Source organism: Limnohabitans sp. 2KL-51 (assembly GCF_003063645.1).
Lineage (GTDB): Bacteria > Pseudomonadota > Gammaproteobacteria > Burkholderiales > Burkholderiaceae_C > Limnohabitans_A.
This window is the reverse complement of the sequence record NZ_NESJ01000002.1, coordinates 281,588-339,258: the sequence shown is the minus strand read 5'-3', so window position 1 is coordinate 339,258 and position 57,671 is coordinate 281,588. Positions and strand designations below refer to the sequence as shown.

General features: G+C 55.9%; 51 protein-coding genes, 3 tRNA genes and 1 pseudogene (2 of these 55 running past the window's edge). 27 read left to right on the top strand and 28 right to left on the bottom strand.

The annotated features are described in order from the left end of the window. Window positions 1-67 (bottom strand): annotated as a pseudogene (locus B9Z49_RS03155) (hypothetical protein) (it extends 286 nt beyond the left edge of the window). Between the two features lie 331 nt (window positions 68-398). Here B9Z49_RS03155 and B9Z49_RS03150 point away from each other — a divergent pair. Next, the gene (locus B9Z49_RS03150) at window positions 399-2,093 is read left to right on the top strand and encodes an FAD-dependent oxidoreductase (RefSeq protein ID WP_108352008.1); all 1,695 of its coding nucleotides are present in this window, start codon (window positions 399-401) and stop codon (window positions 2,091-2,093) included. Window positions 2,094-2,110: 17 nt separating this feature from the next. Here the strand turns inward: B9Z49_RS03150 and crcB are convergent, their stop codons facing one another. The 5 genes from crcB to B9Z49_RS03125 form a co-directional block, all read right to left on the bottom strand. After that, a complete protein-coding gene (crcB, locus tag B9Z49_RS03145) occupies window positions 2,111-2,503 on the bottom strand; it encodes a fluoride efflux transporter CrcB (RefSeq protein ID WP_108351969.1) in 393 nt (130 codons plus the stop codon). Window positions 2,504-2,537: 34 nt separating this feature from the next. Beyond that, complete coding sequence (locus B9Z49_RS03140) at window positions 2,538-3,554, bottom strand: recombination-associated protein RdgC (RefSeq protein ID WP_233254486.1); 1,017 nt, start codon at window positions 3,552-3,554, stop codon at window positions 2,538-2,540. A 79-nt stretch (window positions 3,555-3,633) separates the two neighbouring features. Then, window positions 3,634-4,935: a TRAP transporter large permease gene (locus tag B9Z49_RS03135; RefSeq protein ID WP_108351968.1), complete on the bottom strand. Its 1,302-nt coding sequence runs from the start codon at window positions 4,933-4,935 to the stop codon at window positions 3,634-3,636. Between the two features lie 6 nt (window positions 4,936-4,941). Then, entirely contained in the window at window positions 4,942-5,451 is a 510-nt protein-coding gene (locus tag B9Z49_RS03130) for a TRAP transporter small permease (RefSeq protein WP_108351967.1), read from the bottom strand. Between the two features lie 4 nt (window positions 5,452-5,455). After that, window positions 5,456-6,430 carry a TRAP transporter substrate-binding protein gene (locus tag B9Z49_RS03125; protein WP_108351966.1) on the bottom strand — a complete coding sequence of 325 codons (975 nt, stop codon included), beginning with the start codon at window positions 6,428-6,430 and terminating at the stop codon, window positions 5,456-5,458. A gap of 212 nt (window positions 6,431-6,642) precedes the next feature. Between B9Z49_RS03125 and B9Z49_RS03120 the strand changes: the two genes are divergently transcribed. Then, complete coding sequence (locus B9Z49_RS03120) at window positions 6,643-7,176, top strand: winged helix DNA-binding protein (protein WP_108351965.1); 534 nt, start codon at window positions 6,643-6,645, stop codon at window positions 7,174-7,176. Window positions 7,177-7,209: 33 nt separating this feature from the next. Continuing rightward, window positions 7,210-10,872 carry a hydantoinase B/oxoprolinase family protein gene (locus tag B9Z49_RS03115; protein WP_108351964.1) on the top strand — a complete coding sequence of 1,221 codons (3,663 nt, stop codon included), beginning with the start codon at window positions 7,210-7,212 and terminating at the stop codon, window positions 10,870-10,872. An 88-nt stretch (window positions 10,873-10,960) separates the two neighbouring features. Here the strand turns inward: B9Z49_RS03115 and B9Z49_RS03110 are convergent, their stop codons facing one another. Continuing rightward, window positions 10,961-11,347 carry a DUF655 domain-containing protein gene (locus B9Z49_RS03110; protein WP_108351963.1) on the bottom strand — a complete coding sequence of 129 codons (387 nt, stop codon included), beginning with the start codon at window positions 11,345-11,347 and terminating at the stop codon, window positions 10,961-10,963. A 130-nt stretch (window positions 11,348-11,477) separates the two neighbouring features. Further along, window positions 11,478-12,098 (bottom strand): response regulator, encoded by a 621-nt coding sequence (locus tag B9Z49_RS03105; protein WP_108351962.1) that lies wholly within the window; start codon window positions 12,096-12,098, stop codon window positions 11,478-11,480. 206 nt (window positions 12,099-12,304) lie between these two features. On the opposite strand from B9Z49_RS03105, the gene B9Z49_RS03100 reads away from it, so the two are divergent. The 4 genes from B9Z49_RS03100 to B9Z49_RS03085 are packed head-to-tail and all read left to right on the top strand — an operon-like array spanning window position 12,305 to window position 16,851. After that, window positions 12,305-14,023, top strand: a complete 1,719-nt coding sequence (locus B9Z49_RS03100; RefSeq protein WP_108351961.1) for a long-chain fatty acid--CoA ligase — start codon at window positions 12,305-12,307, stop codon at window positions 14,021-14,023. After that, on the top strand, window positions 14,020-15,039 hold the full coding sequence (locus B9Z49_RS03095; protein WP_199224967.1) for an LLM class flavin-dependent oxidoreductase: 1,020 nt from the start codon (window positions 14,020-14,022) through the stop codon (window positions 15,037-15,039). Before B9Z49_RS03100 ends, B9Z49_RS03095 begins: the two co-directional genes overlap by 4 nt. Window positions 15,040-15,065: 26 nt before the next feature. After that, on the top strand, window positions 15,066-16,085 hold the full coding sequence (locus B9Z49_RS03090) for a methionine synthase (RefSeq protein ID WP_108351960.1): 1,020 nt from the start codon (window positions 15,066-15,068) through the stop codon (window positions 16,083-16,085). A 13-nt stretch (window positions 16,086-16,098) separates the two neighbouring features. Beyond that, complete coding sequence (locus tag B9Z49_RS03085) at window positions 16,099-16,851, top strand: 2OG-Fe dioxygenase family protein (protein ID WP_108351959.1); 753 nt, start codon at window positions 16,099-16,101, stop codon at window positions 16,849-16,851. A gap of 12 nt (window positions 16,852-16,863) precedes the next feature. On the opposite strand, the gene B9Z49_RS03080 is transcribed toward B9Z49_RS03085, so the two are convergent. Continuing rightward, a complete protein-coding gene (locus tag B9Z49_RS03080; RefSeq protein WP_108351958.1) occupies window positions 16,864-17,349 on the bottom strand; it encodes a YajQ family cyclic di-GMP-binding protein in 486 nt (161 codons plus the stop codon). A 40-nt stretch (window positions 17,350-17,389) separates the two neighbouring features. Here B9Z49_RS03080 and murB point away from each other — a divergent pair, with 40 nt between their 5' ends. Beyond that, window positions 17,390-18,451 (top strand): UDP-N-acetylmuramate dehydrogenase, encoded by a 1,062-nt coding sequence (gene murB / locus B9Z49_RS03075; RefSeq protein WP_108351957.1) that lies wholly within the window; start codon window positions 17,390-17,392, stop codon window positions 18,449-18,451. Window positions 18,452-18,551: 100 nt separating this feature from the next. Here the strand turns inward: murB and B9Z49_RS03070 are convergent, their stop codons facing one another. From B9Z49_RS03070 to B9Z49_RS03050, 5 genes are all read right to left on the bottom strand, one after another. After that, on the bottom strand, window positions 18,552-19,511 hold the full coding sequence (locus B9Z49_RS03070) for a tripartite tricarboxylate transporter substrate-binding protein (protein ID WP_108351956.1): 960 nt from the start codon (window positions 19,509-19,511) through the stop codon (window positions 18,552-18,554). Window positions 19,512-19,685: 174 nt separating this feature from the next. Next, a complete protein-coding gene (argG, locus tag B9Z49_RS03065; RefSeq protein WP_108351955.1) occupies window positions 19,686-21,026 on the bottom strand; it encodes an argininosuccinate synthase in 1,341 nt (446 codons plus the stop codon). A 19-nt stretch (window positions 21,027-21,045) separates the two neighbouring features. Beyond that, window positions 21,046-21,363 carry a pyrimidine/purine nucleoside phosphorylase gene (locus B9Z49_RS03060; protein ID WP_108351954.1) on the bottom strand — a complete coding sequence of 106 codons (318 nt, stop codon included), beginning with the start codon at window positions 21,361-21,363 and terminating at the stop codon, window positions 21,046-21,048. 143 nt (window positions 21,364-21,506) lie between these two features. Then, window positions 21,507-22,166, bottom strand: coding sequence for a glycine zipper 2TM domain-containing protein (locus tag B9Z49_RS03055; RefSeq protein WP_108351953.1), 660 nt, complete (start codon window positions 22,164-22,166; stop codon window positions 21,507-21,509). Window positions 22,167-22,335: 169 nt separating this feature from the next. Then, a complete protein-coding gene (locus B9Z49_RS03050; RefSeq protein WP_108351952.1) occupies window positions 22,336-22,680 on the bottom strand; it encodes an arsenate reductase in 345 nt (114 codons plus the stop codon). Between the two features lie 50 nt (window positions 22,681-22,730). Here B9Z49_RS03050 and folC point away from each other — a divergent pair, with 50 nt between their 5' ends. The 18 genes from folC (at window position 22,731) to B9Z49_RS02965 (ending at window position 39,304) form a co-directional block, all read left to right on the top strand. Then, window positions 22,731-24,020, top strand: a complete 1,290-nt coding sequence (gene folC / locus B9Z49_RS03045) for a bifunctional tetrahydrofolate synthase/dihydrofolate synthase (RefSeq protein ID WP_108351951.1) — start codon at window positions 22,731-22,733, stop codon at window positions 24,018-24,020. 9 nt (window positions 24,021-24,029) lie between these two features. Then, window positions 24,030-24,830 carry an SPOR domain-containing protein gene (locus B9Z49_RS03040; RefSeq protein ID WP_108351950.1) on the top strand — a complete coding sequence of 267 codons (801 nt, stop codon included), beginning with the start codon at window positions 24,030-24,032 and terminating at the stop codon, window positions 24,828-24,830. Window positions 24,831-24,837: 7 nt separating this feature from the next. After that, entirely contained in the window at window positions 24,838-25,326 is a 489-nt protein-coding gene (locus tag B9Z49_RS03035) for a CvpA family protein (protein ID WP_108352005.1), read from the top strand. Between the two features lie 40 nt (window positions 25,327-25,366). After that, window positions 25,367-26,881 carry an amidophosphoribosyltransferase gene (gene purF / locus B9Z49_RS03030; protein WP_108351949.1) on the top strand — a complete coding sequence of 505 codons (1,515 nt, stop codon included), beginning with the start codon at window positions 25,367-25,369 and terminating at the stop codon, window positions 26,879-26,881. A gap of 9 nt (window positions 26,882-26,890) precedes the next feature. Then, a complete protein-coding gene (locus B9Z49_RS03025) occupies window positions 26,891-28,102 on the top strand; it encodes an O-succinylhomoserine sulfhydrylase (protein ID WP_108351948.1) in 1,212 nt (403 codons plus the stop codon). Between the two features lies 1 nt (window position 28,103). Continuing rightward, window positions 28,104-29,513 carry a glutamate--tRNA ligase gene (gene gltX, locus B9Z49_RS03020; RefSeq protein ID WP_108351947.1) on the top strand — a complete coding sequence of 470 codons (1,410 nt, stop codon included), beginning with the start codon at window positions 28,104-28,106 and terminating at the stop codon, window positions 29,511-29,513. A gap of 75 nt (window positions 29,514-29,588) precedes the next feature. Continuing rightward, window positions 29,589-29,664: transfer RNA gene (locus tag B9Z49_RS03015), tRNA-Ala, on the top strand. 53 nt (window positions 29,665-29,717) lie between these two features. Continuing rightward, window positions 29,718-29,793: transfer RNA gene (locus B9Z49_RS03010), tRNA-Glu, on the top strand. A gap of 57 nt (window positions 29,794-29,850) precedes the next feature. After that, window positions 29,851-29,927: transfer RNA gene (locus tag B9Z49_RS03005), tRNA-Asp, on the top strand. 297 nt (window positions 29,928-30,224) lie between these two features. Continuing rightward, window positions 30,225-30,662 carry a BLUF domain-containing protein gene (locus tag B9Z49_RS03000; protein ID WP_108351946.1) on the top strand — a complete coding sequence of 146 codons (438 nt, stop codon included), beginning with the start codon at window positions 30,225-30,227 and terminating at the stop codon, window positions 30,660-30,662. Window positions 30,663-31,097: 435 nt separating this feature from the next. Then, window positions 31,098-31,919 carry a putative hydro-lyase gene (locus tag B9Z49_RS02995; RefSeq protein WP_199224966.1) on the top strand — a complete coding sequence of 274 codons (822 nt, stop codon included), beginning with the start codon at window positions 31,098-31,100 and terminating at the stop codon, window positions 31,917-31,919. A gap of 30 nt (window positions 31,920-31,949) precedes the next feature. Beyond that, on the top strand, window positions 31,950-32,918 hold the full coding sequence (locus B9Z49_RS02990) for a tripartite tricarboxylate transporter substrate binding protein (RefSeq protein WP_108351944.1): 969 nt from the start codon (window positions 31,950-31,952) through the stop codon (window positions 32,916-32,918). 296 nt (window positions 32,919-33,214) lie between these two features. After that, window positions 33,215-34,033: a YqgE/AlgH family protein gene (locus B9Z49_RS02985; RefSeq protein ID WP_158273403.1), complete on the top strand. Its 819-nt coding sequence runs from the start codon at window positions 33,215-33,217 to the stop codon at window positions 34,031-34,033. Beyond that, window positions 34,023-34,844, top strand: a complete 822-nt coding sequence (locus B9Z49_RS02980) for an ABC transporter ATP-binding protein (RefSeq protein ID WP_108351942.1) — start codon at window positions 34,023-34,025, stop codon at window positions 34,842-34,844. Before B9Z49_RS02985 ends, B9Z49_RS02980 begins: the two co-directional genes overlap by 11 nt. Continuing rightward, window positions 34,841-36,526 (top strand): hypothetical protein, encoded by a 1,686-nt coding sequence (locus tag B9Z49_RS02975; RefSeq protein ID WP_108351941.1) that lies wholly within the window; start codon window positions 34,841-34,843, stop codon window positions 36,524-36,526. The genes B9Z49_RS02980 and B9Z49_RS02975 overlap by 4 nt, the downstream gene beginning before the upstream one ends. A 286-nt stretch (window positions 36,527-36,812) precedes the next feature. Continuing rightward, window positions 36,813-37,442 (top strand): Crp/Fnr family transcriptional regulator, encoded by a 630-nt coding sequence (locus B9Z49_RS02970; protein WP_108352004.1) that lies wholly within the window; start codon window positions 36,813-36,815, stop codon window positions 37,440-37,442. Window positions 37,443-37,778: 336 nt separating this feature from the next. Continuing rightward, on the top strand, window positions 37,779-38,396 hold the full coding sequence (locus tag B9Z49_RS21485; protein ID WP_146188451.1) for a hypothetical protein: 618 nt from the start codon (window positions 37,779-37,781) through the stop codon (window positions 38,394-38,396). A 23-nt stretch (window positions 38,397-38,419) separates the two neighbouring features. Continuing rightward, a complete protein-coding gene (locus B9Z49_RS02965; RefSeq protein ID WP_199224965.1) occupies window positions 38,420-39,304 on the top strand; it encodes a S8 family serine peptidase in 885 nt (294 codons plus the stop codon). Between the two features lie 179 nt (window positions 39,305-39,483). On the opposite strand, the gene katG is transcribed toward B9Z49_RS02965, so the two are convergent. After that, window positions 39,484-41,634, bottom strand: coding sequence for a catalase/peroxidase HPI (gene katG, locus B9Z49_RS02960; protein WP_108351940.1), 2,151 nt, complete (start codon window positions 41,632-41,634; stop codon window positions 39,484-39,486). A 162-nt stretch (window positions 41,635-41,796) separates the two neighbouring features. Then, complete coding sequence (locus B9Z49_RS21480) at window positions 41,797-42,981, bottom strand: spermidine synthase (protein WP_146188450.1); 1,185 nt, start codon at window positions 42,979-42,981, stop codon at window positions 41,797-41,799. A gap of 770 nt (window positions 42,982-43,751) precedes the next feature. Between B9Z49_RS21480 and B9Z49_RS22480 the strand changes: the two genes are divergently transcribed. Then, window positions 43,752-44,048 carry a hypothetical protein gene (locus B9Z49_RS22480; RefSeq protein ID WP_199224964.1) on the top strand — a complete coding sequence of 99 codons (297 nt, stop codon included), beginning with the start codon at window positions 43,752-43,754 and terminating at the stop codon, window positions 44,046-44,048. Between the two features lie 246 nt (window positions 44,049-44,294). Here the strand turns inward: B9Z49_RS22480 and B9Z49_RS02945 are convergent, their stop codons facing one another. The 12 genes from B9Z49_RS02945 to B9Z49_RS02890 all read right to left on the bottom strand — a co-directional run. Continuing rightward, window positions 44,295-45,359 carry a Crp/Fnr family transcriptional regulator gene (locus tag B9Z49_RS02945; protein ID WP_146188449.1) on the bottom strand — a complete coding sequence of 355 codons (1,065 nt, stop codon included), beginning with the start codon at window positions 45,357-45,359 and terminating at the stop codon, window positions 44,295-44,297. A 199-nt stretch (window positions 45,360-45,558) separates the two neighbouring features. Further along, complete coding sequence (locus tag B9Z49_RS02940) at window positions 45,559-45,951, bottom strand: hypothetical protein (protein WP_146188448.1); 393 nt, start codon at window positions 45,949-45,951, stop codon at window positions 45,559-45,561. Between the two features lie 29 nt (window positions 45,952-45,980). Continuing rightward, on the bottom strand, window positions 45,981-47,657 hold the full coding sequence (locus tag B9Z49_RS02935; protein WP_108351936.1) for a TadE/TadG family type IV pilus assembly protein: 1,677 nt from the start codon (window positions 47,655-47,657) through the stop codon (window positions 45,981-45,983). Between the two features lie 25 nt (window positions 47,658-47,682). Next, window positions 47,683-49,818 (bottom strand): TadE/TadG family type IV pilus assembly protein, encoded by a 2,136-nt coding sequence (locus B9Z49_RS22155; protein WP_233254485.1) that lies wholly within the window; start codon window positions 49,816-49,818, stop codon window positions 47,683-47,685. Further along, window positions 49,805-50,701, bottom strand: a complete 897-nt coding sequence (locus B9Z49_RS02925) for a TadE family protein (protein ID WP_108351935.1) — start codon at window positions 50,699-50,701, stop codon at window positions 49,805-49,807. The genes B9Z49_RS22155 and B9Z49_RS02925 overlap by 14 nt, the downstream gene beginning before the upstream one ends. Continuing rightward, the gene (locus B9Z49_RS02920; RefSeq protein ID WP_108351934.1) at window positions 50,698-51,837 is read right to left on the bottom strand and encodes a M48 family metallopeptidase; all 1,140 of its coding nucleotides are present in this window, start codon (window positions 51,835-51,837) and stop codon (window positions 50,698-50,700) included. Before B9Z49_RS02920 ends, B9Z49_RS02925 begins: the two co-directional genes overlap by 4 nt. After that, entirely contained in the window at window positions 51,834-52,136 is a 303-nt protein-coding gene (locus B9Z49_RS02915; protein WP_108352002.1) for a DUF192 domain-containing protein, read from the bottom strand. Before B9Z49_RS02915 ends, B9Z49_RS02920 begins: the two co-directional genes overlap by 4 nt. 53 nt (window positions 52,137-52,189) lie before the next feature. Beyond that, a complete protein-coding gene (locus B9Z49_RS02910; RefSeq protein ID WP_108351933.1) occupies window positions 52,190-53,068 on the bottom strand; it encodes a type II secretion system F family protein in 879 nt (292 codons plus the stop codon). 2 nt (window positions 53,069-53,070) lie between these two features. Further along, window positions 53,071-53,919: a type II secretion system F family protein gene (locus tag B9Z49_RS02905; RefSeq protein WP_108351932.1), complete on the bottom strand. Its 849-nt coding sequence runs from the start codon at window positions 53,917-53,919 to the stop codon at window positions 53,071-53,073. Continuing rightward, complete coding sequence (locus B9Z49_RS02900; protein ID WP_108351931.1) at window positions 53,919-55,631, bottom strand: ATPase, T2SS/T4P/T4SS family; 1,713 nt, start codon at window positions 55,629-55,631, stop codon at window positions 53,919-53,921. Before B9Z49_RS02900 ends, B9Z49_RS02905 begins: the two co-directional genes overlap by 1 nt. 348 nt (window positions 55,632-55,979) lie before the next feature. Then, window positions 55,980-57,182, bottom strand: a complete 1,203-nt coding sequence (locus tag B9Z49_RS02895; RefSeq protein ID WP_108351930.1) for an ABC transporter permease — start codon at window positions 57,180-57,182, stop codon at window positions 55,980-55,982. Further along, on the bottom strand, window positions 57,183-57,671 hold the 3' portion of the coding sequence (locus B9Z49_RS02890; RefSeq protein WP_108351929.1) for an ATP-binding cassette domain-containing protein. Its footprint extends 255 nt past the window's final position; the window shows 489 of its 744 coding nt (coding positions 256-744); its start codon lies beyond the right edge, outside the window; its stop codon occupies window positions 57,183-57,185.

The following is a 57,671-nucleotide window of genomic DNA, read 5'->3' as shown; positions in this document are numbered from 1 at the left end:
AGCGCACATGAGCATCCGCTGTGAGTATCCCTTGGGCCTGGTGCTGCGACCTGTCGGCGTATTGCACGTCGTACAGGCCTTTCTGATCGGATTGCCAAACCTCGTCCTTTCATGTGCCACCGCTTCGCCCTGCACCCCTTTGACGCTGCCTTGAACCAGGCAGGGCTGCCCCTTCGCCCCGTTGGCGACATCGTCGCCCAAGTTCTAGTGGAGTGCATCCTCCACATGGTGGGGTCACTCAATGGATGTCTCGGGACTGACGGTCAAAGCCCGAGTGCTGACCGATAGCCATTATGATGAATTGAACGCACTGGCCCTTGAGCTTCGCGATCGGGCCTCATGATCGGAGCGACAAGTTCGGCGACGGTGCAACTCACGATGTAATAAAGCCAATGAACATGTCTTTGAAAGAGGCCGAGCAAGGCCTGGCCAACGCAGCAGACCCCACCGTGGTGGATGTGCTGATCGCAGGCGGTGGGCCTTTTGGTTTGATGCTTGCCATTGAGCTGGGGCGTCGTGGGGTGCGGACTTTGTTGGTGGACCCCAAACCGGGCACGGCCTTCAACCCTCAGGCCAATGCCACGCAGGCGCGCACCATGGAGCATTTCCGGCGTTTGGGCTTTGCCCACGAGATCCGGGCGCAGGGCTTGCCTGCCGATCACCCGACGGACATCGCTTATTTCACCCGCTTCACGGGCCATGAACTGGCACGCCTGCCTTTGCCCACGGCTGCGCAAGCGACTCAAGCCATCAAGACAATGCAAGGCTCGTGGAGTGCGGCCGAGTTGCCCCACCGTGTGTCGCAAAAATTTGTCGAAAAAACCCTGCGCAGTCAGGCACAGGCCTGCCCCTCGAACGATTTGCGCTATGGCTGGGCCTTGAAGCATTTCTCGCAAACCGAGGCGGGTGTGCAGGCGGTGGTGACACCGGTGTCCGGTGGGGCCGATGTGACGGTGCATGCCGCTTATCTGGTGGGGGCCGATGGCGCGCGCAGTGCGGTGCGTCACCAACTGGGCATCGCTTGGGGCGGCACCACCGGCATCAAGCGGGATTTTATGGGCGGCAAGATGTTTGCGGTGTATTTGCGGGCGCCAGATTTTGACAAGGCATTTCCCCACCGCAAGGCCTGGATGTATGTGACTGTGAACGCCCAGCGCCGGGCTTTCATGGCCTCGGTCGATGGTGGCAGCGAGTTTGCATTTCACGCCGCGGTGCATGAGGGCGAGGATGCCGATGCATGGACGCCCGCAGATGCCCAGCGCATCTTCAACCAGGCCATGGGGCTGGACATCACGATTGAAGTTTTGTCGGTGGGCACCTGGATGGCGGGTCACGCCTTGGTGGCCACGGCCTTTCAGCAAGGGCGCGTGTTCATTGGCGGGGATGCCGCCCACCTTTTCACGCCCACTGGGGGCCTGGGCTACAACACGGCCGTGGAGGATGCGGTCAACCTGGGTTGGAAGCTGGCCAGCGTGGTCCGGGGCCTGGCGCCGGCGCGCTTGCTGGACACCTATGCGCAGGAGCGCATGCCCTTGGCGCACCGCAACACCGCATATGCACGCCAGTTTGCCGACTCGGTGGGTTTGTTTGCGGCCACACCTGAATTGGAAGAGGCGTCTGAGCGGGGCGATCTCGCGCGGCAAATGGCGTCAGAGCATCTGAACGTGCATGTGCGCCTGGAGTTCAACATCCCCGGGGTAACGTTTGGCGGGCGCTATGACGGGTCGGCGATCGTGGTGGCCGATGGCAGATCACCACCGCCCGATGCGGCCAACAGCTACCAGCCCAGTGCCTGCCCGGGCGGGCGTCCGCCGCATGCCTGGTTGGCCGATGGGCGCTCGCTTTATGACACGTTTCACAGCGAATGGACCTTGCTGCAACTGGGCCCGCAGCCCTTGGATGCCTCAGAGTTTTTGGCTGCGGCCAGCCAACTGGGCGTGGATTTGAAACGGGTGGCGCACAGCGGCCAGGATCTGCTGGCCTTGTACGAAGCGCCGTGGGTGTTGATTCGACCCGATCAGGTGGTGGCCTGGCGAGGCCACGATGATCAGCAGGCTTTGCAGGTCTTGCAGCAGGCCATGGGCATAGCCTAAGGCGAGTGGGCTGGTCTTCAGCTGCGCGCCGCCCACAGCGTGACGGTGTGCAGGCCCAGCACCGTGAGCGCCAACGAGCCCAACAGGTGCAAGGCGGCTGTGCCCAAGGCCAGTGCAAACCGGCCGTGCTGCAGCATGGCCACGACCTCGGCCGAGAAGCTGGAAAAAGTGGTCAGTGCCCCTAAAAAGCCGGTGACCAGGGCCAAGCGCCAAACCGGGTCGAGCTCGGGCAGTTGCTGGAATACGCCCACGCACACACCCACCAGGTAGCCACCGATCAGGTTGGCCGCCAGCGTGCCCCAAGGCAGCAGGCCAGCGCTTGCGGGTTGGGGGTTGAGCCACAGACCCAGCTGCCAGCGCGAGAGGGCACCCACACAAGCACCCAGGCAAATCGCGATCACCGTGAGCATGGCGTGGGTCCTTTCGCTGGAGTCTTACCGGCGATTAAAACGGCGGGTCTTCGTCGGTCGCTGCTGCGCCCGTTGCACTAGGCTTGAGGGTCGAATTCACCACCGTGCGTGTCGGGTTCGGCTGGGCTGGGTCGGCAGCCGCTGCGCCCAGTTCCATCTCGCCACCCAGGGCTTCGATCAAGCTGTCGATCAGCGGCCCCAGCAAGCCGGTGGACAAAGCCACGTCGGCGTCAAAGCGGTCTTCGGTTTTGTCGGTGCCCGACTCGTCCATCACGCCGTCGAGGTACTGCACCTTTTTCAGCTGCAGGGTCTCGGTCAGCACAAAGGCCACACGCCCGTCCCAGCTCAGCGCCAGTTGCGTGGGCAGCTTGCCTTCCATGACGTGTTTGCGCACATCGTCGTTGGCCAAGTGGTGGCGGGTGAAGCGCACGCTGGCAGCGTCTTCACCGGTGGACTTGAGCACGGTTTCGCGCTCGACAGTCAGGTCGGCGGGCCATTCATCGGGCGTCTGCGCCAAGAGCCATTGCGTCATGGCCGCTTGCGGTGAGGTCACGGTCTGGATGAGTGAGACCGACAGGCCGCCCATCACATTCATCAGCGCGGACATGACTTCGTCGGCCTTGCCTTGACTGCCTGCGTTCAGCACCAAACGGCGGTTTTCCAGGTCCATCCACACCAGCACGGTGGACTGGCGCGCAAAGGCTTGCGGCAGCAGCGACAACAAGACGTCGTCCATCAGGTCGCGCTTTTCTTTTTTGCCGGGTTTGCGGCCCGTGGCCGCTTCGATTTCTGCGACACGTTCGTCCACCTTGCGGCGCACCACGTTGCCGGGCACGGCCTTGGACTCGATCATCAGCTTCATGATCCACTGACCCGAGACTGATTCGACCAAAGGGCCGTGGGCCTCGCCCCGGGGCGGTACCCAGCCAATCGACTTGTCTTGGCTGGCGCCACACTCCACAAACTGCACCGGCTCCAGCGCCGCCTGCACATCGGCCAATGTGGGCGAAAAGCCCTCGCCGATGCGGTAAACCATCACATTTTTGAACACAGAAAATTCCTTATCGCCCAAATGAACAACCCGTCCATTGGGACGGGTTGAATCATAGGGGATGAATGGGAGCTAACGGTCAGAGCTTCATCTGGGTGGGCAGCCAGGTCACGATGCCCGGCACAAAGTAAATCAGCAACACTGCGCCCACCATCAGGAAAAACATGGGCATGGACACGCGGGCGATGTAGGGCAGTTGCTTGCCTGTCATGCCTTGCAGCACAAACAGGTTGAAACCCACGGGCGGCGTGATTTGCGCCATCTCAACCACAAACACGATGAAGATGCCAAACCAAATTGGGTCGATGCCCGCTTTTTGTACTGTGGGCATGAGCACGCCCATGGTCAGCACCACCATGGAGATGCCGTCTAAAAAGCAACCCAAGATGATGAAGAACACCATCAAGGCCATGATGAGTGCAAAGGGGCTGAGGCCCAGACCACCGATCCATTCGGCCAAGTGGCGCGGCAGGCCGATGTAGCCCATGGACAAGGTCAAAAACGCAGCCCCCGCCAAGATCAAGGCGATCATGCAATAAAGGCGTGTGGCGCCCATCAAAGCGTCTTTGAACACCGCCCAACTCATGGAACCCTGCAGGGTGGACAGCACCAACGCGCCCACTACCCCCACGGCCGCAGCTTCGGTGGCGGTGGCAAAGCCGGTGTATATCGAACCCAGCACCGCTGCAATCAGCAAGACCACCGGGATCAGGCTACTGGAGGCTTCAAGCTTTTGCATGAAGCTCATGGGGGCGTCACGCGGCGGGATCTGGTCTGGGTGCCGCAAGGACCAATAAATGATGTAGCCCGAAAACAGCCCGGCCAGCAGCAAGCCGGGCAAAACCCCGGCGATGAAGAGCTGGGCAATCGACACATCGGCCGCCACGCCGTACACGATCATGATGATGGACGGCGGAATCAACAGGCCCAAGGTGCCAGAGCCGGACAGGGTGCCGATGACCATGTCTTCGGGGTATCCCCGTTTTTGCAGCTCGGGCAGGGTCATCTTGCCGATCGTGGCGCAGGTGGCCGCGCTCGAGCCCGACACCGCGGCAAAGATCGCGCAGCCCACCACATTGGTGTGCAGCAATCGACCGGGCAAGGCTTGCATCCAGGGGGCCAGTCCCTTGAACATGTCCTGGCTCAGTCGTGTGCGAAACAGAATTTCGCCCATCCAGATGAACAGGGGCAGGGCGGTGAGGGTCCAGCTCGAGGCCGAGCCCCAGATGGTCATCGCCATGGCGTCACCCGCGGGTCTGGCGGAAAACAATTGCATGCCGACCCAGGCCACGCCAGAGAGCGTGAGACCAATCCACACGCCACTGCCCAAAATCAGAAACAAGGTCAGGACCAGCAGCCCTGTGATCATCATGTCATTCATGGCAAGTCATTCGTTGCGCAGCATCTCGCCGCTGTCGGTGGCGGTGCGGCGACCCAGGATTTCGAGCACCAGTTCGTCGACAAAGGCCAGCGCAAAAATCACCGTGCCCAGGGCCATGACCAGCTGCGGAATCCACATAGGCGTGGCGTCATTGCCCGTGGAGATGTCGTGGAACTCGATGGATTGCCACACCAGGCGGCAGCTGTAGAAGGCGAACAAACAGGCCAGCAGGCTGGCCAGCGACAGGCTGAATACTTCCATGCCCCGGCGTGCAGCCCCCTTGAACAAGCCCAGCACCAAGGTCACGCGGATGTGTTCACCGCGCTTCAAGGTGTGGGCCAGCGCCAAAAAGCCCGCCCCGGCCATGAGGTAACCCGCATAGGCATCGGTGCCGGGCACATGCACATGGAGCTGCCGACTCAAGACGGACAACAGCACCATGAACAGCAGGCCGCACATGCACAGCGCCGCCATGGCGGCGGTGCTGGCATAAATCGCGTTCAGCAGTCGGCGCATGGGTTCAACGCTTGTAGGCGTCGACGATGGCCTTGCCTTCAGCGCCTGACTTGTCCAGCCATTCCTTCATGATGGTGTCGCCCACCTTTTTCATGTCGGCTTTGAGCTGGGCAGAAGGCGGTGCAACAGTCATGCCGTTGGCTTTGAGGATTTCCAGCGTGCTGGTGTTGACCTTGCGCGATTCGGTCCAGCCCCGGGTTTCAGCCTCGGCTGCGGCTTTGAACAAGGCATCTTGGGTGGGCTTGTCCAGCGCGTCAAAGGCTTTCTTGTTGGCAATCACCGCGTTTTTGGGCAACCAAGCTTGCACGTCGTAGTAGAACTTGAGGTGCTCAAACAGCTTGCTGTCGACGCCCGTGGCCCCTGACGTCATGGTGGATTCGACCACGCCCGTGGCCAAGGCCTGAGAGAACTCGGCCGCTTGAACGGTCACGGGCTGGGCGCCCACGAGTTCAGCGATCTTGGCGGTGGTGGGGCTGTAGGCGCGCCACTTGATGCCCTTCAAGTCAGCCACGCTGTTGATGGGCTTTTTGCTGTAAATGCCCTGTGGGGGCCAGGCCACCGAATACAAAAGCATCATGCCTTGCTCGGCTAATTTTTTCTCCAGCAAAGGTTTTTGCGCCTTGTAGAGTTTCATGGATTCGTCGTAGCTGTCGGCCAGGAAGGGCAGACCATCCGCACCAAAGGGCTGCCATTCGTTTTGGAAGTTGACCAGCAAGATCTCGCCCAGTTGGGCTTGACCACCCTGTACGGCACGTTTGATCTCCGGCGCCTTGAACAGCGAGGCGTTCGCGTGCACCGTGATTTTGAGTTTGCCCGCTGTGGCTTTGTCGACATCGGCCGCAAACTGGGTCATGTTGACGGTGTGGAAATTGGTGGCAGGGTAGGCGGCAGGCAGGTCCCATTTGGTTTGGGCCGACACAAAGCCGGAAACAGCGAGCAGACCAGCCAGCAGGCTGAGGTGAAGGGCGCGACGTTGCATGAGAACTCCTGTGAATGTGGAATAAACGGTCAAACAGGCCGTGCAAAAAAGGTGCCCGCTAATCGCGCGCATCGGGTGCATCTGGCTGGGGTTCACTGTAAGCAAGTTGAGGCGTGGGTGTGATCGGTGTTTTCCCTTAATGTCAACAAATTGTTGGTAAATTGTCATCAACGGACATAAACTTTGAGACCTCACTTGTCTGAACACCTCCAATGCCGCGCAAAAATTCAACTGCCATCGCGAACGCCAACCCCATCGTCTCTTCGGCCCATCTGGTCTCGCCCGACAGCGCCGAGATGAGCGAGTTCGAGTTCGGCCTGATCGTGGCGGGCAACGCGTTTCACCGCTGGATCATCCACTGCATGTCGGCGGCGGGCCTGAAGGATTTGACGCCGCTCGATGTGCTGGTGCTGCACCACGTCACGCACCGTGCGCGTGACAAGCGCCTGGCTGACATTTGTTTCATCATGAACATCGAAGACACGCATTTGGTGAATTACGCCCTGAAGAAGCTGCAAGGTTTGGGTGTGGTGATGTCGCAAAAGCATGGCAAAGAGGTCACCTATGCGGCGACCGACGCAGGGCGTGCTTATGTGCAGCGCTACCGTGACATCCGTGAGAGCTGCTTGATTGACGCCCTGAAAGCCGACGATGGCCTGAACCGTGACATTGGCGAGCTGGCCCGCTTGTTGCGCGTGCTCTCGGGCATGTACGACCAGGCTGCGCGTGCGGCGGCTTCTTTGTGAACCTGTTTTTGAATCCTGATTGTTGAGTGACTTATGAGCGAATCCACCATCACACCCGCTGGCAAAAACCGTTGGCAATTCTGGATCGACCGGGGTGGCACCTTCACCGACGTGGTCGGCAAGCGCCCGGACGGCAACTTGGTCACGCACAAGCTTTTGAGCGAAAACCCCGAACAATACCGCGACGCGGCGGTGGCGGGCATCCGCCATTTGCTGGGTCTCAAAGCTGGCGAGCCGGTCACCCCCGAGCAGGTCGAATGCGTGAAGATGGGCACCACCGTGGCCACCAACGCATTGCTGGAGCGCAAGGGCGAGGCAACCCTGCTGGTGACCACGCAAGGCTTTGGAGACGCGCTGCGCATCGCCTACCAAAACCGCCCGCGCTTGTTTGACCGCCAGATCGTTTTGCCCGAGCTGCTCTACAGCGCCGTGGTGGAGGCGCAGGAGCGTGTGACGGTGGATGGCGAGGTCTTGCTGCCTCTCGATGAGGTGCATTTGCGCACCCAATTGGTGAGCAGTTTTTTGCAAGGCGTGCGCTCGGTAGCCATCGTGTTCATGCACGGATGGCGTCACACCGCACACGAGCTGGCCGCCGCTCGTCTGGCGCGTGAAGTGGGCTTCACACAAGTGAGCACTTCGCACCAAACCAGCCCGATGATGAAGCTGGTCAGCCGGGGTGACACCACGGTGGTGGATGCGTATTTGTCGCCGATTTTGGGGCGCTATGTGGACCAGGTGGCCAGCGAGATGCCGGGCGTGAAACTGATGTTCATGCAGTCTTCGGGCGGCCTGACAGACGCGCAGGTGTTTGCGGGCAAGGACGCCATTTTGAGTGGTCCTGCGGGCGGCATTGTGGGCATGGCCCGCACGGCGCAGCTGGCGGGACACGACAAGGTGATTGGTTTTGACATGGGCGGCACGTCCACCGATGTGTCGCACTTTGCCGGACAGTTCGAGCGCGAGTTTGAAACCCAGGTGGCGGGTGTGCGCATGCGTGCGCCCATGATGAGCATCCACACCGTGGCCGCAGGTGGTGGTTCGATCTTGGCCTATGACGGTGCGCGTTTTCGGGTGGGGCCGCAAAGCGCGGGGGCCAACCCCGGCCCGGCCAGTTACCGCCGTGGCGGGCCGCTGGCCGTGACCGATGCGAACGTGATGGTGGGCAAGGTGCAGCCGAAGTTTTTCCCTTCGGTGTTTGGGCCGGAGGCGAACGATCCGCTGGATGCCGAGGTGGTGCGAGTGCACTTCCAACAACTGGCCGTGGAAACCGGCCGCGCTGCCGAAGATGTGGCGCACGGTTTCATCCAGATCGCAGTGCAGCAGATGGCCAATGCGATCAAGAAAATTTCGGTGGCACGCGGCTACGACGTGACGCGCTACACCTTGCAGTGCTTTGGCGGCGCGGGCGGTCAGCACGCTTGTCTGGTGGCCGATGCTTTGGGCATGTCGCAAGTGATGGTGCACCCGCTGGCGGGCGTGTTGTCGGCCTATGGCATGGGCCTGGCCGACCAGAACGTCATGCGCGAGGAATCCATCGAGCGGCGCTTGGATGCAGCCGCCATGCCTTTTATGGCCGAGCGCTTGCAGGCTTTGGGCGAGACCTCGCGCCAAGCCTTGCTGGCCCAGATGGGTGTGGATGCCGGAGGTGCCGACCGCATCGAGCTGCGCCAACGCGTGCATTTGCGCTACGAAGGCACCGACTCGGCGCTGGTCGTGTCTTGGGGCGATCAGACTCAGTTGGTGGCCGGGTTTGAGGCGGCGTATCGCCAGCGCTTTGCTTTCTTGATGGTCGGCAAGGCTTTGGTGGTCGAGGCCGTGTCGGTGGAAGCGGTGCTGCCTGGCGATGCGCCCGAAGAGGCTGTTCATGCGCTGAACTCTGAGCGCGAGGTGCCGCGTCGCGACACGGTGCGTGTGTACGCCGCCAACGCGCAAGGCGTGGCCGAGTGGCAGGGCGCTGCGCTGGTGGTGCGCGAAGACATGCGCCCCGGCGACGTGATCGATGGCCCCGCCATCATTGCCGAGAAAAACGCGACCACCGTGGTCGAGCCTGGCTGGCAGGCACGGCTGACTGCTCTGGACCATTTGCTGTTGGTGCGCGTGCATGCGCGGGCGGTGCAGCACGCCGCAGGGACGCAGGCCGACCCGGTGCTGCTGGAGGTGTTCAACAACCTGTTCATGAACATCGCCGAGCAAATGGGGTTGCAGCTGCAAAACACGGCCTACTCGGTCAACATCAAGGAGCGATTGGACTTTTCGTGCGCGCTGTTCAGCGCCGACGGGCATTTGATTGCCAACGCGCCACACATGCCCGTGCACCTGGGTTCCATGGGCGAGAGCATCCAGACCGTCATTCAAGAGAACAAAGGGCGCATGCAGCCAGGCGATGTGTTTGTGCTGAACGATCCGTACCACGGCGGCACGCACTTGCCTGACATCACGGTGATCACCCCGGTGTACCTGGACGGTCACGTAGCCCCCGTGTTTTATGTCGGCTCTCGCGGGCATCATGCCGATGTAGGCGGCCTGACGCCCGGCTCAATGCCACCGTTTTCCACGCGCATCGAAGAAGAGGGCGTGCAGATCAACAACGTCAAGCTGGTCGAGGCGGGCCATTTGCGCGAAGCCGAGATGGTCGCGCTGCTGCAAAGTGGCGAATACCCCTCGCGCAACCCGGCGCAGAACATGGCCGACTTGAAGGCGCAAATCGCCGCCAACGAAAAAGGCGTGCAAGAGCTGCGCCGCATGGTGGACCAGTTTGGCTTGGACGTGGTGCAGGCCTACATGCGCCATGTGCAGGACAACGCCGAAGAATCGGTGCGCCGTGTCATCACGCGCCTCAAAGACGGCGCATTCACTTTGCCGCTGGACAACGGCGCGCAGATCCAGGTGGCGGTGCGCGTCAATGCGGCCGAGCGCACGGCCGAGATCGATTTCACCGGCACCATCGCCCAGTTGCCCAATAACTTCAACGCGCCCCGTGCGGTGTGCATGGCAGCTGTCCTTTATGTGTTCCGCAGTTTGGTGGACGACGACATTCCCCTGAACGCGGGTTGTTTGAAGCCGCTAAAGGTCATCATCCCGACGGGCTCCATGCTCAACCCGAATCCGCCCGCATCGGTGGTGGCGGGCAATGTGGAAACCTCGACCTGCATCACCAACGCGTTGTTTGGCGCTTTGGGTGTGATGGCGGGTAGCCAGCCGACCATGAACAACTTCACCTTTGGCAATGCGCGGGTGCAGTACTACGAAACCATCTCAGGTGGCAGCGGCGCGGGTGGGCGCTTTGACGCACAAGGCCAGTTGGCCGGTGGTTTTGATGGCACCTCGGTGGTGCAGACGCACATGACCAATTCACGCCTGACCGACCCGGAGGTGCTGGAGTTCCGATTCCCGGTTCGGTTGGAAAGTTATGCGATCCGCCAAGGTTCGGGCGGCGCGGGGCGCTGGCATGGCGGCGATGGTGGGGTGCGCCGCGTGCGCTTTCTGGAGCCGATGACGGCGGGCATTTTGTCAAACGGTCGGGTCCATCCGGCCTTTGGCATGGCGGGCGGGCACAGCGGTTTGCCGGGCATCAACCGGGTGGTGCGCGCCGATGGCAGCGTGCAAGAGTTGGCGCACATTGGCCAGGTTGAGATGCAGGCGGGGGATGTGTTTGAGATCCACACGCCGGGCGGTGGCGGGTTTGGCAAGGCCTGAACGCCTACTGAGTGTCAAAAACATCTGGCTAAGGGACACGCCTGCCGAATCGATCGAGTCGGCAGGCCGGGTGTGACAGCATTGTTTTTCAGTTTTTGGCGGGCGTGGGTTTGGCGTTGGCATCTGCCGGTTTGGCGGCTTTGGCCGCAGCTTTATCCGCGCTTGCGTCTTTGCTGGCGACGGGCTTTGTCTCAGCCACTTTGACGTTGTAAGCACTGCCTTGCACCCGCACACCTTGCTCGGACAAGCTGCTGGCCTTTTGGGGGCCTAAGCCTTTGACCCGGCTGGTGGCATCTTCCCAATTTTTGAACGGGTTTTTTTTGCGCTCGTCCATCACCGCCTTGGTCAGGACTGGCCCTACGCCCTTGAGGGCGTCGAGCTCGACCTCGGTGGCCTTGTTCAAATCAATCTGCTGGGCCCATGTCAGGCCCGCGAAGCCGAAAGCCAGCAATAAACCTGTAATTTTCTTCAACATGTCTGCGCTCCTTGGTGTGACTGCAAAAATCTGCAGTGAGGTCCATTGTGGGAAAGCGCAGTGGTTTTGCGAAGAGGATTTATCTTAAATATGAAACAAAATGTATTGATAAAACGGCTTGATCAAGCGATCAAGCCGTCTGGTGTTCGAGCTTACGACCAGCGATCAATGCAGTGAAGAAACCGTTGAACCACTGCAAATTAACAGGCTTGGCCATGAAGATCGTGCCCTCTGGCAAGCCGCCGCGGGCCGCAATTTCTTCTTGTGACAAGGCCGAGATCACCAAACAAGTCATGCGTTGAAATTGGGCTGAGTGTTTGAGGGTGCGCAGCAGCTCAAACCCATCCACCCCGGGCATGTTCAGGTCGGCAATCAACACATCGGGTTGGATGCTGGCCATGTCAATCAGAGCCTCCAGTCCGGAGGACATGGCCGTGCAATCGACGGGCATTTCGCAGCGGTTGCAGAAGTCGCGCACCATGTCTCGGGTGACGGGATCGTCTTCGACCAGCAAAACCCGCAGACTGTACTCACGGCTTTCGCCTGGACTCATCAGCATGTTGTGCTTTTTTTGGTAATCGCGGATCGAGGGCATGGAGATGCGGCGGTGACCGCCTTGTGTCTTCCAGGCCTGGAGTTCGTTTTTTTCCACCAAAGTCTGGATGGTGCCCACCGACAAGCCCAGCAATTTGGCTGCGTAGGTGGTGCCACAGTAATCTTCGGGTGTGTCGGGTGTTGGATGTGTTTGCATGACTTTATTTTAGTGATAAAAATGCCAAATGGTTAAAAAAAGAATGCTTATTTACCTTTATTGAAACATCTCGAAACACATTTATCGGAAAAATCCAGGAAAGCCGATGACTTCGTATCGAGTTTCGGTCCCGTGCGCGACAAACTCAAAGCCTTTCCAGGTGGGGTGGCCCCTTAACATGACGACGAACTACAGGAGACCCTGAGATGCCCGCACACGCTGCTGTCTGGCCTGCCCGCCTGCCCGCCAAGATCACCGCGCCCGCCACATCCTTGTGGATGAACTTGGCCATCAGTGCCCTGCGATACCCTGAAAAACCCGCACTGGTCTTCATGGGCAGGGTCTGGACTTACCGAGAGTTGATGGCCAGTGCTGAGCAACTGGCGGGGCAGCTCAAGACCTTGGACGTTCAGGCAGGTGACCGGGTGGTGCTGGACATGCAAAACTGCCCCCAGCTTGTGATCACGCACTTTGCCGTTTTGCGCATCGACGCGGTGGTGGTGCCGGTGAACCCGATGAATCGGGCTGAAGAGCTCAAGCACTACATCACCGACCCTGACACGAAAGTGGCCGTCACCACGGCCGATCTGGCCCCTGATTTGGCCCAGGCCAGTGCGGCTTTGTCGCCCGATGAGCGTTTGAAGCATTTGGTGGTGACGCAATTCACCGATGTGTTTGCTCCCGATTCCGTCGGCCCCGAAGACATGCCTGAGGCCTGGCGGCCGTGGTTGCTGACGGTACGGGCTTTGCCCAAACTGGCGAATGGTCAAGTGCATGCGTGGGCGAACTTGATGGCAGCCCCTGCGGTTGACCTGCCGCCCCCTCAGGCCAAGACGGATGACTTGGCCATCTTGCCCTACACCAGCGGCACCACCGGCTTGCCCAAGGGCTGCATGCACACGCATGGCTCCATCATGCACAACGCCATGTCCAGTGCCTTGTGGGGCAATGGCACGCATGAAAACGTGACCTTGTGTGTGGTGCCAATGTTCCACATCACCGGCATGGTCAGCGTCATGCACACCAGCATTTTGCTCGGGGCCAGCCTGGTGCTGATGCCGCGCTGGGACCGCGATGTGGCAGGGCATTTGATATCCAAGTGGAGCGTGACGCACTGGACCAATATCCCCACCATGGTGATCGACTTGCTGGGCAGTCCGCACATGGACCGCTATGACCTGAGCAGTCTGGTCTACATTGGCGGCGGCGGCGCGGCCATGCCGGAGGCGGTGGCGCAACGTTTGCTGGAACAGTTCGGGCTGCGTTATGTGGAGGGTTATGGCCTGACCGAAACGGCCGCGCCTTCGCACACCAACCCACCCGATGCACCCAAAAAGCAGTGCCTGGGCATTCCTTTCATGAGCGTGGAGTCGCGAATCGTGGACCCCGAAACCCTGGCCGAATTGCCACCTGGCGAGTCGGGCGAGATCGTGATCAGTGGCCCACAGGTGTTCAAGGGCTACTGGAAGCGGCCCGAAGCCACGGCGGCCGCTTTCTTTGATCGCGACGGGTTCCGGTTTTTCCGTTCGGGCGACATGGGCAGAGTCGATGAAGAGGGCTATTTCTTCATGACGGATCGTCTGAAGCGCATGATCAACGCCAGCGGCTTCAAGGTCTGGCCTGCAGAGGTCGAGGCGCTGATGTTTCGCCACCCGGCCATTCAGGAGGCTTGCATCATCGGAACGCGTGACGCGTATCGGGGGGAGTCGGTCAAGGCGGTGGTGGTTTTGCGGCAAGACCACAAGGGCAAAGTCAGCGAGCAGGACATCATCGACTGGTGCCGTGAGAACATGGCGGTTTACAAAATGCCCCGCGCTGTGACTTTTGTCGACGCCTTGCCCAAGAGCGGCAGCGGCAAAGTCATGTGGCGGGCACTGCAAGAGGCCGAAATGGCCGCTTTGGCCCCCGAAACCAAAACCACATGAGCTTGAAACTTTCCGTCCTTGACCAGTCTGCCGCCGCCGAAGGGCGCGGGCAAGACGCCACCATTCGCCAGACCCTGGCGTTGGCCGAAAAGGCCGAAGCCTTGGGCTACCACCGCTTTTGGGTGAGCGAGCACCACAGCCACCCCAGCATCGTGGGCAGCGCCCCTGAAGTGCTGATGGCGGCCATTGCCGCCCGCACCCGGCGCATTCGCTTGGGCAGCGCGGGCGTGATGCTGCCGCATTACGCGGCCCTCAAGGTGGCTGAGCAGTTTCGCGTGCTCGATGCTTTGGCCCCGGGCCGCATTGATCTGGGCGTGGGCCGCGCGCCGGGCAGTGATGGGCGCACCGCCCAGTTGCTCAATCCCGATCGCAACGCCTCCGAGCGCTTTCCGCAGCAGGTGATGGAGCTGCAAGCCTGGGTGAGCGGCCACAACCTGCCGCCAGGCCACCCGGGACACAACGTCTACGCCTACCCGCAGTCGGAGACCTCGCCCGATGTCTGGATGCTGGGCAGCTCGGATTACGGCGCTCAGTTGGCGGCGCACTTGGGGCTACCCTATGCGTTTGCTTACTTCATTACCGATGGGCAAGGTGCAGATGAAGCCCTGCAGATTTACCGCGAGACTTTCCGGCCCAGTGCGGGCCTGCAAAGGCCATCCGCCGCCCTGTGTGTTTGGGCCTTGGCGGCCGATACCGACGAAGAGGCACTGCGCCTGTTTGAAAGCCGTGCCCGCTGGAAGATGGACCGCAACCTGGGACGCATCGGTGCGCTGTTGCCACCCGAAGAAGCGGCGCGTGACTACAGTCCGGCCGAGCAGTTTGCGCTGGAACGCTTGCGCGAGTCGGCCTTGATCGGCTCGGCCGGCACCGTGGGCCGCAAGCTGCGCCAATTGGCGGCCCGTCTCGAAGTGGACGAGTTGGTGGTTATCACCTGGACACATGACCCTGCAGCGCAAATGCGCTCTTACGAATTGCTCGCCCAAGAATTTGCGCTTGCGGCAAACTCCACGCTTTGATTTTTTAAAACCTCAGGATTTTTGACATGTTCACCACTGCGATCGCTGGCAGCTTGCCCAAACCCGCCTGGCTTGCCGAAACCGAAAAACTCTGGCCCCAGTGGACCACCCAGGGCCCTGAGTTGCAGCAAGCCAAGGCTGATGCCACGCTGCTGTGGATCAAGGCGCAAGAAGACGCAGGCCTGGACGTGATCGGTGACGGTGAACAAGCCCGCCAGCACTTTGTGCATGGCTTTGTCGAGCAGGTCGAAGGCATCGACTTCGTCAACAAAGTGACCATGGGCATCCGCAACAACCGTTACGACGCGCAGGTGCCTCAGGTCGTTGCGCCGCTGCGCCTGAAGGGCCGCGTGCACGCCTTCGAAGCCCAGCTGGCCCGCGCCCACACGAAAAAGAAACTCAAATTCACCTTGCCTGGCCCCATGACGATTGTGGACACCGTGGCCGACCGTTTTTACGGCGACAAGGTCATGATGGCCATGGCCTTTGCCGAGTTGCTCAACCAAGAAGCGCTGGCGCTGCAAGCCGATGGCGTGGACATCATCCAGTTTGACGAACCTGCGTTCAACGTCTACATGGACGACGCCGCCGACTGGGGGGTGAAGGCGCTTGAGATTGCTGCGCGGGGCCTGACCTGCACGACGGCGGTCCACATTTGCTACGGCTACGGCATCGAAGCCAACAACAACTGGAAAAAGACGCTGGGCGACGAATGGCGCCAGTATGAAAAGGTATTCCCGGCTTTGGCCAAGAGCAGCATCCAGCAAGTCAGCCTGGAGTGCATGCACTCGCATGTGCCGATGGAAATGATGAAGCTGCTCGAAGGCAAAGACGTGATGGTCGGCGTGATCGATGTGGCCAATCCGGCCATCGAGACGCCCGAAGAAATTGCTGACACCATTGGCCGTGCCTTGCAGTTTGTGCCCAAGCACCGCCTGATCGCTTGCACCAACTGCGGCCTGGCACCCATGAGCCGCGCCGTGGCCGAGGCCAAGCTCAAGGCCCTGGCCGAAGGGGCCAAGCTGGCCAGCCAGCGTTACGCTTGAATCTGAACTGCTCATGCCTCAACAAATGCTGCAACCTCCTCTGACATCGCCCGACCTGCTGAACGCCACCTTGGCAGACCAAGGGTTTGCGGTCTTGGGGTCTGCCAGTGCTTGCGCCTTGGCGGGTGTCTCGCTTGACGCCTTGCAAGCGCTGGAACCCAGTTGGCACGACTTGCCGCCTGACCAATACCTGAAAGACGGGGGTCGTTACCGCCGCAGGCGTCATGCCAGCTTTGAGGTCACAGGCGATCTGGCCCAAGCCATGCCGCACCGTGCCCATTGGCAGCCCTTGTCTTACAACGCCTTGCACGGCGGCATGCAGCGTTGGTTTGAGCCGATGTCGCCCGAGGTGTTGCAACAAGCGGCTTGGCAAAAATTGTTGTGCTGGCTGGGCCGTGTGGCCTCAGCCGCGCAGGGCAATCAGACTTGGTTCACCGAGGCGCACCAGTTCCGCATCGACACCACCGACGGCATTGGCCGCCCCACACCCGAGGGCGCGCACCGCGATGGCGTGAACTGGGTGGCGGTGTTTTTGGTGGGTCGCCATGGCATCAAAGGCGGCGAGACGCGGGTGTTTGATATGGACAGCCCGCGCGGTCAGCGCTTCACCTTGAGTGAACCTTGGTCCGTGTTGCTGCTGGACGATACCCGTGTGATCCACGAAACCACCCCCATTCAGCCCGAGCAACCGGGCGGGTGGCGTGACACCTTGGTGGTCACTTTGCGTTCAGAGGGTTTCCTGGATCAGCCCACACCCAAGGCCTGAATTCAGCGCGCTTTAATCCCTGAAGTTGTCGAAGGACAGCGGCAACTCCGTCATGTCCTTGCGCAACAGCGCCATGGCTTCTTGCAAGTCGTCACGTTTGGCACCGGTCACACGCACCGCATCGCCCTGGATGGACGCCTGAACCTTGATCTTGCTTTCCTTGATCAACTTGGTGATCTTCTTGGCATCTTCGGTCTCGATGCCGTTTTTCACCTTGATCACTTGTTTGACCTTGTCGCCGCCGATTTTCTCGACCTTGCCAATGTCCAGAAAGCGCACGTCCACATTGCGTTTGGTCAGCTTGTTGCGCAAGATGTCTTCGACCTGCGTGAGTTGAAATTCGGCATCACCGAACATCGTGATCTCTTTGTCTTTGAGCTCGATCTTGGCCGATGTGCCTTTGAAGTCAAAGCGGGTGCCGATTTCTTTGGCAGAAGTGTCAACAGCGTTGCGCACTTCGGCCATGTTGGGTTCGCAAACGGTATCAAACGAGGGCATGGCGGTAAAAGTCCGAGGTTGAGAATGAGACAATTCTCCCATGAACTTGGAGAAAAGCGTCCCTTTGCAGCCGTACAACACCTTTGGCATTGCCGCCAAGGCGCTGGCCTTGGTGCGCGTGCGCTCCGAAACCGACCTGCTGGACGTACTGGCCGACCCCGCTTTGGCCACTTTGCCCCGCCAAGTCTTGGGCGGCGGCAGCAACATTGTGCTCACCGGTGACGTCAAGGCGCTGGTGCTCAAAATCGAGGTGCCGGGCATATGTTTAGCGGCTGAGACAGACAAACACTGGGTGGTTGAGGCTGGCGCAGGTGTGGACTGGCACGCCTTGGTCGCGTGGACTCTGGACAACGGCTACCCCGGCCTGGAAAACCTGGCGCTGATCCCCGGCACGGTGGGTGCATCGCCCGTGCAAAACATCGGTGCGTATGGTGTGGAGCTGCAAGACCGCTTTGAGTCTCTGGACGCCATGGACCTGTTTACCGGCGAACTGTTCAGTCTGAATGCGGCGCAATGTGGCTTCAGCTACCGCGACTCGGTGTTCAAACACGCATCAGTCGGCTCTGACGGTCCGGATGGCTTGGGCCTGGCGGGCAGGGCGGTCATCCTGCGGGTGCGCTTTGCGCTGCCCAAGCGCTGGAAACCCGAGCTGGGTTACCTGGACCTGGAGCGCAAGATGCATGAGACCGGCATCCATACCCCTGATGCGCGGCAGATATTTGATTGGATCGTGGCGATCCGCCGAGCCAAACTGCCCGACCCGGCGGTGATCGGCAACGCGGGCAGCTTCTTCAAGAATCCAACGGTGACCCCCGAGCAATGCGCCGACATCATCGCCCGCGACCCGAAAGTGGTGCACTACCCCATGCCCGACGGCAGCATCAAGCTGGCGGCGGGCTGGCTGATTGACGCTTGCGGTTGGAAAGGCAAGTCCGTAGGCCATGCCGGGGTCTACGAAAAGCAGGCGCTGGTGCTGGTCAACCGCGGCGGACGCGAGAACCCTTGCACCGGGGGCGAGGTGATGACGCTGGCCAAGGCCATTCAGACCAGCGTGTACGAGCGCTTTGGGATTCGGCTGGAGCCTGAGCCGGTGGTGATTTGAGATAACGCAATCTCGATGGCTGGCGCAAAAATGCATCAAGGCCAGAATGGCCGAGTGCCCATGCTTCAGATTGAGCGCAGCGGACTGAAAGTGACTGTTGTCACTGAACCGTTGCGCCAGAACTTCGCGCGATCCCATGCCATTTTTTGACTTCGTTGGCCATGAAGACGCCAAGTTCCTCTGCACTGCCGGGGACCACCGTGGCCCCCTGGGCAATGAGCGACTCTTGAACGCTCGATTTGGCCAACATCAACTTGATGGCGTTATCGAGTCGGGAAATGATGGCAGGTGGTGTGCCTGCCGGAGCCAGAACAAATAGACGTGGGGATGCATCAAATCCAGGAAAAGTATCTGCCAAAGCCGGCCATTCCGGTGCACTGATGAGCTTGACGGGGCTGGTGAGTGCAATGGCTTTGAGCTTGCCAGCCTTGGCTTGTACCAAAGCTGGGGGTGCAGACATGATGGCCAGCGGAATTTGGCCGCCGATCAAATCGGGAAGGATGGGCGCTGCGCCTTTGTAGGGGACATGTACGAAGTCAAAATTGCCTTGCTTTTTGAAAAGCTCCATGGCCAGGTGATGGACGGTACCCACACCTGGGGATGCATAACTGTATTTGCCTGGATTGGCCTTGAGCAAGGCGACAAGTTCATTCGTATTTTTGGCAGGCAAAGACGGATGAGCGACCACCACCAATGGGGTGACGCCGACCGAACCCACGGGGGCAAAACTTTTAATGGGATCGAAGGGCACGGATGCGTAAATGGACGGTGCAATCAACAGACCCGTCTCACCAAAAAGCAGCGTATAACCATCGGCGGGCGCCTTGGCGACGGCGTCCGCAGCCAGTGTTCCTCCAGCACCTGCCCGATTTTCAACAAATACCTGCTGCCCCAATGATTCAGTCAATTGCGTGGCAGTCAGACGAGCCAGCGCATCGGCGCCTCCCCCTGCGGCGTATCCCACGATCAGTCGGATCGGCTTGTTGGGAAAGGTCTGAGCGAATGTCGGGATCGAGGCGAGTGCGATCAAACAGCACAAAAAGATGTGGATTTTTTTCATGGGGTCTCTCCTGAATATTGAATCTTAGCCCTGAACAATTGAAACTTTCAAGCTCGTTGACTTTATCAGGGCGCTTTATTCGGGGTTTTCTTGGCCCCGCCAAAACCACGTGCTCTACGAAGTAGACAACAAAAAACGGCCCGAAGGCCGTTTCTCATTGAAGCTTCAAAAAAGTCACTTCTTGCCGCTGCCCTCAAGCTTGTAGATGTGCGGGCCTTCGCCCACCGACAACAAACCGGTGTGTGCGTAGATGCCCAGTTTGGCGCGGGTGTCGGTGATGTCGAGGTTGCGCATGGTCAGCTGGCCGATGCGGTCGAGCGGGCTGAACGGCGCGTCTTCTACTTTTTCCATGCTCAAACGCTCTGGCGCGTAGGTCAGGTTGGGGCTGTCGGTGTTTAGGATCGAATAGTCGTTGCCACGGCGCAGTTCCAGCGTTACGGTGCCGGTCACTGCTCGTGCCACCCAGCGCTGGGCGGTTTCGCGCAGCATGATGGACTGTGGATCAAACCAGCGGCCTTGGTACAACAAGCGGCCCAAGCGCAGGCCGTTGATGCGGTACTGCTCGATGGTGTCTTCGTTGTGGATGCCGGTGACCAAACGCTCGTAGGCGATGTGCAGCATGGCCATGCCGGGGGCTTCATAGATGCCGCGGCTCTTGGCTTCGATGATGCGGTTTTCGATCTGGTCGCTCATGCCCAGACCATGGCGGCCGCCGATTTCGTTGGCTTTGAGGAACAACTCGACCGGGTCGGCGTATTCCACGCCGTTCAGGGCCACGGGCATGCCTTCTTCAAAGCGCACGCTCACTTCTTCGGCCTTGACCTCGACTTCGGGCTTCCAGAACGCCACACCCATGATGGGGTTGACGATCTTCATGCCGCTTTGCAGGCTTTCCAGGTCTTTGGCTTCGTGGGTCGCGCCCAGCATGTTGCTGTCGGTGGAGTAGGCCTTTTCGGCGCTCATCTTGTAGCCAAAGCCGTTGGCGGTCATGAAGGCGCTCATTTCGGCGCGGCCACCGAGTTCGTCGATGAACAGCTGGTCCAGCCAGGGCTTGTAGATCTTGAGGCTCGGGTTGGTGAGCAATCCGTAGCGGTAAAAACGCTCGATGTCGTTGCCCTTGAAGGTGGAACCATCGCCCCAGATGTTGACGTCGTCTTGCTTCATGGCGGCCACCAGCATGGTGCCGGTGACGGCGCGTCCCAAAGGCGTGGTGTTGAAGTAGGTGATGCCGCCAGTGGAGATGTGGAACGCACCGCTCTGGATGGCGGCAATGCCTTCGTGTGCCAGCTGAGTGCGGCAGTCGACCAGGCGGGCTTTTTCTGCGCCGTATTCCATCGCTTTGCGGGGAATTTCGTTGTAGTCGGCTTCGTCAGGCTGGCCCAAGTTGGCGGTGTAGGCGTAGGGCAGGGCGCCCTTTTGCTTCATCCAAAGCAGGGCAGCAGACGTGTCCAGGCCGCCAGAGAAAGCGATGCCGACTTTTTGCCCTTTGGGCAGGTTTTGCAGGATGGTGCTCATGGTGTCTCGATCAATCGCTTTAACCAAAATGGCAGATGTAGTGGTAGGCCTCGGTCACACGGATCTCGAACTTGGAGTTGCCGGGGATGCTGAACTCTTCGCCTGCGCTGGACTTGACCCACTGGGTGCTGCCGTCGAGCTTGTATTCGCAAGAGCCACCCACGCATTCCATGATTTCAGGTGCGCCGGTGTTGAAGGTCAAGGTGGCGGGCAAGATCACGCCCACCGACAGCTTGGTGCCGTCGGCCAGGGTCAGGCCGTGGCTGACGCATTTGCCGTCAAAGTAAACATTGGCTTGGGTGTTAACGGAGACGCCGTCGATGGTTTGGGTGGTCATGGGTGATGCTTCAAAGGGGCGGGTTCATCCCGCGTCAATGGAAAAGGGCGTCTTTTGACGCCCTTGGTGGCCAGTCAACCCGGCATTTTAGGCCAGACGGCCGATCTGATCGGGGATCGATGGTGAGCGGCGATCAGGAACTTTTAGCGCCACTGGCCGTGGCCATGGCGGCGGTTGTGAACGTGGCCATGGCTCCAACCCCAACCCAATTGGATGTTGGAGTAAACCGGTGGGTAATTGCGGTAAACCGGCGTGGGCAAATACACCACGTGGGATTCGGTGATGAGGGGAGCCATTGCGGTGCTCGTGGTCACCACAGTGTCTGCGGGCGCCGCAGTCTGGGGAATCCCAATGGGGGTGACTTGCAACAGGATGGTCGGGCCCGGATCTTGGGGCAGTTGTACGTTGTATTGCTTGCCAGCGTATTCATACACCACGTTGTACCCGCTCAAACGGTTTTCGTAAGCGGTCTGGGTGGTGCACGTGGTTTGGTTTTGCATCTGACTGCCCGGATTCTCGATCCGGTCGCCCAAGATGGCGCCGCCCATGACACCGGCCATGGTGGCCACAGCACGGCCTGAACCGCCCCCGATTTGGTGGCCGATCGCAGCGCCGGCGATGGCGCCCATCAAGGCTCCTGCGCCGGATGTGGGGTTTTGCACAGCTACGGGGGTTTGCGTGCAGGTTTGGCGTGGCACGGCGACTTGTTGGTACACCGCGGTGCGGGAGATCACTTGTCCGACTTCTTGGGCCTGCGTTAAACCCGTTACAGCGAGTAAAAGAGCGGTCATCAGGGTTTTCATGATCGGGTTCTCCGTGGAATCAATGAGGATGAGTTTAGCGCTGGTGTTGCGTTCCTGTATGGCTGGCAGGTAAAGTTCTTGCGCTTTTCATGGGAGTCGGCAAGCACGCAGCTTTGTCTGCAGTCAGCGCCGTGCGCCGATGCAGTCCATCAGCGATGCCTGTTTTTTCTCAGGCAGGCCATTGGTCTGGCGTGAATCCCACTGTGACCCGCCCCGAGGGCCAGGCAATGACCGGCCGTTTGAGGGTGCTGGCGTGCGCCAGCATGACTTGTTTGGCGCTGGCACTGTCCGTCACACCCGTTTGCAAGGCGACGTCCAGCTTGCGCCAGGTCGTGCCTTTGCGGTTGAGCAGGGTTTCCCAGCCCACATCGGTCAGCCAGTTGTCCAGCTGCGCCTCGGGCACGCCTTGTTTTTTGAAATCGTGAAAGACCGCGTTCAAACCGTGATCGGCCAGCCAGGTGCGGGCTTTTTTGACGGTGTCGCAATTGGGAATGCCGTAAACAATGAGGTCCATGGGGCTTTGACGAGGTGAAAAGTGACAAGACTGCGCGACAATCGGCGCCTATGAAGACTCTACAGGAATGGCTCGACTGGTGCGAGCAACTGCACCCGGTGGCGATAGACATGGGGCTGGACCGCGTGAAAAACGTGGCCGACCGCATGGCACTGCGTTTTGACTGCCCGGTGATCACCGTGGCAGGCACCAACGGCAAGGGCTCGACCTGCGCCATGCTCGAAGCTGTACTGTTGCAAGCGGGCTACCGCACTGGCGTTTACACCTCGCCGCATTTGGTTCATTTTGAAGAGCGCTGCCGTTTGCACGGAGAGTCTGCATCGGCCGAGGCGTTTGCCCAAGCGTTTGCCGCTGTTGAGGCCGTGCGCGGCGATGTCAGTTTGACCTATTTCGAGTTCAGTACGCTGGCCATCCTGCACTTGATGGCCCAAGCCCATCTGGACGTGGCCATTTTGGAAGTCGGCTTGGGCGGGCGGCTGGATGCGGTCAACATCATCGACGCCGACTGCGCAGTGATCACCAGCATCGATCTCGACCACATGGCCATTTTGGGCAACGACCGCGAGCGCATCGGTTTTGAGAAGGCGGGCATTATGCGTGCCGGGCGGCCGGTGATTGTGAGCGACCCGGTGCCACCGCAAAGCGTGATCGATCACGCTGCGGCCATCGGGGCTGAACTTTGGCTATTTGGCAGAGATTTCAATTTTTCGGGCGACAAGCAGCAGTGGGCCTGGGCGGGGCGCGATCGCCGCTACAGCGGCATGGCCTACCCGGCCCTGCGCGGGGCCAACCAACTGATCAACGCCTCGGGCGTGCTGGCCGCGCTGGAAGCCTTGCGCCAGCGCATCCCCATCACCGCCCAGGCAGTGCGAAATGGACTGGCCATGGTGGAGTTGCCCGGGCGCTTCCAGATCGTTCCAGGGCAACCGGTTTTGGTGCTGGATGTGGCACACAACCCTCACTCGGTGGCCGCACTGGCGGCTAACTTGGACGCCATGGGCTTTTATCCCACCACCCACGCGGTATTTGGGGCCATGGCCGACAAGGACCTGTTGCCCATGCTTCAAAAGGTTAGCCCGATGGTGGACAAATGGTATTTCACAGATTTGCCCTTGCTCCGCGCCGCCAAAGCGGTCGATTTGCAGCACGCTTGGCAGGCACAAAACACCCGCAAAGATGCTGTTTCCAGCGTGCATGTCGACCCCATGCAGGCCTTGCATGCGGCCATCGAGGGGGCAGACCCGGCTGATAGAATCGTCATCTTTGGCTCTTTCTATACCGTGGGCGGTGTTTTGAAAGACGGCATTCCGCGTCTGCAAGCCAAACACCTCAGCCCCTGAGCACCTGCCATGGCGTTTTTCAAGTTTCGTTTTCCGGGTCAAGCGGCCTCATCTCCAGCCCCGGCCGAAACGGTCGCTTCCGGATCGGGCGAGAGCGTCGAGTTGGTGCGTCGACGCGCCCGCCATCGCCTGATCGGTGCCGTGGTCTTGGTTCTGCTCGCCGTGGTTGGCTTCCCATTGATGTTCGACACGCAGCCTCGTCCTGTGGCGGTGGACACACCGATACTGATTCCGGATCGTCCCACCACTGCCCCATTGAAAGTCACTCAGACCCCGCCTGCTGACACCCATCCTGCCAAACCCTTGTTGCCCGATGCCAAACCTTTGCCAGTGCAAGAGGGGTTGGATGCGAAAGAAGAAGTGGTTCAAACCGCCAAGCCCACGCGTGTGGATGAGCCCAAGCGAGCTAAAGAGCCTTTATCCCAACCGGTTGAGGTTTCGCCCAAGCCGCCTGAGGCCAAGGCCGAAGTCAAATCCGTACCCACCAAAACCGACAACTCAGAGCCCGCGGCCAGGCCCAAAGACGATGGCAACAAAGCTCGGGCGTTGCTGGATGGCAACCCCCCTGAAGGTGGAGGCGAACGGCATGTGGTTCAGGTGGGCGCCTTCAGTGACCAGGCCAAGGTTCGCGAAGTGCGCCGCAAGTTGGAGCAGACGGGGTTGAGCACTTTCACCCAGGTTGTGGATGGCAAAGATGGGAAAACCACTACTCGGGTTCGGTTGGGGCCATTCAGTAGCCGAGACGAGGCTGAAAAAGCGGCTGCCAAGGTTCGCAAACTCGAGTTGCCCGCGGCCGTCTTGAGGATTTGAGATGGCCATAGCCCTGACCGACTGGATTTTGTTGGCGATGCTGCTGGCCTCCATGTTGGTGGGTTTGTGGCGCGGCCTGGTTTACGAGGTGTTGTCCCTGGCAGGTTGGCTGGCTGCCTTCATCCTGGCGCAGTGGTTAGCCGCAGATGCCGTGGCCTTTTTGCCTTTTCTCAAAGAAGCCGCGGCGCAGTTGCAGTACGCGATGGCGTTTGCCTTGGTGTTTGTCGCAGCCTTGTTTGCGGCCGGATTGGTGTCCTGGTTGGTTAAAAAACTGGTGGAAACCGTGGGTTTGCGCCCGATAGACCGAGCGCTCGGCGGTATTTTTGGTTTGGCGCGCGGCGTGGTGCTGTTGTTGGCCTTGACCGTGGTCGTGCAGCTGCTGGGTTTGTCGAAAGAAGATGGGTGGCGGGGTGCTGTGGGCCCGGCCTGGTTGGACCTCACGCTCAAGGGCCTCAAGCCTTTGCTGCCGCAGGCGCTGGTAGATTATTTGCCTTGAACATTTCTGGGCGCATCGATTTTTTGAACGGATTGAAAGTATGTGTGGAATTGTCGGCGTTGTCAGCAGCGCTCCGGTCAATCAGTTGATTTATGACGCCTTGTTGCTTTTGCAGCACCGGGGTCAAGACGCGGCGGGCATCGTCACGCAGCTGGACCGCAAGTTTTTCATGCACAAGGCCAAGGGCATGGTGCGCGACGTGTTCCGCACGCGCAACATGCGCAGCTTGCCTGGCAACTGTGGTTTGGGGCAGGTGCGCTACCCCACAGCAGGCAACGCCTTCAGCGAAGAAGAAGCACAACCTTTTTATGTGAATGCCCCGTTTGGCCTGGTGCTGGTGCACAACGGCAACCTGACCAATGCGCACGCGCTCAAGGCCGAGTTGTTTTCCAATGACCACCGCCACATCAACACCGACAGCGACTCCGAAGTCCTGCTCAACGTGTTGGCCCACGAGCTGGAGAAGACCACGCGCGGTTTGCCGCTCAAACCCATTGATGTATTTGAGGCTGTGCGCGGCGTGAACCGCCGTGTCAAAGGCTCTTACGCGGTGATCGCCTTGATCGCGGGCCACGGTCTGGTGGCTTTTCGCGATCCGCACGGCATCCGCCCCTTGTGCATGGGTCGTGGCGAAGACGGTTCTATCATGTTGGCCAGCGAGTCGGTGGCGCTGGATGGCACGGGGCACCAGTTTGAGCGCGATGTGGCCCCAGGTGAAGCTATTTTTATCGACCTGGATGGCCAAATGCACACCCAGCCTTGCGCCGAAAAAACGCAATTGAGCCCATGCATTTTTGAATACGTTTATTTGGCGCGCCCCGACTCCACCATGGACGGCATTTCGGTTTACCAAGCCCGCTTGAACTTGGGCGAGACGCTGGCCAAGCGCGTCATTTCTACTCTGCCGCCGAGCGATATTGATGTGGTGATCCCGATCCCCGAGTCCAGCCGCCCCAGCGCCACGCAATTGGCCCATTTGTTGGGAATTCCTTACCGCGAGGGGTTTGTCAAAAACCGCTACGTGGGCCGCACGTTCATCATGCCGGGCCAAGCGGTGCGCAAAAAGTCGGTGCGTCAAAAACTCAACACCATCGTGAGCGAGTTCAAGGGCCGCAATGTGCTGCTGGTGGATGATTCCATTGTGCGTGGCACCACCAGCCGCGAGATCGTGCAGATGGCACGGGACGCCGGTGCCCGCAAGGTCTACATGGCCAGTGCAGCGCCTCCAGTGCGCTACCCCAACGTGTACGGCATCGACATGCCGACCAGCCAAGAGCTGGTGGCGCACGGCCGCAGCATCGAAGAAATTCGCCAAATCATTGGCTGTGACGCCCTGATTTACCAAGACGTGGATGCCATGAAATCGGCCGTGGCCCAAGCGCGTGTCAACGCAGCGGGCGCGCTGTCTGATTTCGACGCGTCTTGCTTTGATGGGGTGTACGTAACGGGCGATATTTCTGCCGACGACATCAGCCGTTTGAACCAAACCCGCCCTCAAGCCGAAGAGGGCGATGACGACAATTCGCGTTTGGCTTTGCCCAACGCCAGCGAGTGAGACAGCAACATGATTGAACCCTTCCGATTTGACGATCTGCACATCGAAACCCTGGCCGTTCGTGCAGCGGTTGAGCGCAGCCAGTACGGCGAAAACTCCGAGGCGCTTTACCTGACCAGCGGTTACGTGCAGCCCACAGCCGAATCTGCCGCCCGCCGTTTCGCAGGCGATGAAGAAGGCTACACCTATGGCCGCTACGGCAACCCCACGGTCACCAGCATGGAAATCCGCTTGGCGGCCTTGGAGGGAACAGAAGCCGCCATGGGAACATCCTCGGGCATGTCCGCCATTTTGATGATGTGCATGGGCCTCTTGAAGGCGGGCGACCATGTGGTGTGCTCGCGCTCCATGTTCGGCTCGACCATCAAGCTGATTGGCTCGGACCTCGCCAAGTTTGGCGTGGAGTCCAGCTTTGTCTCGCAAACTGACTTGAAAGAGTGGCAAGCGGCCGTCCGTCCCAGCACGCGCTTGTTGTTTGCCGAAACCCCCACCAACCCGCTGACCGAGGTGTGTGACATCCAAGCGCTGGCCGATTTGGCGCACAACGCAGGCGCTTTGTTTGCGCTGGACAACTGCTTTGCCACGCCCGCTTTGCAACGACCCGCACAGATGGGCGCTGACATCATCACGCACTCGGGTACCAAGTATTTGGACGGACAAGGCCGCGTGATGGCTGGCGCGCTGTGCGCCCCGCAGCAGATGATCACCGAGAAGTTTTTGCCCGTGCTCAAAAGCGGCGGCATGACACTGGCACCTTTCAATGCGTGGGTGGTGCTCAAGGGCCTTGAGACTCTGGACCTGCGCATGCGAGCCCAATCAGCCCGTGCGCAAACCTTGGCCGAATGGCTCGAAAAGCACCCGGCGGTGGCCCGCGTTCTTTACCCCGGTTTGGCCAGCCACCCGCAGCACGACTTGGCCATGCGCCAGATGTCGGGCTTGGGGGGTGCGGTGCTGTCTTTCGACGTGAAGGCCAATAGCCCAGAACAAGCACGGCAAAGGGCCTTTCACGTCTTGGACCAGATGCAAATGCTGTCGCTGTCCACCAACTTGGGTGACACCAAAACTTTGGTGGCGCACCCCGCCAGCACCTCGCACGGGCGTCTCACCGAAGCGCAGCGCCAAGCCGCAGGCATTGGCCAAGGCCTGATCCGCGTGGCAGTTGGTTTGGAGTACCCACAAGACATTCAGAAAGACCTGTCCCGTGGTCTCGACACCCTTTGATATGACCAACACCCTTTCAAGTGCGCCTGCACGTACCCGCACTCGCTTTGCTCCATCGCCCACTGGCTTCATTCACCTGGGCAACATTCGCTCGGCTTTGTACCCTTGGGCCTTTGCCCGCGCCACAGGCGGCGACTTTATTTTGCGCATCGAAGACACCGACCTGGACCGCTCCACGCAAGCGTCTGTGGACGTCATCATTGAAGGCATGGCTTGGCTTGAACTCAACCACGACGAAGGCCCGTTCTATCAAATGCAACGCATGGACCGCTACAAGGCGGTCTTGGCCGAACTGATTGCCGCAGGCCATGTTTACCCCTGCTACATGAGCATGGAAGCTTTGGACGCGCTACGTGAGCGCCAAATGGCCAACAAGGAAAAACCCCGTTACGACGGGACCTGGCGCCCAGCACCGGGCAAGGTCTTGCCCGCCGTGCCTGAGGGCGTCAAGCCTGTTTTGCGATTCTTGAACCCGGTTGGCGGCCTGGTAGCTTGGGACGACAAAGTCAAAGGTCGCATTGAAATCAGCAACGACGAACTCGACGACTTGGTGATCGCGCGCCCCGATGGCACACCGACCTACAACTTTTGTGTGGTCGTGGACGACATCGATATGCAGATCACGCATGTGATTCGTGGCGATGACCATGTCAACAACACCCCACGTCAGATCAACATCTTTCACGCCCTGGGTAAACAGCCCCCGGTTTACGCCCATCTGCCTACGGTGCTGAACGAGCTGGGCGAAAAGATGAGCAAGCGCAACGGTGCCAAGGCCGTCACGGCCTACCGATACGAAGGCTATTTGCCCGATGCCATGGTCAACTATCTCGCACGCTTGGGCTGGAGCCACGGCGATGACGAAATCTTCAGCCGCGAACAGTTTTTGGCGTGGTTCAGCCTTGATCACTTGGGCCGCAGCGCTGCGCAGTTCGACGAAGCCAAACTCAAGTGGGTCAATGCTCAGCACCTCAAGGCCATGGACGACGCCGAGCTGGCCCGGCACGTTCAGCCTTTCTTGGCCAAATTGTCGGTGGTGGCCGACGAGCGCTTGACCAGCATCTGCGGTTTGTTCAAAGACCGTTGCGACACGCTGGTGGTTTTGGCGCAATGGATTTCAGTCTTCTATTTGGACGTGGTGCCCAATGCTCAGGAAAAGACTTTGCATGTGACCGATGCCGTCAAACCGGCTCTGGCCTTGTTGGCTGACAAGTTGGTGGCATGTACATGGGACAAGGCATCGATTGCGGCCATGATCAAGGAAACATTGGCTGAAACTGGCCTCAAAATGCCGCACTTGGCCATGCCGGTTCGAGTGTTGGTGATGGGCACTGCTCAGACACCATCGCTGGACGCAGTGCTGGCCCTGAGTCTCCGTGAAAAAATTCTACAGCGCTTGAAAAACGTCTGAATTTCTGTCTATAATTCGAGTCTCGACACCATTTAGGCATAACGACCAAGCAGCAATGCGTAACGTTTTACCAAAGGGGGTATAGCTCAGCTGGGAGAGCGCTTGCATGGCATGCAAGAGGTCAGCGGTTCGATCCCGCTTACCTCCACCAAAGTGTTGAGAACGTTCGCAAGAACACGATTCGAAAGAATCAGTCCAGGTTATGACCCTATCGTCTAGAGGCCTAGGACATCACCCTTTCACGGTGAGTACCGGGGTTCGAATCCCCGTAGGGTCGCCAAGTTTTGTAGCACTTGGTCAGTTTGCACAAGCAGTCTGGCAAAAGTTACAGCTACCAGGAGTGGTAGTTCAGTTGGTTAGAATACCGGCCTGTCACGCCGGGGGTCGCGGGTTCGAGTCCCGTCCACTCCGCCAAAATATCCTTTAAATCAAGGACTTGCAAAAAGCCCGATGAGAAATTGTCGGGCTTTTTTGTTGCCATTTTGGACCGCACTGTCCCCAAACTTTCCCCAGATTTTGAACACGGCGGATTCAAAACTGAAGTGCGACATGAGGGCTGATCCTACATAAACAAGCAAAGTTTGATGATCATCAGGCTCATTGAGCGAAGCTCAGCGTCGAGAACTATGATCGCCATTGAATTTACCTTGCACAACACAGACCATACACCGTTCAATACCTAAATTTGTTTCGCTGAGGCATACTCGTGTCATGCAAAATGACGAAGGCCAACCATCGCAATCTATCCATCACATTGTGTACTGCAGCCAAGCTGCTCTGCACATGGATAAACAGGCGCTCGAAAAAATAATTGTTACCGCTAAACACCATAACCCCAGATTTGGTATTACCGGGTTATTGGTTTTTGGCAGTGGCATCTTCTTCCAATGGCTGGAAGGTCCCAGAGACAACGTGACCAGTTTATTCAAAATTATTTCTGCAGATCCTCGCCACTCTAATGTTGTGCTGCTCACAAAAGAAGATGAGTTTCGTGAAAGGCTTTTTCCCAACTGGGACATGGAGTTGGTGGAAGCGGAAGATATCAGAGCCGTTTTGGAGGATGCCATGCATGAGGCCTCAGATCCAAAGCAAAAAACTATTTTGTCTCATATGCTGCAGGAACTTAACAAGAGCCCGCTTGGAAAATGAAAACTTGATTGACATCAATCTCATGTGTCAAATCTAGCAAGCGGTTTTGAATAAGATCTATCGTTGTTCCCGCCTTCTACGATTTGACCAGCTTGTGGGGATAGCGCCGATCGTGCTGTGACCCGACCGTTGATTGGGCGTGAACTGCTCAAATTGAAATCGGCTTCAACATGCTGCATGAGGCAGGCGATGGTCATGCGGTTTTCAGATTTGGGGTGGCGATACGAATACTTAGGTATAGGCATCTTCTGACCTTAACGGATCGGGTGTTGCACTTCATTTTTGAATCCGCCGTAGCTATTTATGAGTTATTTGGTTGTAAATAAAAAAGACTGCAAATCTCGATCGAACTCAAGCCATCAACTCAGTGAAATTCTGCATGGACAAAAAAAATCAAATCTTGCTTAATGCAAAATCTTTGAATGACATATCGAAATGAAAAACGCACCAACAACCATGCTCCGCAGTGATTGGAAAAATGCCAAGCCCAATGAAGTACGTGAAGCAGTCAGAAGCGGCAATTGGAAAGGCGTCACTCACGGCATGGCTCGAGGGCACATTCATGCCAACATGGCGATTGTCCAGAAAATTCATGCCTTTGATTTTTTGCGCTTTTGTTTGTTGAACCCAAAGCCGTGCCCATTGATCGAAGTTTTGGATGCCGGCAATCCCAATCCTCGTTTTTGCGCCAAGGATGCGGATGTACGTACTGACCTGTCGAGCTACAGAATTTTTTCTCAGGGCAAACTCATAGAAGAGGTCCCATCCTTACAGAAGCATTGGAAAAATGATCACGTGACATTTCTCATGGGCTGCAGTCTTTCCTTCGACCAGGCCATGCTGGAAGCAGGCATTCCGCTGCGCCATTTAGAAAATGAGAATGGGCGCATTGGGGTGTATCAGTCCAATATACCTTGTACCGCTGCTGGAATTTTCAGTGGAAATATGATTGTCAGCATGCGGCCCACAAAAAGAAAACTGTTGATGCAAACCATCGCGGTAACTTCCAAGTATCCGATCGCGCATGGGGCACCGATCCACATTGGGAATCCTCAAGACATTGGCATCCATGATCTTGCCAACATTCACTCTGGAGGATACAACCGAGTTCAAGACGATGAAATCCCGGTTTTTTGGGCTTGTGGGGTAACACCGCAATCCATCGCCCTGTCCTCCGGCATCGACATGATTACGCACACGACAGGACACATGTTTATGACTGACTTAACTCTCAAGTCAGCGCAAATTTTATCTTGATGTTGCTTTATTTGTGATTGGATATTTTCTATGCATCGCTTAATTTTTTCATTCATCTTCGCTTTCAGCCTGAACCTTTGCGCATTCGCTCAAGTAGACACTTACCCCAATAAACCGATTCGTCTTGTTGTGCCATTTCCACCAGGGGGGACCATCGAAGCCATGTCACGTGTGATTGGTGAAGAAATGACAAAAAATTGGGGACAACCCATACTGGTTGACTCCAAACCCGGGGCTTCCGGCAACATCGGCGTGCAGTTGGTTGCAAACTCACCACCAGACGGCTACACATTGGTTTTTGGTACTCAAGGAACTCACGGCACCAATTCAATTTTGTTCAAAGACGTCCGCTTTGATCCCTTCAAAGATTTTGAGCCCATCACCATGGTTGCGGATGCCCCACTCATACTTGTCGTCAACCCCAAAATGCCGGTTAACAATGTGAATGAATTGGTGTCTTATGTCAAAAAACAACCTGCAGGACTTGATTACGCCTCAGCAAGTTCCGGCGGAGGAGCGCACATTGCTGGAGAGATGTTTGCAAAAGCAGCCAATCTGAAACTCGTGCATGTGCCGTACAAAGGCAGTGGGCCAGCGCGTACAGATTTAATTGCAGGGCACATTTCTTTCATGTTTGACAACATCGGCTCCTCCCTACCCTCAGCACGTTCTGGCCAATTGCGCGCACTGGCCGTCACAGGAGCCAAACGGACCCCTTCGGCCCCCGAGTTGCCAACCATGGCTGAAGCAGGCATAGAGGGGGTCGTCATTGATACTTGGTACGCCATCTATGCTCCAGCAGGTACGCCCGCTTCGATTGTTCAAAAATTAAACACAGAGATCGTTCGTGTTTTGAAGTTGCCTCAAGTGATAGCCAGATTTAAAACGATGGGCTTGGACATTGTTGCTGGGACGTCCTCTGAGTTGGCTTCTCGCATGAAATCGGACGTCGGCAGGTATGCGAAAACGATTGCGGATGCCGGCATCAAGGTGGACTAAGGGATGCTCTGAACAATTCGCTGCAGCGAATGCCAAATGGCCGCTGACTTTCAAATCGTGAGTTTTCTGCCAAGTCAGTCAAGCAAGTCGGTGTTTTTTTGCACCACTTTGACCCTGGTTATCCCTGTGTCCTGCCATTTCCATTGGCTCCAGACGAACGCATCGTTCCCGCCGACCACGGTTTGACCCGCTTGTGGGGTAGCGCCGATCTTGAATTGAACAGGCTGGTCATCGGGCACCCTCTGGCCTAGCTGAGATCGGTGCCCCTGATCAAATCGTCAATGGCGTCAACACTCTTGGCTAAACTGCAGGTATTGATCCCGCCGTGGGAGTCAGTGGTACTGCATTCCTATAAAAATAGCCATCGTTATTGGTTTAGCCGCAAGGATGCGATGAATTCACCCAAAACGCTTTTTTACAAGCTATCCCGAACTGCCGCAAGCCAAGCGCCGATGCGCAAGGCCTCGCAGCGCAAACGACGCCAACTGACCATCTGCCTGCTGTTGGCGTTGGTCGTGCTGTTTATTTACCCTGGCCTGCGCGATCGCCTGAATGCACATGATTACTTACAGCGTTTGGCACCCGGCAAGGTTCTCATCGCCACTCCAAAATTGTATGGGCAAATGTTCAGAGATACCGAATTATTGATTTTGCAGCACGACGAGGAGGGCACCCGAGCGCTGGTACTGGGGGTACCCTTCGCGGAGGGGTTGGATCGCATGAGACAGATTCAGTACCCGCAGCGCAAAGTGTTGATGGACGCAGCCCAACCAGCCGATTTTTGGGGTGGCCCGCTGAAATTGAACAAGCCATTGACGCTCAGCGCCAACCAACTTGTCAGCAATGATCCTGGTACCCAATCATTGAGCGAGGAATCAATTGCCGTGGGCGATTACACCCTGCAGGTGCACCAAACAAGCAGTCTGGACAGCGCGATCAAAGCGACGTCGGCTGTGACCTTTAGGGGCTATGCAGGCTGGCTTCCCGGCCAATTGGCCCGCGAGCTGCACGATGGACGCTGGCAAGTGCTGAACGCCTCTGCACCGGTCTTAGAACGCCACTTGGCCCAATTGTTCAATACCATCGCCCCTCAAGAAAAAGTTTATGGTCACTGACGCTTTCCCCACGCAGTCTGGTTATCACGCAAGTTTAGCGGTCGAGGCCAGCAACATTCACAAAGGCTTTCTCAACATGCCGGTGCTGAAAGGCCTGGACCTTGAGTTACAAGCAGCTTCGGTATTCGCCTTACTCGGCCCCAACGGTGCAGGTAAGTCAACCCTGATCAGCTTGCTCACAGGCGTTGCGCGCGCCGATCAAGGACGTCTGCGCATCCTTGGCATAGATCCGGCTGAAGACCCTCTTGCCGTCAAACGTCTGATCGGCGTGGTACCAGAAGAATTGGCCTTGTTCGAACGCCTGACAGGGCGTCAACAGTTGCACTTTTGCGCCAAGCTGCACGGACTGGACCGAGCAACCAGCGAACAGCGTTGCGAAGAATTGCTGCGCCTGACCGATCTGGTGTCTGCGGGTAACCAGCTCATTGGCACCTATTCAAAAGGGATGCGGCGGCGCCTCGCGATAGCGGCCGCCTTGATTCATGGCCCAGCGCTGGTGTTTCTGGATGAGCCTTTTGATGGCATTGATGTCATTGCCGCTGGCGTCATACGCGAACTGCTCCAAGAGTTGCGGCGCGCGCAGGTCAGTCTGTTGTTGACGACCCATATTCTGGAAATCGCTGATCGGATTGCTACGCATGCAGGCTTTTTGTATGACGGCCGCTTGCTGGATCAAGGGCCTGTCGCAGCGTTGACTGAAAAATACCAGCGAGCCAATTTGGAGGGTGTTTTCGAGACTTTGATTCCGCTACCGGACAACCAGGGACACCGCTTGAGTTTCTATCAAACTCGGCATGCTGAGCCGCTATGACGACAGAATCGGATCGGTATCAACCCAATGGTGCGGCGCCCTTGCCCAGCTTTATCGGCCATTTGTCCTTGCTTTGGAAAACACGCAAGCAGCTTTCACAACAAGGCCTGGGCCTGCACCCATCTTTCTTTCAAAGACTCATCAGTGTGATGGCCCTGGTCCCAGCCTTGTCCATGGGTCTGTTGAGCTATTTGTTCATAACACACCCTTCGATTTCAGTATCCATCGAAGTCAGTCAGTTCTATCTCAACTTGCTGTGTTTCGTGACCGCGATGCAATGGATCACCTGGCCGGTGCTTTCGGCAGGGGTTGAAGATGCGAGCGAGAGTCGCAGCTACCAAAGTTACCCTATTTCGACAAGCCGTTTGCTGGTCGCCTCTACGTTGACGGGTCTTCTGCGCCCAGTTGGTTTTTTCATGTTTGCGCCAATCATCGGCGCTGTGGTGGGGTATACCAGCTGCCATGTCAGCAGCGATGTATTGATGGTTCCTTTTTTGTTTCTGGCCTTCATTGCGCTGTGCGCAGGTTGGGGCCAGGTTGCCTTGTATTGGATGCGAGATATCTTGCGCTCACACCGTAGCGGGCAAGCTTTGGGCTCAGTATTGATCATGTTGATTGTGTTGGGATCGCTACTTCCGCCCGTGGACACCAGCTGGCTGTACCTGGAAAACGCCGACGGCAGTGCCAAACTTGGCTTGGAATTACAGGAGTATGCCCAAATTGCCTACACGTTTTCCAGGGTACCGACAGGTTATTTGGGAGAAGCTTTACGGGCCTTGCACGATGGTCGACCGCTCGCAGCCATGGCCGATGCCCTTGCCATGTTGTTGTTGGCTGCACTCGGTTTATTCACAGCCCAGATTCTGTTGAGTCACTCACAGCACGGCAAATCCAGCCACAGCGAATCAAACAATGCGATGCAAGAGATTTTTCTGAATGCTCGCAATACCCATGCGGCTTTAGTTCGTCGTGAAGCTCTGGCACTTTGGCGCAATCCGCGCGCCAGGCTGCTGCTGGCTGTACCCTTGGTATTGATGGTGATGTTCAGATTGTTTTCCGCGCATGACATGTTTGTATTCTTCTTTGGTCAAAACATCGATGCTTGGTTGATGGCGGTTTTGGCAACCTATGCAGCCCTGTTGATGGCGACCACCTTTACCCAAAATATGTTTGCCGAAGATGGCCAAGGTTTATACCAACTGCTCGCTGCACCTATCACGCCCGAGTCCATATTGCGCGCCAAAGCAGAGGTTCATGCGCTGTTGATCGGCTTGGCCGGACTGGGCAGCACGTTGTTTTATGCGCTTTATATTGGCAAGGTTAGCTTGCAAGACTATTTCTTGGTCTCACTCGGAGTCAGCCTGGTGATTCCTCTGACTCTGATTTTGGGTCTATTTTTGTCTATTTATTTCCCTGTCAGCACCGACGCCAACCTGAACCGGCGCAGTCGCCAATCCCTGGCGGTGTCGCTGGCTGGGTTTTTGGGCAATCTTGTGGGTACTTCACCGCTTTTTGTCCTCATCCACCATCGGCAAACGGAATCACTTTATCTTTGGGCCTATCCAGTATTGCTCATCTTACTGGGCCTGATGATTGCGCTTTACCGCTACCTGCTGCCCATAGCGGGTGAGCATTTCAACCAGCGACGCGAGAGCATATTGGCACAGATTGGGCGTTTTTAACTTTGCTGTTGCCCATCTGTGGTGGCCAGTTGAGCCTCATCGGTGAACAGCGGCTCGTGCAAGGGTGACGGGTCAGGCCGGTGTAGCAAAGCATTCTGACACGGGGGGCGGGCTAGCCAACTCAGCTCCTATGAGTTGAGGGGGCGTGTCGAACTGCCCCATTGAAATGTGTCAAGTTTTAAGCGAATGCCAATTTTTTTGAGAAGCTGTAATATTGCACGGGCAATCTTTTTTACACGATGCGATGGATTCAAACCTCCTTAAATCAGTTCCTTTGTTTTCTTCGATGAGCGAAGAACAGTTGCGACTCCTGCACCCATGTCTGCAGCATCGTCGGTACTCTCGTGGCAATTATATTTTGCGAGAGGGAGATCAGACCAATGCTTTGTATTTAATCGTTTCTGGAAAGGTGAAGATACTGATTAAAGATAAACAAGGACGCGAAGTGATTCTTGCCTTTCTCGGCAAGAACGATTTTTTTGGTGAGATGGGTTTGCTGGACGGGCAGCCAAGTTCGGCCAGTGTTGAGACGATTGAAGAATGTCATTTTCTACAGCTTTCGAAGGCGGGTTTCTTGGCTGCTCTTCAGCAAAACTTCGAATTGGCGATGGTCATTGTTAACAATCTCGTCAAGCGTTTGCGTGTTGCAGATCGCAAAATTGAAAGTTTGGCGTTGATCGATGTTTACGGCCGTGTTGCCCGTCTGCTGATGGATGAATCTGAGTTAGTGAACGGTACTTTAGTCGTGCTAAAACCCCCATCAAAGCAGGAAATTGCCCGAATAATTGGTGCGTCGCGTGAGATGGTCAGCCGGGTCATCAAGGATTTGCAGTTGCGTGGTTGTATCCGACTTGAAAAGCGCAAAATTTTTATCCTAGACCAGTTTTCAATCAACAAGAGTGCATCTGACATCTAAGTGCGCCACTGGCCAGCACCGCCATCAGGCATTGGACACATGGCGCCTCACAGCGTGCACCATAGGCAGGCACAGGCCATGCGTAAAGCTCGCAAGCCACGCTGAACGCTGCCTTCCACGCCAGGCCAAACCGATTCAAGGGAATCTACCCTTGCCTGAAACCCAGGCCCACTGCCGCTAGGATCAGTTTTTAGGCTTTGAGAAAATACAAAGATGATGTTGCGCCACTGAGCAGGTTGATATTTTTGCCAAAAGTGGTATTTGTGCACACATTGGGGCGCAGATAACACGAGCGCCCTATGGATAAGCGTGTTGAAGTGCGATTTAATTTAAAGCATGAAACAACACATCAACTCTTGCACAGCGGCAGTCTTTTTTGCCTGTTGCCAAAGTATGGTCGGACTTGTGAATGCCCATGGTTTGCCAGATCAAGGCTTAAAGGAATTCGTGTCCCCGTCGACACAAACAACCCATTTGATTGGCGTGCAGCAAAGCTCAGCATTGTCCCGTGAAGTGAGCGGACTTCGAAGCCAACAATTTAATCTGTCCAACGGTGAATTGGTGCGTTTTAGCCACTGGTACAAAACGGATTGGCCAGAGCTTCAAATGACATGGCTAACCCAAATAAATCCTCAATTAGGTTTGATTTGGGGAGGGGGCACGGGTGAACGTGGGCCCAAATACCGCATCGCTACAAGTCTACAACTTGGATTTTTATTTGAGCAGCCCTTGAGTAATGAAAGCTCTTGGTCACTCAGGGCTACCACTCGATTGGGGGGGCGACTCAAAGAAAAAACCTGTCTAGCCGATTTCGGGGACATCGGGGGCATGCAGACTGTCAATTGCCGTCTTGCAGCAACTCATCTATCCCCAGAAGAAACCCTAAAGTACCTATTGAATGAGGCCCCACGTGACCGTTTGTTGATTAGCTTGCGGTACGTGAGGAATTTTTGAAACCTAAGAAAGAAGGATTGGCAATGAAAACAGTACACATCACATTCACTTTAGCCGCAACTTTGCTGGCAACCGGCCAAGTGTTGGCTCAACCCGCAGTCCAATCATGGATGAACCAAGAGGTCGGCGCAGCTTGGCTTCAAGGCTATCAAGGTTTGGGCGTCACCATCAAATCGGTGGACGACTTTAAAAGCAATGATCGCTCTTATGGCAAGCTCAATGGCAGAACTAGGTTGCTCCATCATGGCCAGTGGACTCGGCTTCAGGCCAATCTCATCGCCCCACAGGCAACGATGCGTTCGCATGAATTTATGAAGGACACAAAGGTGTCGCTTTCAACAGGCTTCAATGTGCTTAATCTTAGCTACGGGATAATGGATACTGCTGGCAAAAGCGCAATTCAATGGTCGCGTCAAGAATCCTCAATCATTGGTTATGCTTTTAAAGGTCAAGCCGTTGTTTCAAAAGCCGCAGGCAACGAATTCGGTACCGCAGTGGGCCAGCCTGATCAGTATGGCGAAGTGGACTACCTCAACAAGAGCCTCATTGGCGCTAAATCAGCCCTATTTGTGGGCGCGCTCGACAACAATGGGTCCCCTTCGGCACTTGCTAACATGGCCAGCTATTCCAATGTGGCGGGTAGCAACACGACGGTTCAAAACCAATTTTTGGTGGTGGGTGTTGAAGGTCATAAAACTGGGCTTTACGGTACCTCTTTCGCAGCACCCATAGTGAGCGGCTATGCAGCCATTTTGTCGAGTAAGTTTACCAACGCCAATCCCATTCAAATTACCAACCAACTGTTGGTAACCGCTCGCAAAGACACTGTTTCAAAATATGACCCGGCAATTCATGGCCGAGGCGAAGCCTCCATCGCAAGAGCACTGGCACCTGCTTCAATCCAATAGTCATTCCAAACTCTTCAGGGCGGTGATTTATCTGGCCGAGGCGGTGGCGAGTGAAATGAAAAACCGACCTTGAGAGCATCCACCCAAGAACTGATCTTGCCCCTTGGGGCAAGATCAGGCCTGTCGCTCACGGTTAAACCCTCCGCATCTGAGTCCAAATGACCCAATCCTAGCGAGGCTCAGTACAGATCAAATCGGTCTGCGTTCATCACCTTGGTCCAAACCGCCACAAAGTCTTTGATGAACTTTTCTTGGTTGTCATCTTGCGCATACACCTCAGCATAGGCACGCAAGATGGCGTTAGAGCCAAAGACCAAATCCACGCGCGAAGCCGTCCACTTGGCTTGACCTGTTTTGCGATCACAGATGTCGTAGGCGTTGCGTCCAGTCGGCTTCCATTCATACGCCATGTCGGTGAGGTGTACAAAAAAATCGTTGGTCAACACACCTGCACGGTCGGTGAACACACCATGCTTGGAGCCGCCGTGGTTGGTACCCAAGACGCGCATGCCGCCAATCAATGCTGTCATCTCGTGTGCGGTGAGGCCCATGAGTTGTGCGCGGTCAAGCAAGAGCTCTTCGGGGCTGACCAAGTAGATGTTTTTGACCCAGTTGCGAAAGCCATCATGGATGGGTTCGAGTACAGCAAATGATTCAGCGTCAGTCATGTCTTGTATGGCATCACCACGCCCTGGCATGAAGGGCACAGCCACGTTGAAGCCTGCGGCTTGAATGGCTTTTTCCAAGCCCACATTGCCGGCCAACACAATCACATCGGCCACGCTGGCGCCGCTGTCTTTGGCAATACCTTCCAAGACCTGAAGCACTTGGTCCAAACGTGCGGGTTCGTTGCCTTCCCAATCTTTTTGAGGAGCCAAGCGAATGCGTGCACCGTTGGCACCGCCACGCATGTCAGAGCCTCGGTAGGTGCGGGCGCTGTCCCAAGCAGTGGCAACCATGTCACTCACACTCAAACCACTGGCGGCGATTTTGACTTTGACAGCCGCCACGTCGTAGTTGGCTGTGCCAGCAGGAATGGGGTCTTGCCAGATGAGGTCTTCTTGCGGCACTTCTGGACCAATGTAGCGCACCTTCGGTCCCATGTCGCGGTGGGTGAGTTTGAACCACGCACGCACAAAGACTTGGGAGAAGTAATCGGGGTCTTTGTAGAAGCGCTCCGAGATCTTGCGGTACTCGGGGTCCATCTTCATCGCCATGTCAGCGTCGGTCATGATGGGGTTGGAGCGAATGCTGGGGTCTTCCACATCGGCAGGTTTGTCTTCCTCCTTGATGTTGATGGGCTCCCACTGCCACGCGCCAGCTGGGCTCTTTTTGAGCTCCCAGTCGTAGGTGAACAAGAGGTAGAAGTAGCCGTTATCCCACTGGGTGGGGTTGGTGGTCCACGCGCCTTCGATGCCGCTGGACATGGTGTTGCGACCCACGCCACGGCTGGTGTGGTTCATCCAACCCAAGCCTTGCTCGACCACATCCGCACCTTCAGGTTCTGGGCCTAAGTTTTGAGGCTTGCCATTGCCGTGACATTTGCCCACGGTGTGGCCGCCTGCGGTGAGGGCCACAGTCTCTTCGTCATCCATGGCCATGCGGGCAAAGGTGACGCGCACATCTTGTGCTGTTTTCAGTGGGTCGGGCTGGCCGTGGACGCCTTCGGGGTTCACATAGATCAAACCCATTTCGACGGCGGCCAAGGGGTTTTCTAATTGTTCGCGGTCGTCGCCCTCGTACCGGTTAGAGGCCAACCATTCTTTTTCAGAGCCCCAATAGACGTCTTGCTCGGGGTGCCAAATGTCTGCGCGGCCAAAGGCAAAACCATAGGTTTTCAAGCCCATCGATTCATAAGCCACATTGCCTGCCAAGATGATCAGGTCGGCCCAGCTGAGGCGGTTTCCGTATTTTTTCTTGATGGGCCACAACAAGCGGCGTGCTTTGTCGAGGTTGACGTTGTCAGGCCAAGAGTTCAGGGGTGCAAAGCGTTGGTTGCCCGTGCCACCACCGCCACGGCCATCGGCCACGCGGTATGAGCCCGCGGCGTGCCAAGCCATACGAACCATCAAGCCACCGTAGTGACCCCAGTCAGCAGGCCACCAGTCTTGGCTGTCGGTCATGAAGGCTGTCAAATCTTTTTTCAACGCTTTGACGTCTAATTTCTTGACTTCTTCGCGGTAGTTGAAGCTCTGCCCCATGGGGTTGGTCTTGGTATCGTGCTGATGCAAGATATCGAGGTTGAGGGCTTTGGGCCACCACGCCATGTTGGAGTGACCTGTGGCGGTGTTGCCGCCGTGCATCACTGGGCACTGACCTGGATTTGACATTGAACTTCCTTTCGGGGTTCTAGACAGCATAAACACATTCGTTGAATCACACCGATTTATTTAGTCAACACACAGTGTCGGGTGCCTTTGCTGCTGTGCAACTCGTCGCGGCCGAACATTCCACAGACGTCGCTGGGGCTGAGGTACCGTGCGTCTCGCTCTCTATTTCAGGATGGAAAAGATGCTGCTGTAGTCGTCTTTCCATGTTTGAAACCTGCTCGGGTGTTCGATCTTTGCAGCAGTGCTAAGCCTTGGGTCTTTGAAAAAAGCAGGGTCACTGCTGATCAGCACCCAACTCGAAGGAAAGATTAATTTTTCTGAAATACCCTCTGAATTCACCAGGCGAGCATCCTTTTTGAAGTGGTCAGCCGCCGTCTTGACGACAGGTTCCAAGTTCAAAAATCGGTTGGAAATGTGCACCGCCAAAGTGCCGTCAGGCTTGAGATGCCTGAAGTACTGGGCAAACGCCTCGAGTGTCAGCAGATGAATGGGCACAGAGTCGCCCGAAAAGGCATCTAGCACCAGAACGTCAAAGCGCTGATCAGTTTCTTTTTCCAACTGCAAGCGTGCATCACCCAGAACAATTTCGGTGGTCGCTGTCGTCCGCGAGAGAAAGCTGAAATGGTTGTGGGCCATCTCAACCACCAGCGGGTCAATCTCGTAAAGCCTGAAGTAATCGCCCTGACGCCCATAGCTGACCAAAGTGCCCACACCCAGACCGATGACACCCACGCGAAGCGGCCCCTGTTCAGCCTTCATCTGCAGTACTTTGCCTGCGCCGCCGTCCGGACTGTAATAGGTGGTAGGCAGATCCAGCTTGTCTGGCGCAGTGTTTTGCAGCCCATGGATGATTTGTCCATGAAGCATGGTGCGGTGCCCTTCCTGTGTGCTGCTGAAGACTCGCAAGGTGCCGTAAAAATTACGCGCCGTCATGTCAGCACCATTGATTTTATTCCGATGGTCGTTGACACGAATCGCGGTCAGCGCCAGCAACACCTCTACCGAAAAAACAATCGACACCCAGCGCCACACTGGACGTGAAAAATTCTTTTTTGGAATGATCGCAAGGGTGGCAACCAATCCAGTGAGCACAATGCCTATTGACAATTCGTAGTCGCTATTGAACCAATAAGGGGCAATGACACCGACAAAAAATCCCCCCGCCACCCCGCCGACCGCCAGCATCAAGTAGTAACCGGTCAGGTGGTTGGGGTGAGGCTGTAAGCGTGCAAGTTCACCATGGCAAACCATACAGACAGCAAAAAATGCCGTCAGGTTGATGCTCAGTGACAGTAAGAAAGGAAGTTTGTCAATCGCCAGTGTTGGCAGATAGGCCAGTGCGCCCAAACCAAGCACCAGCAAGGGAAGAAAAACTTTGCGCTGGTACCAGCCACTGCCCTCAAAGCTCAAAATGAACGAGAGCAAATACAGAGCCAAAGGTGCAACCCAAATCATGGGAATCGGTGCAATGTTGGCGGTGAGGTAGCTGGTGTCAGCCACCATCAAAATCGAGGGGCATGCTGCCAAGGCAGCCCACAGTGCTTTGTCTGTCCAACGCGGCGCAAGGCCATCTTGCTGGGCTGTCTGGACGCTGCAAACGCCTTGTCGACCTCGCCAGGCCAAGAGCGCGCAGGCACCCGCAAATCCGACATACAAGCCCGACCAAAGATAGGACTGCCAAAGGGTTGGGAAGATTGGCTCTATCGCGACGGGGTAGGCCAGCAAAGCCAGCATGGAGCCAAAGTTGGACAGGGCAAACAACCGATAGGGGACCAGCCCCGAGCGCTCTCTGGCAAACCAAGCCTGGAGCAGGGGTCCCGTGGTGGACAGCACAAAATATGGCAAGCCGATAGAGACGGTCAACAAACCGAGAATTTGCAAGGTCGGATTCTCTGCTCCCACGGGCTTCCAGTGCAAACTTGGGCTGATGGGGATGAGCAGCAAACTGATCAATAGCAAACTGCCATGCACCAAACTTTGGCGCGAAGGGCTCAAGTAGCGCACCAACCCGTGAGAGTAAAAATAACCCAGCAGCAAGACAGATTGGAAAAACAACATGCAAGTCGTCCAAACGGCTGCTGAGCCACCGAACCAAGGCAATATCATCTTGCCGATCAATGGCTGCACCTGGAACAGCAAGAAAGCACTTAAAAATATGGTCAACCCATAGTAAAAGGTCAGGCGCAGATCAATTTTCATGGGCAGGCATGTGGTTACTTGGCGAAATCGTTTGGGTCTTGAAACAGTGCGCCCAGTTTACCCAGCCCACCCTGACTGTGAATCCGCAAACATTCAGAACCACCCGCAGCGGTGCTGTGTCCTATTTTGCAGGGGGTGATCCTGCATACCCCAAAGACACGGGCTTTGCATTGAAAGACTGGGTGAAATGTGAAGCGACAGATGCTGCTGAATGACCAACAAAAAAGGTGAGGTCACCATCGTTGACAAAACCTGGGGTTGGGTTAAGGACGACAAAGGACAGTTGCGCATTGTTTTGCATCACTCCTCTCTCGAATTCGCAGGCCAGTAAAGACTCAAACACAACGTTCAATCTCAGATACTGATCCATTTAGACAGTTCAATGGTTGAACGCTTTCGAGCATTCATTCGCATCGCGGGCGACTGTGCGCTGAAGAATCAGCCCGAAAGGGGCAACCCTCTTAAAGCGAAACCCAATCAAGCTGATGAACTGGGAGAACTGCATTTGAGGGCGAAGCGGCTTGCATCTTGGCGAAAGTACTTTGCAATTTGCGCGCAAGTTCATTGACCAGCATGAAGAGGAAAAACCGCGTCACGGCCAAAGACTCCTCGGATATCCGGTTGAAGTCATCACGCGTGATGGAGGCCACCAACACCTGCTTGGGCGCTGTGACTGTCTCAAAGGCAGTCATGTTGGGGATCAGAGAAGTCAATGAAAACCATTCCCCAACGTTCAGAATTTTCTCTTCCACAGTGTCCGAGACGGGCATTTTTTCACGCATCAAAACCGCACCGTCCAGGACCAAGAAAATCGAATCGCAGCGATCTTTCTGGTAAGTGAAGACGTGGCGTGGTGGGTACAAGGTCACAGTGGCGTTGCGGGCCAAAATGTTGATGTCTTTTGGCGAAAAATTCTCAATGCCTGGCAGCGTGAGCAAGGTGGCTTTCAGATCTGCAGAAGCCGAAGCAGGATTGGCAACAGGCCAATAATCGTTCAGGTGTTTGTCTTGATCAAGGCTCACAGTGGGCAACGCACCCGACAAACGGCTGTCTTTCGCCAGGGCTGACAGTTTGTCATTCATATCATGCAAGCGCCCTGACATCATCAATGCAAAATGCTGCAGCAGATTCACCACAAGCTCTCCATCCTGGCTCATGATCTCTTCCAAGGCCTGATGCTTGATGCGAAGCACTCGCGCTGCCGTCAAGCTTAACACCGTGGCAGTGGCCCGAGAGTCGCCGCTGAGGAGGGATATTTCGCCGAGCCATTGTCCTGGCCCCACCTCGTTGATTTTGCGCACTGTCCCGTTGACTTCAGCAAGGATTTCGAACGTGCCAGAAAGCGTCATGTAGACGGAATCAATGGGCATCTTTGCGCGAATGAGGTTGCGCCCGGCAGGCATGTCAACCACCGTGGCCGCTTCCAAGAAGGCTTGAAGGTCTGTTGCGCTTAACTCAGCAGCGAACGAATGAAATTGCTGGGAAAACTCTCTGGCTATATCTGGCGACATTTGAATACCCTGCACATGAATTAATCGGCTGGATCGCGTTATTGGTATGGATGCAAGCCATTATCCTTGCTAAACAGCTTGGTGACATGGGCGCACACCAGTTGAGCGCCTGCCCAAAGAAAAAACACCCTGGTACAGTCAGGCCAACACCTCGGGTGGTCGCACTTTTGCACAGGCCCTGATCATCAGGCCCCGTCGTGCCCAAACAACGCAGTCATGTGGATTGGCGGTTTTTGCTTTTTGAGAAATCAATCAGCATACCCAGCCCCGCCAACACGATGGCATAAGGAATACCGAACCCGATCAGTGAGGGCAGGTGGATGGGGCCCGCCAACATGTGCTGCGCAGCGCCCGCTGCAAAGCCCAACAAGCCCAGTCGGATGGACCATTTGCTCAGCAAAGGACCGGCTTGTAAGGGCCATTGGGATCCGCCTTTTTTAGCGATTGAAAAATCAATCAACAAACCAAACGCCATCAACACGATCGCAAAGGGCACGCCAAAGCCAATCATGAAGTGCGGTAAAACCAGCACTTTGTAACTCTGAAGTAAGCCCAAAGCAAGCCCAATCAGGGCTAACCGGATCGACCAGCGATTTAAAAGTCTCATGGAAATTCTCCTTTTTCATGGTTAAAAAACTACTGACAAGTGTAAGTATTACCCGTGGTACGGCAGCTGGATGACCTACCCGCGGTGCAACTGCATGAATTCAGCGGCTGGCGCATATAGTCACGTTCCGAGATAAGGCGATCTCTTTCCTGTCTCCTCGCCTCGAGCAGGGCTTGGAAGTTGGCACATTCGCGAGCTGCTTCGGGAATACCTGCTGCACAGGCTTCATTGATCCCTGCAACAGCCGGATCATTCAAGAGGTTGGGCAGCAAAGCGTTGATTCTGGCATCCAGCCCAGCATTGCAACTGTAGTCATTGTCGGAGTTGGGTGTATAGCCGTTCCATGGCCTGTCTGCAACTTTTTCACCAGCAGGTTTGTACAGCGTGACTTGTTCCCCATTGTAATAGGCCCACCCTTCGCCAGAACACTGCCATCGGTTATTACACCCTGTACGACTGGCCCAGTTATCACAGTGAGTGGCACAAAAAGCAGGATTATTGTTAGCAAAAGATTTGCTATACCAGATGCACCCATGCCTTGTTGGCTCCAGTTCCCAGTCATCGTTTTGCCCCCACCCTTTGTATTGTTTACACATATTATTTTTCGCATTATTCCAAGCAGTGTAAGGTTCTGGTGGTATGACTTCGTAATAATTTCTAACCATCTCCGCTTTCTTCGCGGCCTTGCAGCTTGTAATCGTGGCATCAATTCTTACTTTTTCATCTTGAAATTTCTTGATTGCTGCTTCAGGCGTTGTTATGGGCGGACGGGCTGGCTTCGGCGGTACGATTTTGGGCGGTTTAACTTCGGCACCCCCGCTGAGTCGGTCAGGCGGTACTTTGTCGGCATTGTCGGGTTTCAGTGATGCCGTTAATTTAAAGTTATCAAATTCAGGGAAAACCTTAGATGCCAGCGCTGTGAAACCGTCCCAGCCTCTTTGAAAGGTGGGGTTATTCAAGATATTTGTGGGTGTATAAGGCTGTATTTGGGCCGCCACAAAATTCTTACCGTTGGCTGACCAGCCATTGGCCACCAACACATTGCTCTCTTTTAAATCAAACAGGGGGTTACTGTTTTTAAACGCTTGTGTGACTGCCCAGGTGTTCGTGGGGGTAAAGGTCACGCTGGAGGTGTAGAGATTGTCCATGTCCAGCTTCACAAGCTTTTCAGCCGAAAAAAACTCGGTAACTGTTCCGAGACCTTTGCTATAAATTTCGTCCACTATCCGGTTGGGACCGCCGGGGGTTCTGCCGGCCAAGCTACCCTGTTGGTAATCTTTTAACAGAGGTGTTCCCGCAAGGTCTGACCAAAATGGTCTTTCGTCCACTGCGTCATCCAAACCCGAACTTAACCAAGACCCCTTGAAAAACCGACGACCGACGTCGTTGCGAATGTCTGCATCAGACTTCCAGGCTGTGCCGCAAGCCCACTTGGCACCCCCTGGCTTGTTTTTCGCCCGGAATGTTGTTTCGTCGTAATTGCATTCCCACGTTTCACCGCCAAAATAAACCGTTCGCTCCCATGCCGCGTAGCGTGCAGCCTGGATGGTCGCCGACTGCATGTCATGGTACTTGGCCACATAAGCGAGCATCAGGAAAAGCGGCACGAGCAAGGCCGCTGCCGCAATGGTGAACTCGATGAGCGCTTGCCCATTTTGTGACCGCAGCGTTCGCGCACCGGCTTTGGCGGGTAAGGTTCTGGTCACTTGTGAATTCCCATGCGATGCTGGCCTAGTTCAAGTAGGATCTCAAATCGGTCAGGGTTTTCCACAGGGTTTTGGTCTCTTGTTTGGCAGAGTCCATCACCGCGCCCACGCAGGTCAAGACATCGCCCTTGCCGTCGCAGTAGTGAAAGGCCATGGAAAGCGCTTGGTCTGTGGGCGTGGTTTTGACCAGCCTCGCCTGCCAGTAGGGGCTGTAAAGGCTGCCGTATTCGGTTTTTTGGTCTGCGCGGGGAAACAGGTCCGAAGGCCTTGAAAAATAAGCCTCGGCCTTGGCCATTGCACGCATGCAATTGGAACTGGCCCCGTCGCCTAACTGAAAGTTACCTTCCCCAAACACAGCCTCGACACGCTTTCCTGGTACAGAGGCTTCTCGCTTACAGCCCTTCATCGTTCCGTGTGTTGCCTTTATCGTATCGCGGTGTAATGCGCTCAGTGATTCGTTGCTGGTCCAGATCGTGCGGGTTGATCGTTCAACTTCAATCAGAAGCGGCGGAGAGGTCCAGTTCTGGTTGGCTGTTGCAGTACCCTGCTCAATGTTGGTGACATCGCGGTATTTTCGGAAGATATCATTGTCCGACACATGCTCTCCAAACGCATCACTTGGTGTGTATTTGGTACTGCCTGTGGCGTCTCCAGAAGACAACTTACTGGATGCCGACTTGTAAGAGAGGCTGCCTCCTGGATTCTTATCTGGGCCTGGTAAGCCGTCACCGTAAGCAATTAAAGGCGTTGGGCCACGAAATGACCATGGGGGGAGTGGAGGGGGGAGTGCGACAATAAAGCTGCCCATGCCCTCTAAATCAACGGTGTCGGAAGTTTTCCAACGCCGGTTCCAACTCCCATGCTTTTTGTAGCCCTGGTTCGCACCAGCAGGGGTGAGGTGTTTTTCGTCATTCCACAGTTTAAGTCCTTCGCTTTCGTGGGTGACATTCTTGTAAGTCCAAACATTCGCAGGAATTAGCGGCGACCAACCACCGGCGACAGCCACAAGATCCCAAAACCCATAAGGAAGCCCTACTGGAAACTTCCAGGTTGCATTTCGGTCCGTTGTGAATTCGTCCAACATATCGACAACTATATTGGCATAACGATCTTTTCTAGGACCGTCATATTCTCTAAATAGGTTGTCATCCGTGGCGTCTTTCAGCGGGGCAACAGTGTAATTCTTTTGGTAGTTTGCGGGGCGTAGAAAGCTTCTTTCACTATACCTTTCACATATGCCTTTGACCACATGATAACACTTGCAAAAATCACCCACACGATCACTTGGAACACACATGCGAGCTGATATATTTACATAATAACGCCCCGCCGGTAGTGTTACTATTTTTTCAATAGTATTCTCGTAATCTATCCCCCAAGGCCCCACTGGATTTCTGTTTTCGGTAAAAGCAAGCCATTGTTTGGTGTCGTACACAAAAGCCAACAAGCCCAGTTCGCTCAGCTGGGCGTTAGGATCGTTCATTAAGATGACGTTCGAATCAACCCCGAGCGACAAAGCTTCGTTGAACTTGCTGGATATATCTCCCAAAAAGCTTAAACCGGTGAGTGCTCCCAGTTTATCGCCAAGCCCTTCAATCCAACCGGTGGTTTGTGCGACCGTGACACTGGTTGAGTAATGATAGACTTTTTGAGACAGCGCCAGAATGTTGTTAACGTGATAAACAGCTTTGACGTAGAGAGGTGTGAATCTATCCAATGCCCCGTTCAAGAGACCTGCAGCGGTTCTGGCACCCGTTTCAGCCAAATCCCATATGCCATACAAGGGCCCTTTCGCAGGATCCAACCTTCTGGGTGGTGCGTATTTGCTGAGGAGGCCGCCATCTTTGAAAGCCTCTTCGAAGGCTCTGACCCAAGAGCGCAGCGCCAATTGTTGGGCCGCGCTGACGTCGTTGGCAATCATCGCTCGGTTCATGTAGGCGCTGAAGTTGTAGTCCCGCGCCTGCGCCAAGGCGGCACTGTAGGCCGCAGCGTCTGCCGTGTTTTGCAGCCGGGTTTTTTGGTTGGTCAGCTGCCCCACGTTGTAGGTCATAAAGACGGCGATCACCATGATCAAGATGGTTACCGTGACAAAAACGAGCGCCTGCCCGCGTTGGCCGTGACGAGCGCGAGCAGCTGAGATAGAGAATTCAAGGGCTGACATTTGCACCCAACTGGTAAGGGGTCTGCATCCGAATGACCGCTTCGGTAACGATCGGTATCCTCACCCCGCCCATGTTCCAATTCAACAACGGCAAATTGTCAAACGCGTTGTTGATGATGGTCGTCGCGGTGCTTGAGAGGCTGCCTGTTAAAGGCGCCAGAGGGCCCGCCCTGCTGTTGATTTCATTGACGACGCTGTCAGCCGCCTCTGCCTTGACTTTGTTGATGTTGGTACACATGTTGGGTTTGCGTTCTGTGCTGCCAGCGTCGTTGAATGAAATGCCTGCCAGAACCTTCGTCTCCTCGAGTCCGACGGCCATTCCATAGATCAGTTTGTTGACGAACGGCACCACCAATTTGAAGCAATAGCTCACCCGTATTTTCAGCAGATTGGCGTCTTGGACAGAGACACCGCCTCTGAGTGTCGTGGGGCGGTACATCAAGTTGTCGTTGGGTATGGCATCACGATTGGCGTGATTGGCGTGTTCTGTAAAAGCTTCGGGCGTTGGGCTGAGTATCTCAATGGATGCGGTGTGGGGATTGAAGATCTCGATCGTCGAAATCATCCGCGCCCTGGCCAGATCAGTAATTCCTGGAACGGAGGAATTGACGCGCATGAACAAAGGCGTCATGCCAGAGGCGACGCCGTCCTTGATGGATTCCATCTTTCCGTTGCTTAAGGCGCCTTGCCGCGCGCCAACGAAGGCGGCATGCCGAAGAGTGCTGTTGGCTTGGAAAATCAGAGCAAACTGGATGATTCCAAAAACAATCAGCAAAAGCGAGGGCAGCAAAATAAGAAACTCAACCATCGACTGCCCACCCATGCCTTGCCGCCGCTTCAGGTGACGACGTTGAGCGTGTGATGAGCCTGGGAGGACATTCATGGCTGGGCCACCGATACAAATTGAACCCAAGTAGTCGACAGGGTTTCCTTGGGAATCTCTTTGCCCTGGTAGGTGACGATGGGGGCTTCTTTGCTCAAAAATCTGTACACCGCTTCGGGCAATACGGGCACCCTCATGGCGGCCCCTTTGCGCAACACCAGATCTTTGTCAGGGCCACCATTGGCGCTTTTGCTGACGATGTGCAACCTTTCAGTCGCCTTGACGTTGATCACAGAGGATTTAACAGATGTCGAACTGCCGATGACCCGGGTGATGGGCGAACGCAGACGATTTTTAAAGCCGTCCGTTGGCGCATCTTTGGAGAGTGTGACTGATTGCACGGTGGCCACCGGTTTTGGGGCATCGCTCTTCAGGGCAGGCATGTCGCTTTCGGCGGTCTTTTCGGGGGCCATGTTGACCAAGGGTTCAGCCTTGATGTCGGTCAGCTTGGCATTCGACCGGCTTTCCGGTGCCGACGAAAGCATGGTCACAGGAACAAAAGCAGCCAGTGGTGCTTGAGGCATGGCCGTCAGCTGTACGGGAGGTCCTTCAAGTTGCTGCAAGACCGGCTGAGGCTGTGGCGCCAAACTGGGCTGTGACGGCGCAATCGACACCGAGGACGGGCCGCTCAAAGACAGTGGCTTGGGGTTTGGAGGCGGCAGTTTTGAGCCCAGAAAGCTCAGGCCCGAAAGCACATCGACTATGGCTGTGCTGTTGGCGTAGGCGGGCTCTTCTCGTGCGGCTGTTTTTTTTGCATTCGATGCAGCCTCCCAAGCCTCTTTGAGGAGGATGACGCTGATGTTGTTCCACACGCGGGCGTCCTTGGGATTCATGCGCACTGAGTTTCTGTAAGCCCATACGGCCTTCTCATGCTCGGCATTTCTGGCATAAACATTGCCAAGCATGTACCAAGTCTCGGGGTCCACATCAGCTTGCTCAACGATCTTTTCGTAGGTGCTTTGCGCAAGCCTCAAGTCATCTCGGTTGTAGGCGGCCTGAGCGGTTGCATGCATGGCCTGAATTTCTTGCAGCGTTGCTTGTCGGCCCGCGCCGGATTGATTTTGCGGTGCAGTTGCGCAGGCGCCGAGCGACAAGGCCACAAACACGAGCGCCAGAATTCGCCAGCACTTCATCATGCGATGCTCTCCCGCCAAACCAGGCGGCTGCCCGCTGAAAGTTGAATCCTTGAGGCTTCGCTTGCAGGCAACTCCAGGGTCATGCGCGCCACCAAGGACCCACCGAATCTGGCCATTGGTAAATTTGAAATGATCTTGCACACCGTCCAATTTGCATCCAGAAATACAACATCAATGGGGTACCGCATCCCGAACGTATGGATCGATTTGCAGGGCGAAATCAACAGACCTTGACCGCTTTTTAAAGGGGGTTTGCCAAGGAGGCCACGGGCTCGGTCCCACCACGCAGAGGCCAACATGACCTGTGCAACCAGACACAGGTCAGATGCACTGTCATAAAGCGCACCTTTCTTCAAAAAGCCCCCGAGGCCAAAAACTTCATCGCGATCGGGAATCCGATGACAATGAAGGTCACTGGAAATATGAACACCATCAACGGGCCGATCAATTTGACAGGCGCTTCCATGGCTTGTTTTTCGGCCCGCTGAAACCGTTCTGTTCTGCGTTGCTCAGCCTGAGAGCGCAGCGCTTTTCCGAGAGAAGCCCCCATTTTTTCGGCCTGAATGACCGTGCCTACAAAACTGGAGACCTCGGGAATCTGCAACCGAAGCTCCATGCGGCGCAAGGCTTCAGCCCTGGGCAGGCCTGAACGCAGATCTCTCACCACCATGAAAAACTCTTGCTTGAGCGCGCCTTGCGGTCCTTTTTGTACCACTTGGTTGAGCGCACCCGTTAAGTTCAGGCCAGCTTCAACGGCCATCGTGATGAAATCCAAAAACATGGGCATGGCTTTTTGCACAAGCTTGACTCGTTTTTTCCTGGCATCAGACAACCAGATGTCAGGATAATAAAAACCCAATAACATGCCCAAAAGCAAATACACCAATGAAAATTCGCCGAGCATCATTTGCATCAGAAGAATCAGGCCAGCAACGATCAGAATCGAAACACATCTCAAGGCATAAAACTGCTCGGCGTTCATCAGAAAGGACACCCCGCTGAGGTTGAGACGGGTTGTCACCTTTTCCAGCTTTTCGGCGCTGATCTTTGAGGTCACGTGGTACTCTAATAAAAGTATCATGGGCCAAATCAAACGGACCAAGGGAGGCAGCGGATCCATATAATTACGATCTTCCGCCGGCACGACTTTGGTGACCGATGTGAAAATATAATAGATAATCACCAGCGCAAAGCTGATTGAAAAACCAATGATGATGGGAAGGGTTTCCATATTTATACGTCTATGTTTACAATTTTTCGGATGCCCATGTAGCCGATAAATATCATGACAAAAACCACGACCAGTGTCGCCCACCCCATCATGGTGTTATAGAGAGGCGCCATGGCCTCAGGCTCCATGAACGTCAAGATCCCCATCAAAAACAAAGGGAGCGCTGCCATGACAATGCCCTGCATTCGCCCCTGGGCCGTCAATGCGTTGATCTTGCCCTCCATTTCATGTTTGCGGCGCAGGGTGTTCGAAAGAGATTCCAAGATCTCTGCAAAATTCCCCCCGACTTCTCTGGTGATGCGCATCGCAGCGACCAACAACACAAAGTCTGGCACGGGCAAGCGCTTTTCCATGTTGGAAAGGGCGACATCAAAATCCACGCCCAGCCGCTGCTCTGCCAGCAGCATTGAGAATTCTTGGGACAAAGGAGGCTTGGATTCTCTCGCCATGGACTCCATGCCGACAACCAGGCTTGCGCCCGCACGCATGCTGCCCGATACCATCAGCAAAGCGTCCGGCAATTGTCTTTCGAATAAATCAATCCTTTTTTTATTCATTTTTTTGACAATGATCTTCGGCGCAAGATAAGCTGCGATACCCCCAATAATGGGTACAACGGGATTGGCGAAGATAAACCAAAGCAATACAGGCACCAAGATCACAGCAACGATGCTGAGCCAGAAGATTTTGTCTGTATCGACAAAAATATACATTGACTCAAGAGTGGATCGGGTATTTTTTTCCAGATTCTCCTTGTGTTTATCAAGCCCCTTACGACTCAAAATAACAATACTTATCCACGACATGATTGCCGTGAGCGCAATAAATACCAATACAACAGCGATGTCCATTATTGATTGTTCTCCGCTCTGAAGATGGAAAGGTCAACAGGCAATCCTCGCTTTGCCATATCCTGGCAAAAATCAGGAATATTTCCTGTGGCTATGAATTTGCCCCTTATTTTTCCCTTTTCGTCGTAACCGTCTTGCTTGAAGAGGAAAATGTCCTGGAGTTGAACAATATCGCCCTCCATGCCGACCACCTCGGTGATGTGAGTGATCTTTCGACTGCCATCCGGGAAACGACTCTGCTGAACAATCATGTGAACGGCTGATGAAATCTGCTCCCGAATAGCGCGGATCGGTAAATCTAGGCCTGACATCAAGGTCATCACCTCAAGTCGGGCAATGCAATCCCTTGGGGTGTTCGCGTGCGCGGTCGTCATGGAGCCATCATGCCCTGTGTTCATGGCCTGCAACATGTCCAAAGCTTCACCTCCGCGGCACTCGCCCACCACAATGCGGTCAGGCCTCATTCGCAGACAGTTCTTCACCAACTCACGTATCGAAACCGATCCTTTGCCCTCAGAGTTCGGAGGTCTGGACTCCAAAGATATCAAGTGGGGCTTGGCCAGTTGCAATTCAGCAGCGTCCTCTACCGTGACAATGCGCTCATCGTCCGGAATGTAATTGGACAGAACGTTGAGCAAGGTGGTTTTACCCGACCCGGTGCCGCCAGAGATGATGATGTTGGCCGCGTGATGGACCGCAATCTGCAGGAATTGCATCATCTCGGTTGTGACTGATCCATAGTTGATCATGTCTTTGTCAACCAGCTTATTCTTTGAAAACTTTCGGATGGTGATGTTGCAACCTTTGAGCGCCAAAGGCGGAATAACCGCATTGACCCGAGAGCCATCCTTCAGCCTGGCATCCACCATGGGCGAACTCTCGTCAATGCGTCGGCCCAAGGGCGCCACAATTCTTTCAATCGCGCTCAGAACAGCCTTGTCGTTGCTGAACGTGATGACGGCCTTGGTTAAACGGCCTTTTTTCTCTATGTAGATCTCGTCAAAACGGTTCACCATGATCTCGGAAATGTCGTTGTCCGCGAGAAGCTCTTCCAGCGGGCCTAAACCAACCACCTCGTTGAGGAGGTCTCTGGCCAAGAATTTAAGATCAATGTCCGGATCCGAAAAATTCGCCTGCTTGATCACATCCTCAATCGTCGCCTTGGCAACTTCGCGAAGGCTGTCCTCGGACATCCCGCTCACATCGAGGCGTCGAAAGTCCATCTGCTCTATGAGCTTGCTGTGAAGAAACCTTTTGGCATCGTTCAACTTGACTTGATTAGACAGTATTTCATCGGCTGTTTGTGTTTCTGGCGAGGTCGCTGCTTTGTTTTCAGCGGCCACTGAAGGGGTTGACACCGACGCGGTAGGCAAGACATCTGCAGGCCTGTCTGCGGGGGTAGGGCTGACCGAGGCCGTGTCACCCAGAAAAACCCTCAGAGAGTTGTCCCCAATCGTGATCATGTCACTGTCTGTGAGCGGTCCATATTCACCCTTCACAGCTTTGCCATTGACCTCAGTGCCACTCATCGCACCATGGTCCTCGATGTAAATTTGAGAGGACCTTTTGTAAATGGTGGCGTGCTTTTTCCCGACCGACCAGCCGCGCAGCACAATCAAGTTGTCTGGTGCTTTGCCAACCGTGCACTGGTCTAGCTCACAGGAGGACACCTTTTTTTCGGTTTTACCAATTTGATACTCTATGGCGAACATATTGGTCCCAAGGGGTTGATGGATGAAAAAGCGACACTGATTGGCTCTGCTGGGCAATGCTGACCTGTGTTCATTTGCAGCCAATTGGCGTGATTGCCAAAAGGTTTGAACTTGTTGTTTTGCAGGATTTTGGCAATATCCCGTTTTAAGAATCAATTTACACTGCTAAAACCATCGAAATCAGTTTAAACCTAACTGATTTTTCACGCAAGCCCTGCGCTTGTCGTGCAGAACAAAATTGTGCAGTCTGATTAAAGTCAATCACGCTGTTCAGCGTTGGGCGCCGCAGCCAAGCAAGCCTTCCATTGCCAAAACGCTTGGTTGGCAATGGTTGCGAACATGTCTGCCTTAAGGGTTGGCGGCCAGCGCTGATTCACGTGCGAACAAGCGCGCAACGCTGACCAATGCAACGAGTGTCAGCATGGCGGGTATTGCGTAGGACTGCAGCAACTCCGCAATGGGTAAAGCCTCCCCTCGCAGCACGCGCGACAACAGCCCGTACTGGCCCGATACAGGGACCCAGCTCAGCCAGGCGGGCTCTTTCTTTTGCAAGAACATTTGCACAATGGGTGCCAACGATGCAACAAAAAAAAGCAGTGCGACGTTTGACTGCGCTTCCTTGTACGATCGTGCTCGCGCACCAAGATAGAGAAAAACAGTCGGCATGAGCAGGATCAAAGGGGCCAGTACAAGAAAAAACTTCACCAATTCGCTGAGTCCAAATAGAAAAGGAATCCCAACAGCCGGCAGTGGTGCAAAACCCAGTATCAGGTAAAAACCTGTGAGCGTCAGTGTGACGGTGCAAGCGTTGAGCACGACCACTGACGCCAACTTTCCTGCTGCGAGTTCCAGTGGCCTGACCGAAGTTGTCAGCAAAGGCTCCAAAGAGGTGCGTTCTCGCTCTCCCGCAATGGTGTCGACGGCGGCGGCCATGCCGCCCATAACGGCTGCAAATAAACCGTAGTAAGCAATCAAAAAGAGAACCAGAGCGCCCGAGCTTTGTGGCGTCGAGAGGTCACGCACTTCAATCGCGATGGGGTTGGCTACGGCTTCGCCAATTCCCCTCAGGAGTAATCGTCCGCTGCCCCATTCGCGGTTGTAGGCGCGCAGAAGTTTTTCTAGCTCGTATATCGAGGGCAATGCCCGATCACGCGAACGATCATAGATAAGGTGAATAACGCCCGGCTCACCTTTGGCAACGCGATCTGCAAAGGCAGCATCGATTTCCAAGACGACGTCCAGATCACCGCTTTTGATCTTACTTTCAAAATCTGCGGGTGGCTCAAGGATGGCCACCTGTTGACGTTGGAGGAATGCAACCAGTGCTGGAGCGTGTGTTGCACCGATGATCGGTAAACGCAAATCACGGGCCTTGTTTGCCTGACCTGCGATGAGATTGATCACCAAGAGCATGAGCACTGGCCCAGCGGCCATGGCGGTGATGACCGTCACAATCATGGTTCGGCGGTCGCGCAAGAGGTCGACGATCTCTTTGAGCGCGATGACACCCATGCGAGAGCATGCCGAATCCGAACGATTGGGGATGGACATTTATGGCGACACTTCTGCGCGAGATTCAAGCAGGTGCATGAATGCATTTTCCAGAGTCGACTCGCCTGATTGTTCGAGCAATTCGTCGGCAGTGCCTGCTGCAACAACGCGCCCGTTGCCGAGGATCACGATGCGGTGGCACAGCGCAGACACCTCTTGCATAACGTGTGAGCTCAATACCAGGCACTTGCCATCTGCGCACAGGTCCCGAAGGAGATCACGAAGCGACCGGGTGCTTTGGATATCGAGTCCGTTGGTCGGCTCGTCGAGCAGTATGGTCCGAGGGTCATGCACCAATGCGCGAGCAATGGCTACTTTCATGCGCTCCCCCTGCGAGAAGCCATGTGCTCTGCGGTCCGCAATGTCGACAATGGACAAAGCACGGAGTAGCTCTTCAATTCGATCCTCCAGTTCATCACCAGACAATCCCTGCAATGCCCCAAAGTAACGGATGTTTTCGCGGGCCGTGAGACGAGGGTAAATCCCGCG

Coding starts and splice junctions, on each gene's coding strand:
- B9Z49_RS03150 (WP_108352008.1), top strand. CDS start 399: ATGTCTTTGAAAGAGGCCGAGCAAGGCCTGGCCAACGCAGCAGACCCC.
- crcB (WP_108351969.1), bottom strand. CDS start 2,503: ATGCTCACGGTGATCGCGATTTGCCTGGGTGCTTGTGTGGGTGCCCTC.
- B9Z49_RS03135 (WP_108351968.1), bottom strand. CDS start 4,935: ATGAATGACATGATGATCACAGGGCTGCTGGTCCTGACCTTGTTTCTG.
- B9Z49_RS03130 (WP_108351967.1), bottom strand. CDS start 5,451: ATGCGCCGACTGCTGAACGCGATTTATGCCAGCACCGCCGCCATGGCG.
- B9Z49_RS03125 (WP_108351966.1), bottom strand. CDS start 6,430: ATGCAACGTCGCGCCCTTCACCTCAGCCTGCTGGCTGGTCTGCTCGCT.
- B9Z49_RS03120 (WP_108351965.1), top strand. CDS start 6,643: ATGCCGCGCAAAAATTCAACTGCCATCGCGAACGCCAACCCCATCGTC.
- B9Z49_RS03115 (WP_108351964.1), top strand. CDS start 7,210: ATGAGCGAATCCACCATCACACCCGCTGGCAAAAACCGTTGGCAATTC.
- B9Z49_RS03110 (WP_108351963.1), bottom strand. CDS start 11,347: ATGTTGAAGAAAATTACAGGTTTATTGCTGGCTTTCGGCTTCGCGGGC.
- B9Z49_RS03105 (WP_108351962.1), bottom strand. CDS start 12,098: ATGCAAACACATCCAACACCCGACACACCCGAAGATTACTGTGGCACC.
- B9Z49_RS03100 (WP_108351961.1), top strand. CDS start 12,305: ATGCCCGCACACGCTGCTGTCTGGCCTGCCCGCCTGCCCGCCAAGATC.
- B9Z49_RS03095 (WP_199224967.1), top strand. CDS start 14,020: ATGAGCTTGAAACTTTCCGTCCTTGACCAGTCTGCCGCCGCCGAAGGG.
- B9Z49_RS03090 (WP_108351960.1), top strand. CDS start 15,066: ATGTTCACCACTGCGATCGCTGGCAGCTTGCCCAAACCCGCCTGGCTT.
- B9Z49_RS03085 (WP_108351959.1), top strand. CDS start 16,099: ATGCCTCAACAAATGCTGCAACCTCCTCTGACATCGCCCGACCTGCTG.
- B9Z49_RS03080 (WP_108351958.1), bottom strand. CDS start 17,349: ATGCCCTCGTTTGATACCGTTTGCGAACCCAACATGGCCGAAGTGCGC.
- murB (WP_108351957.1), top strand. CDS start 17,390: ATGAACTTGGAGAAAAGCGTCCCTTTGCAGCCGTACAACACCTTTGGC.
- B9Z49_RS03070 (WP_108351956.1), bottom strand. CDS start 19,511: ATGAAAAAAATCCACATCTTTTTGTGCTGTTTGATCGCACTCGCCTCG.
- argG (WP_108351955.1), bottom strand. CDS start 21,026: ATGAGCACCATCCTGCAAAACCTGCCCAAAGGGCAAAAAGTCGGCATC.
- B9Z49_RS03060 (WP_108351954.1), bottom strand. CDS start 21,363: ATGACCACCCAAACCATCGACGGCGTCTCCGTTAACACCCAAGCCAAT.
- B9Z49_RS03055 (WP_108351953.1), bottom strand. CDS start 22,166: ATGAAAACCCTGATGACCGCTCTTTTACTCGCTGTAACGGGTTTAACG.
- B9Z49_RS03050 (WP_108351952.1), bottom strand. CDS start 22,680: ATGGACCTCATTGTTTACGGCATTCCCAATTGCGACACCGTCAAAAAA.
- folC (WP_108351951.1), top strand. CDS start 22,731: ATGAAGACTCTACAGGAATGGCTCGACTGGTGCGAGCAACTGCACCCG.
- B9Z49_RS03040 (WP_108351950.1), top strand. CDS start 24,030: ATGGCGTTTTTCAAGTTTCGTTTTCCGGGTCAAGCGGCCTCATCTCCA.
- purF (WP_108351949.1), top strand. CDS start 25,367: ATGTGTGGAATTGTCGGCGTTGTCAGCAGCGCTCCGGTCAATCAGTTG.
- B9Z49_RS03025 (WP_108351948.1), top strand. CDS start 26,891: ATGATTGAACCCTTCCGATTTGACGATCTGCACATCGAAACCCTGGCC.
- gltX (WP_108351947.1), top strand. CDS start 28,104: ATGACCAACACCCTTTCAAGTGCGCCTGCACGTACCCGCACTCGCTTT.
- B9Z49_RS03000 (WP_108351946.1), top strand. CDS start 30,225: ATGCAAAATGACGAAGGCCAACCATCGCAATCTATCCATCACATTGTG.
- B9Z49_RS02995 (WP_199224966.1), top strand. CDS start 31,098: ATGAAAAACGCACCAACAACCATGCTCCGCAGTGATTGGAAAAATGCC.
- B9Z49_RS02990 (WP_108351944.1), top strand. CDS start 31,950: ATGCATCGCTTAATTTTTTCATTCATCTTCGCTTTCAGCCTGAACCTT.
- B9Z49_RS02980 (WP_108351942.1), top strand. CDS start 34,023: ATGGTCACTGACGCTTTCCCCACGCAGTCTGGTTATCACGCAAGTTTA.
- B9Z49_RS02975 (WP_108351941.1), top strand. CDS start 34,841: ATGACGACAGAATCGGATCGGTATCAACCCAATGGTGCGGCGCCCTTG.
- B9Z49_RS02970 (WP_108352004.1), top strand. CDS start 36,813: ATGAGCGAAGAACAGTTGCGACTCCTGCACCCATGTCTGCAGCATCGT.
- B9Z49_RS21485 (WP_146188451.1), top strand. CDS start 37,779: ATGAAACAACACATCAACTCTTGCACAGCGGCAGTCTTTTTTGCCTGT.
- B9Z49_RS02965 (WP_199224965.1), top strand. CDS start 38,420: ATGAAAACAGTACACATCACATTCACTTTAGCCGCAACTTTGCTGGCA.
- katG (WP_108351940.1), bottom strand. CDS start 41,634: ATGTCAAATCCAGGTCAGTGCCCAGTGATGCACGGCGGCAACACCGCC.
- B9Z49_RS22480 (WP_199224964.1), top strand. CDS start 43,752: ATGGCTGCACCTGGAACAGCAAGAAAGCACTTAAAAATATGGTCAACC.
- B9Z49_RS02940 (WP_146188448.1), bottom strand. CDS start 45,951: ATGAGACTTTTAAATCGCTGGTCGATCCGGTTAGCCCTGATTGGGCTT.
- B9Z49_RS22155 (WP_233254485.1), bottom strand. CDS start 49,818: ATGTCAGCCCTTGAATTCTCTATCTCAGCTGCTCGCGCTCGTCACGGC.
- B9Z49_RS02925 (WP_108351935.1), bottom strand. CDS start 50,701: ATGAATGTCCTCCCAGGCTCATCACACGCTCAACGTCGTCACCTGAAG.
- B9Z49_RS02920 (WP_108351934.1), bottom strand. CDS start 51,837: ATGATGAAGTGCTGGCGAATTCTGGCGCTCGTGTTTGTGGCCTTGTCG.
- B9Z49_RS02915 (WP_108352002.1), bottom strand. CDS start 52,136: ATGTTGGCCTCTGCGTGGTGGGACCGAGCCCGTGGCCTCCTTGGCAAA.
- B9Z49_RS02910 (WP_108351933.1), bottom strand. CDS start 53,068: ATGGAAACCCTTCCCATCATCATTGGTTTTTCAATCAGCTTTGCGCTG.
- B9Z49_RS02905 (WP_108351932.1), bottom strand. CDS start 53,919: ATGGACATCGCTGTTGTATTGGTATTTATTGCGCTCACGGCAATCATG.
- B9Z49_RS02900 (WP_108351931.1), bottom strand. CDS start 55,631: ATGTTCGCCATAGAGTATCAAATTGGTAAAACCGAAAAAAAGGTGTCC.
- B9Z49_RS02895 (WP_108351930.1), bottom strand. CDS start 57,182: ATGTCCATCCCCAATCGTTCGGATTCGGCATGCTCTCGCATGGGTGTC.